At 65.8% G+C, this 56831-nt stretch carries 55 protein-coding genes (1 of these 55 running past the window's edge); 33 read left to right on the top strand and 22 right to left on the bottom strand.

The window, feature by feature from the left end; all coding sequences use genetic code 11:
• Positions 1–741, bottom strand: partial view of a helix-turn-helix transcriptional regulator gene (locus ACZ60G_RS35405; protein ID WP_465815775.1) — the 5' portion only. Its footprint begins 279 nt before the window's first position; the window shows 741 of its 1020 coding nt (coding positions 1–741); it begins with the start codon at positions 739–741; its stop codon lies off the left edge, out of view.
• Between the two features lie 63 nt (positions 742–804).
• On the opposite strand from ACZ60G_RS35405, the gene ACZ60G_RS35400 reads away from it, so the two are divergent.
• Positions 805–1962: an epoxide hydrolase family protein gene (locus ACZ60G_RS35400; protein ID WP_465815773.1), complete on the top strand. Its 1158-nt coding sequence runs from the start codon at positions 805–807 to the stop codon at positions 1960–1962.
• Between the two features lie 30 nt (positions 1963–1992).
• Here ACZ60G_RS35400 and ACZ60G_RS35395 read toward each other — a convergent pair whose 3' ends face one another.
• On the bottom strand, positions 1993–2973 hold the full coding sequence (locus ACZ60G_RS35395) for a helix-turn-helix transcriptional regulator (RefSeq protein WP_465815771.1): 981 nt from the start codon (positions 2971–2973) through the stop codon (positions 1993–1995).
• Positions 2974–3035: 62 nt separating this feature from the next.
• Between ACZ60G_RS35395 and ACZ60G_RS35390 the strand changes: the two genes are divergently transcribed.
• The gene (locus tag ACZ60G_RS35390) at positions 3036–3527 is read left to right on the top strand and encodes a pyridoxamine 5'-phosphate oxidase family protein (RefSeq protein WP_397054906.1); all 492 of its coding nucleotides are present in this window, start codon (positions 3036–3038) and stop codon (positions 3525–3527) included.
• Positions 3528–3605: 78 nt separating this feature from the next.
• Here ACZ60G_RS35390 and ACZ60G_RS35385 read toward each other — a convergent pair whose 3' ends face one another.
• The 5 genes from ACZ60G_RS35385 to ACZ60G_RS35365 form a co-directional block, all read right to left on the bottom strand.
• Positions 3606–3866, bottom strand: coding sequence for a Txe/YoeB family addiction module toxin (locus ACZ60G_RS35385; RefSeq protein ID WP_465815769.1), 261 nt, complete (start codon positions 3864–3866; stop codon positions 3606–3608).
• Between the two features lie 10 nt (positions 3867–3876).
• Positions 3877–4209: a type II toxin-antitoxin system Phd/YefM family antitoxin gene (locus tag ACZ60G_RS35380; RefSeq protein ID WP_465815767.1), complete on the bottom strand. Its 333-nt coding sequence runs from the start codon at positions 4207–4209 to the stop codon at positions 3877–3879.
• A 199-nt stretch (positions 4210–4408) separates the two neighbouring features.
• Positions 4409–5629: an RNA polymerase sigma factor gene (locus ACZ60G_RS35375; protein WP_465815765.1), complete on the bottom strand. Its 1221-nt coding sequence runs from the start codon at positions 5627–5629 to the stop codon at positions 4409–4411.
• Positions 5626–5967, bottom strand: coding sequence for a YciI family protein (locus ACZ60G_RS35370; RefSeq protein WP_465815763.1), 342 nt, complete (start codon positions 5965–5967; stop codon positions 5626–5628). The genes ACZ60G_RS35375 and ACZ60G_RS35370 overlap by 4 nt, the downstream gene beginning before the upstream one ends.
• 9 nt (positions 5968–5976) lie before the next feature.
• Positions 5977–6546, bottom strand: a complete 570-nt coding sequence (locus tag ACZ60G_RS35365) for a dihydrofolate reductase family protein (RefSeq protein WP_465815761.1) — start codon at positions 6544–6546, stop codon at positions 5977–5979.
• Between the two features lie 138 nt (positions 6547–6684).
• Here ACZ60G_RS35365 and ACZ60G_RS35360 point away from each other — a divergent pair, with 138 nt between their 5' ends.
• From ACZ60G_RS35360 to ACZ60G_RS35330, 7 genes are all read left to right on the top strand, one after another.
• Positions 6685–7389, top strand: coding sequence for an ArsR/SmtB family transcription factor (locus tag ACZ60G_RS35360; protein ID WP_465815759.1), 705 nt, complete (start codon positions 6685–6687; stop codon positions 7387–7389).
• A gap of 179 nt (positions 7390–7568) precedes the next feature.
• Entirely contained in the window at positions 7569–8627 is a 1059-nt protein-coding gene (argC, locus tag ACZ60G_RS35355; RefSeq protein WP_465815757.1) for an N-acetyl-gamma-glutamyl-phosphate reductase, read from the top strand.
• Entirely contained in the window at positions 8624–9841 is a 1218-nt protein-coding gene (gene argJ, locus ACZ60G_RS35350) for a bifunctional glutamate N-acetyltransferase/amino-acid acetyltransferase ArgJ (RefSeq protein ID WP_465815756.1), read from the top strand. Before argC ends, argJ begins: the two co-directional genes overlap by 4 nt.
• Positions 9838–10773: an acetylglutamate kinase gene (gene argB, locus ACZ60G_RS35345; RefSeq protein WP_465815754.1), complete on the top strand. Its 936-nt coding sequence runs from the start codon at positions 9838–9840 to the stop codon at positions 10771–10773. The genes argJ and argB overlap by 4 nt, the downstream gene beginning before the upstream one ends.
• Complete coding sequence (locus ACZ60G_RS35340; protein WP_465815752.1) at positions 10770–11984, top strand: acetylornithine transaminase; 1215 nt, start codon at positions 10770–10772, stop codon at positions 11982–11984. The genes argB and ACZ60G_RS35340 overlap by 4 nt, the downstream gene beginning before the upstream one ends.
• Positions 11981–12973: an ornithine carbamoyltransferase gene (gene argF, locus ACZ60G_RS35335; RefSeq protein WP_465815750.1), complete on the top strand. Its 993-nt coding sequence runs from the start codon at positions 11981–11983 to the stop codon at positions 12971–12973. The genes ACZ60G_RS35340 and argF overlap by 4 nt, the downstream gene beginning before the upstream one ends.
• A gap of 43 nt (positions 12974–13016) precedes the next feature.
• Positions 13017–13529 carry an arginine repressor gene (locus tag ACZ60G_RS35330; protein ID WP_465815748.1) on the top strand — a complete coding sequence of 171 codons (513 nt, stop codon included), beginning with the start codon at positions 13017–13019 and terminating at the stop codon, positions 13527–13529.
• Between the two features lie 98 nt (positions 13530–13627).
• On the opposite strand, the gene ACZ60G_RS35325 is transcribed toward ACZ60G_RS35330, so the two are convergent.
• Positions 13628–13777, bottom strand: coding sequence for a hypothetical protein (locus ACZ60G_RS35325; RefSeq protein WP_465815746.1), 150 nt, complete (start codon positions 13775–13777; stop codon positions 13628–13630).
• A 252-nt stretch (positions 13778–14029) separates the two neighbouring features.
• On the opposite strand from ACZ60G_RS35325, the gene ACZ60G_RS35320 reads away from it, so the two are divergent.
• From ACZ60G_RS35320 to argH, 3 genes are all read left to right on the top strand, one after another.
• Positions 14030–15232 (top strand): argininosuccinate synthase, encoded by a 1203-nt coding sequence (locus tag ACZ60G_RS35320; RefSeq protein WP_465815744.1) that lies wholly within the window; start codon positions 14030–14032, stop codon positions 15230–15232.
• A gap of 120 nt (positions 15233–15352) precedes the next feature.
• A complete protein-coding gene (locus tag ACZ60G_RS35315; protein ID WP_465815742.1) occupies positions 15353–16258 on the top strand; it encodes an SAM-dependent methyltransferase in 906 nt (301 codons plus the stop codon).
• Positions 16255–17676 carry an argininosuccinate lyase gene (argH, locus tag ACZ60G_RS35310; protein WP_465815740.1) on the top strand — a complete coding sequence of 474 codons (1422 nt, stop codon included), beginning with the start codon at positions 16255–16257 and terminating at the stop codon, positions 17674–17676. The genes ACZ60G_RS35315 and argH overlap by 4 nt, the downstream gene beginning before the upstream one ends.
• Before the next feature lie 147 nt (positions 17677–17823).
• Here argH and ACZ60G_RS35305 read toward each other — a convergent pair whose 3' ends face one another.
• Entirely contained in the window at positions 17824–18498 is a 675-nt protein-coding gene (locus tag ACZ60G_RS35305; protein WP_465815738.1) for a hypothetical protein, read from the bottom strand.
• Positions 18499–18608: 110 nt separating this feature from the next.
• Here ACZ60G_RS35305 and ACZ60G_RS35300 point away from each other — a divergent pair, with 110 nt between their 5' ends.
• The 5 genes from ACZ60G_RS35300 to ACZ60G_RS35280 all read left to right on the top strand — a co-directional run bounded on the left by ACZ60G_RS35300 (position 18609) and on the right by ACZ60G_RS35280 (position 22778).
• Positions 18609–18932, top strand: a complete 324-nt coding sequence (locus ACZ60G_RS35300) for a DMT family transporter (protein WP_397056709.1) — start codon at positions 18609–18611, stop codon at positions 18930–18932.
• A gap of 47 nt (positions 18933–18979) precedes the next feature.
• Positions 18980–19825 (top strand): DUF4253 domain-containing protein, encoded by an 846-nt coding sequence (locus ACZ60G_RS35295; protein WP_465815735.1) that lies wholly within the window; start codon positions 18980–18982, stop codon positions 19823–19825.
• Between the two features lie 116 nt (positions 19826–19941).
• Complete coding sequence (locus tag ACZ60G_RS35290; RefSeq protein WP_465815734.1) at positions 19942–20718, top strand: ATP-binding cassette domain-containing protein; 777 nt, start codon at positions 19942–19944, stop codon at positions 20716–20718.
• Positions 20715–21749, top strand: a complete 1035-nt coding sequence (locus ACZ60G_RS35285; protein ID WP_465815732.1) for an ABC transporter permease — start codon at positions 20715–20717, stop codon at positions 21747–21749. The genes ACZ60G_RS35290 and ACZ60G_RS35285 overlap by 4 nt, the downstream gene beginning before the upstream one ends.
• A gap of 54 nt (positions 21750–21803) precedes the next feature.
• Positions 21804–22778 carry an ABC transporter substrate-binding protein gene (locus tag ACZ60G_RS35280; RefSeq protein ID WP_465815730.1) on the top strand — a complete coding sequence of 325 codons (975 nt, stop codon included), beginning with the start codon at positions 21804–21806 and terminating at the stop codon, positions 22776–22778.
• Positions 22779–22815: 37 nt separating this feature from the next.
• Here the strand turns inward: ACZ60G_RS35280 and ilvA are convergent, their stop codons facing one another.
• Positions 22816–24036 (bottom strand): threonine ammonia-lyase, encoded by a 1221-nt coding sequence (gene ilvA / locus ACZ60G_RS35275; protein ID WP_465815728.1) that lies wholly within the window; start codon positions 24034–24036, stop codon positions 22816–22818.
• Positions 24037–24107: 71 nt separating this feature from the next.
• Positions 24108–25277 (bottom strand): serine hydrolase domain-containing protein, encoded by a 1170-nt coding sequence (locus tag ACZ60G_RS35270; protein WP_465815726.1) that lies wholly within the window; start codon positions 25275–25277, stop codon positions 24108–24110.
• Positions 25278–25439: 162 nt separating this feature from the next.
• Between ACZ60G_RS35270 and ACZ60G_RS35265 the strand changes: the two genes are divergently transcribed.
• The 3 genes from ACZ60G_RS35265 to ACZ60G_RS35255 all read left to right on the top strand — a co-directional run bounded on the left by ACZ60G_RS35265 (position 25440) and on the right by ACZ60G_RS35255 (position 28462).
• Positions 25440–26162, top strand: a complete 723-nt coding sequence (locus ACZ60G_RS35265) for a GntR family transcriptional regulator (RefSeq protein WP_465815725.1) — start codon at positions 25440–25442, stop codon at positions 26160–26162.
• An 84-nt stretch (positions 26163–26246) separates the two neighbouring features.
• Positions 26247–27731, top strand: coding sequence for an NCS1 family nucleobase:cation symporter-1 (locus tag ACZ60G_RS35260; protein WP_465815723.1), 1485 nt, complete (start codon positions 26247–26249; stop codon positions 27729–27731).
• Positions 27731–28462: an aspartate/glutamate racemase family protein gene (locus ACZ60G_RS35255; RefSeq protein WP_465815721.1), complete on the top strand. Its 732-nt coding sequence runs from the start codon at positions 27731–27733 to the stop codon at positions 28460–28462. The genes ACZ60G_RS35260 and ACZ60G_RS35255 overlap by 1 nt, the downstream gene beginning before the upstream one ends.
• Before the next feature lie 4 nt (positions 28463–28466).
• On the opposite strand, the gene ACZ60G_RS35250 is transcribed toward ACZ60G_RS35255, so the two are convergent.
• From ACZ60G_RS35250 to ACZ60G_RS35230, 5 genes are all read right to left on the bottom strand, one after another.
• Positions 28467–28808, bottom strand: coding sequence for a hypothetical protein (locus ACZ60G_RS35250; RefSeq protein ID WP_040689289.1), 342 nt, complete (start codon positions 28806–28808; stop codon positions 28467–28469).
• A 357-nt stretch (positions 28809–29165) separates the two neighbouring features.
• Positions 29166–29744: an isopentenyl-diphosphate Delta-isomerase gene (gene idi / locus ACZ60G_RS35245; protein ID WP_465815719.1), complete on the bottom strand. Its 579-nt coding sequence runs from the start codon at positions 29742–29744 to the stop codon at positions 29166–29168.
• Between the two features lie 150 nt (positions 29745–29894).
• On the bottom strand, positions 29895–30767 hold the full coding sequence (locus tag ACZ60G_RS35240) for a geranyl diphosphate 2-C-methyltransferase (RefSeq protein ID WP_465815717.1): 873 nt from the start codon (positions 30765–30767) through the stop codon (positions 29895–29897).
• Between the two features lie 51 nt (positions 30768–30818).
• Positions 30819–32381 carry a family 2 encapsulin nanocompartment cargo protein terpene cyclase gene (locus ACZ60G_RS35235; RefSeq protein ID WP_465815715.1) on the bottom strand — a complete coding sequence of 521 codons (1563 nt, stop codon included), beginning with the start codon at positions 32379–32381 and terminating at the stop codon, positions 30819–30821.
• A gap of 15 nt (positions 32382–32396) precedes the next feature.
• Positions 32397–33803, bottom strand: a complete 1407-nt coding sequence (locus tag ACZ60G_RS35230; RefSeq protein ID WP_433622302.1) for a family 2B encapsulin nanocompartment shell protein — start codon at positions 33801–33803, stop codon at positions 32397–32399.
• 513 nt (positions 33804–34316) lie between these two features.
• Between ACZ60G_RS35230 and ACZ60G_RS35225 the strand changes: the two genes are divergently transcribed.
• The 3 genes from ACZ60G_RS35225 to ACZ60G_RS35215 all read left to right on the top strand — a co-directional run bounded on the left by ACZ60G_RS35225 (position 34317) and on the right by ACZ60G_RS35215 (position 38452).
• Positions 34317–37343: an acyl-CoA synthetase gene (locus ACZ60G_RS35225; protein ID WP_465815713.1), complete on the top strand. Its 3027-nt coding sequence runs from the start codon at positions 34317–34319 to the stop codon at positions 37341–37343.
• 83 nt (positions 37344–37426) lie between these two features.
• Entirely contained in the window at positions 37427–37720 is a 294-nt protein-coding gene (locus tag ACZ60G_RS35220) for a hypothetical protein (protein ID WP_433521726.1), read from the top strand.
• Positions 37721–37852: 132 nt separating this feature from the next.
• Positions 37853–38452 (top strand): class I SAM-dependent methyltransferase, encoded by a 600-nt coding sequence (locus ACZ60G_RS35215; RefSeq protein ID WP_465815711.1) that lies wholly within the window; start codon positions 37853–37855, stop codon positions 38450–38452.
• An 18-nt stretch (positions 38453–38470) separates the two neighbouring features.
• Here the strand turns inward: ACZ60G_RS35215 and rffA are convergent, their stop codons facing one another.
• Entirely contained in the window at positions 38471–39610 is a 1140-nt protein-coding gene (gene rffA, locus ACZ60G_RS35210) for a dTDP-4-amino-4,6-dideoxygalactose transaminase (protein ID WP_465815709.1), read from the bottom strand.
• Positions 39600–40700, bottom strand: a complete 1101-nt coding sequence (locus ACZ60G_RS35205; protein WP_465815707.1) for a glycosyltransferase family 2 protein — start codon at positions 40698–40700, stop codon at positions 39600–39602. Before ACZ60G_RS35205 ends, rffA begins: the two co-directional genes overlap by 11 nt.
• Positions 40701–40958: 258 nt before the next feature.
• Here ACZ60G_RS35205 and ACZ60G_RS35200 point away from each other — a divergent pair, with 258 nt between their 5' ends.
• The 4 genes from ACZ60G_RS35200 (at position 40959) to ACZ60G_RS35185 (ending at position 46235) form a co-directional block, all read left to right on the top strand.
• Entirely contained in the window at positions 40959–43163 is a 2205-nt protein-coding gene (locus ACZ60G_RS35200; protein WP_465815889.1) for a hypothetical protein, read from the top strand.
• 70 nt (positions 43164–43233) lie between these two features.
• A complete protein-coding gene (locus ACZ60G_RS35195; protein ID WP_465815887.1) occupies positions 43234–45474 on the top strand; it encodes a hypothetical protein in 2241 nt (746 codons plus the stop codon).
• Entirely contained in the window at positions 45471–45980 is a 510-nt protein-coding gene (locus ACZ60G_RS35190) for a GtrA family protein (RefSeq protein ID WP_465815705.1), read from the top strand. Before ACZ60G_RS35195 ends, ACZ60G_RS35190 begins: the two co-directional genes overlap by 4 nt.
• A 21-nt stretch (positions 45981–46001) precedes the next feature.
• Positions 46002–46235: a Trm112 family protein gene (locus ACZ60G_RS35185; protein WP_040689305.1), complete on the top strand. Its 234-nt coding sequence runs from the start codon at positions 46002–46004 to the stop codon at positions 46233–46235.
• Positions 46236–46280: 45 nt separating this feature from the next.
• Here the strand turns inward: ACZ60G_RS35185 and ACZ60G_RS35180 are convergent, their stop codons facing one another.
• The 4 genes from ACZ60G_RS35180 to ACZ60G_RS35165 form a co-directional block, all read right to left on the bottom strand.
• A complete protein-coding gene (locus ACZ60G_RS35180; RefSeq protein WP_465815703.1) occupies positions 46281–46931 on the bottom strand; it encodes a TetR/AcrR family transcriptional regulator in 651 nt (216 codons plus the stop codon).
• Positions 46928–47719: an ABC transporter permease gene (locus tag ACZ60G_RS35175; RefSeq protein ID WP_465815701.1), complete on the bottom strand. Its 792-nt coding sequence runs from the start codon at positions 47717–47719 to the stop codon at positions 46928–46930. Before ACZ60G_RS35175 ends, ACZ60G_RS35180 begins: the two co-directional genes overlap by 4 nt.
• The gene (locus tag ACZ60G_RS35170) at positions 47716–48447 is read right to left on the bottom strand and encodes an ABC transporter ATP-binding protein (RefSeq protein ID WP_465815699.1); all 732 of its coding nucleotides are present in this window, start codon (positions 48445–48447) and stop codon (positions 47716–47718) included. Before ACZ60G_RS35170 ends, ACZ60G_RS35175 begins: the two co-directional genes overlap by 4 nt.
• 77 nt (positions 48448–48524) lie before the next feature.
• A complete protein-coding gene (locus tag ACZ60G_RS35165; protein ID WP_465815697.1) occupies positions 48525–50042 on the bottom strand; it encodes a multicopper oxidase family protein in 1518 nt (505 codons plus the stop codon).
• A 181-nt stretch (positions 50043–50223) separates the two neighbouring features.
• Here ACZ60G_RS35165 and ACZ60G_RS35160 point away from each other — a divergent pair, with 181 nt between their 5' ends.
• From ACZ60G_RS35160 to tyrS, 6 genes are all read left to right on the top strand, one after another.
• The gene (locus tag ACZ60G_RS35160; protein ID WP_465815695.1) at positions 50224–51396 is read left to right on the top strand and encodes an NAD(P)/FAD-dependent oxidoreductase; all 1173 of its coding nucleotides are present in this window, start codon (positions 50224–50226) and stop codon (positions 51394–51396) included.
• A gap of 102 nt (positions 51397–51498) precedes the next feature.
• Entirely contained in the window at positions 51499–52389 is an 891-nt protein-coding gene (locus ACZ60G_RS35155) for an RNA polymerase sigma-70 factor (protein ID WP_465815885.1), read from the top strand.
• A gap of 31 nt (positions 52390–52420) precedes the next feature.
• Entirely contained in the window at positions 52421–53569 is a 1149-nt protein-coding gene (locus ACZ60G_RS35150; protein ID WP_465815693.1) for a low temperature requirement protein A, read from the top strand.
• Positions 53570–53591: 22 nt separating this feature from the next.
• Entirely contained in the window at positions 53592–54203 is a 612-nt protein-coding gene (locus ACZ60G_RS35145; protein ID WP_433521715.1) for a DNA-3-methyladenine glycosylase, read from the top strand.
• A 106-nt stretch (positions 54204–54309) separates the two neighbouring features.
• Positions 54310–54753 carry a DoxX family protein gene (locus ACZ60G_RS35140; protein WP_465815691.1) on the top strand — a complete coding sequence of 148 codons (444 nt, stop codon included), beginning with the start codon at positions 54310–54312 and terminating at the stop codon, positions 54751–54753.
• A 222-nt stretch (positions 54754–54975) separates the two neighbouring features.
• Complete coding sequence (gene tyrS / locus ACZ60G_RS35135; protein WP_465815690.1) at positions 54976–56265, top strand: tyrosine--tRNA ligase; 1290 nt, start codon at positions 54976–54978, stop codon at positions 56263–56265.
• Positions 56266–56831: the final 566 nt, after the last annotated feature.

The following is a 56831-nucleotide window of genomic DNA, read 5'->3' as shown; positions in this document are numbered from 1 at the left end:
GGCGGATTTGTGCAGCAGGGCAATTGCTTGATGCGGCCAAGCCCGCGAGGACAGTCGCAGCGAAAGGTGGGCCGCGACATCGCCTTCCGGAAGTTCGCGCGGAGTGAAGCGCGGGCCGGTTGGGGTTCGTGGCGAGATGCGGTCGGCTCGGAACGTGCGCCAGTCATCGCGATCGACATCCCAGGCGACGAGGTACCAGCGCCTGCTGAAGTGCACCAGGCTGTGCGGCTCCACCGTACGACGGGTGGTAGCACCGCTGTGTGCGCGATAGTCGAAGCGCAAGCGCTCGTGCCGTTGACAGGCCTCGGCGACGGCCATCAAGGTGTCCGGTTCGACCGTTGCGTCGGGCGTCCCGACCCGGACTGTCGCGCCACGCAGCGTGCGGACCCGGTGGCGCAGGCGCGGCGGCAGCACCTGCTCGAGTTTGGTGAGCGCGCGCAGCGATGCCTCCTCGATGCCCGCGACCGTGCCGTCGGAGGCGCTGCGCAGCCCGGCCGCCACCGCAACGGCCTCCTCGTCATCGAGCAGCAGCGGCGGCAGTGCGGCCCCGGCGCCGAGCCGATAGCCAGCGGTGCCCTGTGTGGCGTGCACCGGGTAGCCGAGTTCACGCAGCCGATCCACATCGCGGCGGACCGTGCGGCCGGTGACGCCGAGTCGTTCGGCGAGTTCGGTCCCGGTCCAGTCGCGGTGGGTCTGCAGCAGGGCGAGCAGTTTGAGCAGGCGCGCCGAGGTTTCCAACACGAAATCCAGAATGTCAGATGCTTAGGAACGATCCTGTCCTAAGGAGGTCATACCGTCGCTTTCATGAGCACCGAACAGGACATCCGCCCCTTCCACATCGAGATCCCCCAGGCCCAGATCGACGATCTGCACGCCCGGCTGGCGAATACCTTGTGGCCGGATGAAATCCCGGGCGGCGGTTGGGACAGGGGCGCGTCGATTTCGTATATGAAGGAGCTCGCCGATTACTGGCGGTCCGAATATGACTGGCGCGCAGTCGAAGCGCGGCTGAACGAGCTGTCGCAGTTCGTCACCGATATCGACGGGCAGCGGGTGCACTTCCTGCACGTCCGCTCGCCCGAACCCGATGCCGTGCCGCTGGTACTGAGCCATGGCTGGCCCGGCTCGTTCATCGAATTCCTCGATGTGATCGGACCTTTGAGCGATCCGCGAGCCCACGGCGGTGATCCGGCCGATGCGTTCCATCTGGTCATTCCGTCATTGCCCGGATTCGCCTTCTCGGAGCCCGGGCCGAAGGTCGGGGACGGTTCGACCGAGCAGTTCGCGCAGGTGGTGGCGAAGTTGATGGCCCGGCTCGGCTACGACCGGTACGGGGCGCAGGGCGGCGACGCGGGCTTCTTCGTCTCGACCGAACTGGGACGGATCGCCACCGACCATGTGCTCGGCATCCATGTGAACGGGCCGATCACGCTGCCGTCCTGGAGCGCCGGCGGTACGGAACCGGAGTACGGCCCGGAGGATCTGGCGAAGCTGGACAAACTCACCGGAAGCGAGAGCTACACCCGGTTCGGCTATGCGATGGTGCAGGCGGGGCGTCCGCAAACCCTGGCGATCGGCATGCACGATTCGCCCGCCGGTTTGCTGACCTGGATCGTGGATCTCTTTCAGCGCTGGACCAATCCCGCGCTCGAGTTGCCCGACGAGGCGGTGGATCGCGACGCGCTGCTGACCAATGTCAGCCTCTACTGGTTCACCAGGACCTTCGTCTCCTCGATCCGGCTGTACGGGGAGGGGGACTCGTGGGGGATGCCTGCGCGGAATTCCGGCGTGCCGACTGCGTCCGCGGTATTCGCCGGTGACAATTCCATTCGCGTACTCGCGGAGCAGCAGCACAACATCGTGCGCTGGACGGAGTACGACCGGGGCGGTCACTTCGCCGCGATGGAAGCACCGGACCTGCTGACCGACGATGTGCGCGCGTTCTTCCGCTCGCTGCGCTGAGCGTGGTGGCGACCGTGCGGCTTGCGCAAGTCAGGGGCCGTGCGGGCCTCGGTAGCGTTCGGCCATAGCGAAGGCCGTCGCGGCGAGCCGGTCGCGGAATTCCGGCGGGTCGAGAACCTCGCAGAACTCGCCGAGCGGCAGGATCGCCCCCGCCAGAACCTCGTAGGACTCCGAGGGAATGGTCACTTCGACCCAGCCCTCGGCGTCCGGTTCGGTGGCCGATGCCATCGCCTCGGCGACCGCGGCGGGCTCGTTCATCAGCCGGAGCAGTCGCAGCTGGGCGGCCGCGATCCGGCAGCGAGCCCGCACTCGCAGCATCGATCGGGCGAAATCGTCGGCCGACTCCGACCAATGCTCGGCGAGGTTGAAATCGTCTGGCCGCGTGAAGGATTCGCCGACCTGCTCGGCCGAGGCGATACGGCTGACGCGATAGGAGCGGATGGCTGATCCGTCCCGTGCGACGAGATACCAAGTCCCGGCTTTCAATACGAGGCCGAGTGGATCCAAGCGGCGTTCCACGGCTCGATCCTTGCGCTGATACCGGATATCGAGCCGCCTGTCGTGCCACAAGGCATCGGCAACCACTGCGAGCGTTGGTGTTTCGTCGGGGCGATGGAACCAGCCCGGCGCGTCCACGTGGACACGCTCCGCGATTCGTGTTGCCCGGCCGCGTAATTCGGGTGGCAGTGCGGCGAGCACTTTGAGCTGCGCGGTCGCCAATACCGTGCCGAGTCCGAGATCGGCAGCGGCCGCGGGTTGTCCGGCGAGCAGTACCGCATCGGCTTCCTCGGTGGTGAGACCGGTCAACCGGGTGCGGTACCCGTCGACGAGCCGCACGCCGCCGGTCCGACCCGGTTCGCTATAGATCGGTACGCCCGCGGCGGACAGCGCCTCGATATCGCGATACACCGTGCGCACCGACACCTCCAGCTCGCGCGCCAGCTCCGGCCCGGTGGTCCGGCCGCGGGTCTGGAGCAGCAATAACAGCTGCACCAGTCGACTCGCTCGCATGATTCGAGATTAGCCATAAAACCTGACAGAAGGTGTCAAGTTTTGCTCGTACCGTCGATCCCATGACCACATGGAGCCAGTTCACCGAAGAAGCGCCACGCATCGCCACCGTCTTCACTCGTCGACACCAGGCCACCGGCAATCTCTGCATGCTCGGCACCCTGCGCTCCGACGGCTTCCCCCGCATCAGCCCCATAGAACCGCGAATCTTCGAGGGCATGCTGGTAATCGCGGGCATGCCGAACACCACCAAATTCAAGGATCTCGCCCGCGACCCGCGCTTCTGCCTGCACACCGCAACCGTCGACACCCAAGTCGGCGACGGTGACGCAAAGCTCTTCGGCACCGTCATCGACCTCCCCGACAAGGAAGTCCACGCCCGCTTCGCCCAGCAACTGTTCGACGAAACCGGCTTCGACATCCGCGGCCAAGAATTCGACCACTTCTACACCGCCGACCTGACCAGTGCCTCCACCGTCGAGGTCACCGACGATCACCTGGACATCACCATCTGGAAGCCCGGACAGGGCGAGCGGGTGGTGCGCAAACATTGAGCGCTCGGTTGGCGGTGATCAGTTGACGCAGTTCGGCAGTGATCACCGCCGATCAATCGGCGCGCTTTCATGGGCTCGCTACTCGCCGTAGTGGTAGCGACATGCGAAGATGACCGCCGTACCTTCGTCGATCTTGTACACAATGCGATGCTCGCCGGTGATGCGACGCGACCAGAGCCCAGACAGATTGTGGCGCAACGGTTCCGGCTTGCCGATACCCTCATATCCGTTGCGTTTGATGTCCTCGATCAGAGTGTTGATACGCCGCAACGTTCTTCGGTCGTTTGCCAGGAACCATTGGTAGTCTTCCCATGCCTCGTCCATGAAGGTGAGTTTCACTGGCTCGCCTTCACCGCCTTGCCCTTGGAGATTTGGCTGTCTTCGCCGCCTTGCGGGCTTTCTGGGCAGGCTTGGGTGCTGGCTCGTCGTCATCGTCAGGTACATCGGCCAGTTCGCGCGGTGTCCCACCGCCGGCCCGGTATGCGGCAATTGCAGACTCGAGGCGCCGCGCATTCGCGGGGCTGCCCAATAAGTAAGCGGTCTCTTTTAGCGCTTCGTACTCGCTGAGGGCGATCACCACGGCGGGTGCATGTCCGGCGCGGGTGATCACGACCTCTTCCATATCTTCGGTTGCGGTGTCGAGAACATCGGCTAGCTTGGCTCTGGCTTCGGTGTAGGTCATTGGGCGCATGTCTCTACTGTACAGAAATCTGTACAGCTTGGATAGGTCGTTAAAGCGCTGCAGGTGCCAGGCGGCGCGCGATCGCCGCCCGATCCACCGGCCCCCTCAGGATGAGCGCATCAGGCATCGTATGAACCCTAGAACTCCGCGGCGAATGAACTACTCGCCAGTCGGTGGTCATCTTCTGCAATGCTCGGCATCAGTTGGCTGAGGCGAGCTCATCCCTGCGCCGCCGTAGAAAGGTCTGTTCGGCGATGTTTTCTGTGTAGGCGATGGCGGCGTCGTAGGCCTGAATTGCCTCTGCGGTGCGACCGAGTCGGCGGAGGAGGTCGGCGCGGATCGCGTGGTACAGATGGTGATTCGGCAGGTCGATTTCAGAGAGCAGCGTGAGCGCCGCATCAGGACCCTGGACTTCACCGACCGCGACCGTGCGGTTCAGCGCCACCACTGGGCTCGGTGCTATGGCGGCCAATTGGTCGTAGAGTCGCAGGATTTGTTGCCAGTCGGTGGATTCCGGATCGGGGGCGTCGGCGTGCACGGCGTTGATTGCGGCTTGGATCTGGTAGGGGCCGGGTTGGTTGCGCCGCAGGCACTCTCGGACGAGGGCATGTCCCTCGGTGATGAGGGTGCGGTCCCAGCGCTGACGGTCTTGCTCGGGCAGCGGCACGAGCGACCCGTCCGGTGCGGTGCGGGCGGCTCGACGCGATTCGGTGAGCAGGATCAGTGCGAGCAGCCCGAGTACCTCCGGCTCGTCGGGCATCAGCTCGATGAGTAAGCGCCCCAAGCGGATTGCCTCGGCGCACAGGTCGGTTCGAACCAGCTGATCACCGGAGGTGGCGGTATGGCCCTCGGTGAAGATCAGGTAGATGACGGCCAGGACGGCGCGCAGGCGGGCCGGTAGGTCGGCGTCGCGGGGGACTCGGTAGGGGATGCGGGCGTCGCGGATCTTGCCCTTGGCACGGACGAGCCGTTGCGCCATGGTCGATTCGGAAGTCAGGAAGGCGTGGGCGATTTCAGGTGTGGTGAGACCGCCGATTAGTCGCAATGTCAGTGCCACTTGGGCATTCAGCGACAGTGCCGGGTGGCAGCAGGTGAAGATCAGGCGGAGACGGTCGTCTTGGACGGCGCTCATATCGTCGGGTTCGTTGTCGGCGTGCAGAAGTGCGGCCTCGGCATGGCGGTCATCGCGAGATGCCTCGCGCCGCAGGCGATCGATGGCTCGGTTGCGCGCGGTCGTGATGATCCAGCCCGGCGGGCTCGGCGGGAGTCCATCGGTCGGCCAGCGCTGTACGGCGACAGTGAACGCGTCCTGCACCGCGTCTTCGGCGATGGTGATATCGCCGAAGACGCGGATCAGGCTGGCGACCGCGCGGCCGTAGTGTTCGGTGAATACGGCCGCGATCGCGGCGCCGGTGTTCAATGATCGGCCACCGGCCGGACCTCGATCGGCAGGGTGATCACGGCGGCCATCTTCTTGCCCCAGTCGAGCGCCTCGTCCAGATCGGCCGCCTGGATGACGGTGAATCCGCCGATGTGCTCCTTGGTTTCGATATATGGGCCGTCGGTGACGAGCACGTCGTCGCCTTGGGCGCGCACCACGGTGGCGGTGCTCGGCGCATGCAGGCCCGCAGCGAAAACCCAGGCGCCCGCGGCACGCATCTCGTCGTTCAGCGCGTACAGATCGCGCATGATCTCGTCGAGATTGTCCGGCGGCGGCCTGTCATCGGGCTGATAGATGCTGAGCAGATACTCCTTCACGACTCCTCCTCATCCCCGCTGGTAGGTGGCGATCACGACGCCGGTGGGAGTGCTGACGCTGTCGGTGAGTCGAAGTTCGCCGAGCTCCGTGCTCACGAACAGCCGCCGCCCGCCGCCGACCACGATCGGATGGATCAGCAATAGATACTCGTCGACGAGATCGTCGCGCATCAACGTTTGCAGCAGATCGCCGCTGCCGAGCACCACGAGATCCTGCCGCAGTTCGCGTACCGCGTCGACGACGTCGCCGCCGAGCAGCGTGGAGTTCTCCCACGGCAACGGTTCGGTCAACGTCCGGGACGCGACGAACTTCTCGGTCTTGTTCAGCACCTCGGTGTACGGATTGTCGGTTTGCTGCGGCCAGAACCCGTAGAACTGCTCGTAGGTCCGCCGTCCGAGCAACAGCGCACCGTGATGGGTCGCCATATGTTCGCCCATCACCCTGGCCTGCACTGGGTCGTCGTGGCGATGCGCCCAGCCACCGTGGCGAAAGCCGTCCCGGGTGTCCTCATCGGCCCCGCCGGGGGACTGCATGACGCCGTCCAGGGTGAGGTGCTCGACCGCGATGATCTTGCTCATGGGGAGTCCTTTCCGTTGGCCGGTCGGCTACCGGCTTCACTACCTACACGAACGGCCCTATGGCGAATCGACACCACGGACAGAAATCGGTCGGATATTTCGGTGCCCGCCGAAATATCCCGGCGCGATCATGGTGTGGTGCAAACCCGAGGAGCCGAACTGGCCGGACTGGCCACCCTGCTGGCCGACCGCACCCGTGCCGATATGTGCCTGGCACTGGTCGACGGTCGCGCCTGGACGGCGGGTGAGCTGGCACGCCACGCTGGAGTTGCGCCGTCCACCGCGACCGAGCACCTGAACAAACTGTTCGACGGCGGTCTGCTCATCGAACGCCGTCAGGGCAGGCACCGCTACGTGCAGCTGGCGAGCCCACAGGTTGCCGAGTTATTGGAGACGATGGTCGCCCATCTGGAACCGGTGCACCCGGAACCCACGACGCTGCGCGCGTCCACCGCGGCGGCGGCCCTGGCCCGTGGCAGAACCTGCTATGACCACCTCGCGGGCCGACTCGGTGTCGCGATCACCGCCGCCATGACCGAGCGCGAACTGCTCGATGACGAAGGCGGCTTCGCCCTCACCGAGGCGGGCATGGCATGGCTGACGGGGCCGATGGGCGTCGAGGCGGACACACTGCGGACGCGCCGCCCGATTGCCCGCCCCTGCCTCGACTGGACCGAACGCCGCACCCACCTCGGCGGTGCCGCGGGCGCACAACTGTGCCGCCGACTGCACGCGCTGGATTGGGTGCGACGCGTCGGATCCGGCCGCGCTGTCCGCCTCACCCAGCAGGGTGAGATCGGTCTGCGCGAGGCGCTCGGTATCGATCCCGCAACAGTGGGCTGACACCGCGCCCGTTTCCGCGCAGGATCGATCGAGTGCCGAATCTCATCGACACGATTGACCCGCCACCGTCCCGGGTATCACTGCCCGGGCGTTATGGAACCGCCTGGTGACGTGGGACAGGATCGGTAGAGCAGGACCCCGTTCATGAATGGGCTTGCATAATCGTGCATAATCATCACATGGTTGATTCGTCGAGTAACCCAGTGTTGCGGGTTGCTGTGGCCGGTGCCAGTGGATACGCCGGCGGTGAAGTGCTGCGTCTATTGCTCGGTCATCCGGCCTACCGCGACGGGCGCCTCGTCATCGGGGCGCTGACCGCCGGCTCGAATGCGGGCAGCACGCTGGGGGAGCTGCAGCCGCATCTGCTGCCGCTCGCCGATCGCGTGCTCGCGCCGACCACGCTCGACGAGCTGGCCGGCCACGACATCGTCTTCCTCGGCCTGCCGCACGGTCAGTCCGCCGCCATCGCCGAGCAACTGCCGGAGTCGACGGTGATCATCGACTGCGGCGCCGACTTCCGGCTGACCGACGCGGCGGCCTGGGAGAAGTACTACGGCACCACCCATGCGGGCAGCTGGCCGTACGGCCTACCGGAGCTGCCGGGCGGGCGCGAGCGGCTGCGCGGCGCGCGCCGGATCGCCGTGCCCGGTTGCTATCCCACGGTCGCCAGTCTTGCGCTGGCACCGGCGATCGCGGCCGGAATCATCGAACCGAAGGTGAATGTTGTTGCGGTGAGCGGCACTTCGGGCGCGGGCCGCAAACTCGACATCGGCCTGCTCGGGTCCGAGGTGATGGGTTCGGTGCGGGCCTACGGCATCGCGGGCGCGCATCGGCACACCCCGGAGATCGCGCAGAACCTGCAGGCCGCCGGTGGCGCCGAGGTCGCCGTATCGTTCACCCCGGTGCTGGCGCCGATGCCGCGTGGCATCCTCGCGACCTGCACGGCTCCGACCCGAGTCGACGCCGACCAGGCTCGCGCGGTCTATGAAAAGGCTTACGCCGACGAACCATTCGTGCAGCTGCTGCCGGAAGGCACACTGCCGCAGACGGGTTCGGTGCTCGGCTCCAATGCCGTGACCCTGCAGGTCGCGGTGGATGCCGATGCCGGACTGCTCGTGGTGATCGGCGCGATCGACAACCTGACCAAGGGCACCGCGGGCGCCGCGGTCCAATCCATGAATCTGGCCGTCGGATTCGACGAGACCGCAGGACTTTCCACCGTAGGAGTGGCACCGTGACGACGATCGAAACTCCGGCAGGCAAGCTGGTCCGGAGCCAGGGCGTGACCGCACCGCTCGGCTTCCGGGCGGCGGGCATCGCCGCTGGCATCAAGGCCAGCGGAAATCCCGATCTGGCACTGGTATTCAACGAGGGCCCGGAATACGCGGCCGCGGGCGTGTTCACCCGCAACCAGGTGAAGGCCGCACCGGTGCTGTGGTCGCAGCAGGTACTCACCGCCGGCCGCCTGCGTGCGGTGATTCTGAATTCCGGTGGGGCCAATGCGTGTACCGGTCCGGGCGGATTCCAGGACACCCACCAGACTGCCGAGGAATTGGCCAAGGCACTGAGCAATTGGGGCACCGAAACCGGCGCGGGCGAAATCGCGGTCTGCTCAACGGGTTTGATCGGCGACCGGCTGCCGATGGACAAGGTGGTTCCGGCCGTCACCGAGATCGTGCACGAAATGGGCGGCGGGCTGTCCGGCGGTCTCGATGCGGCATACGCGATCATGACCACCGATACCGTGCCCAAGGAAGCGGCCTTCCACCACCGCGACAAGTGGAATGTCGGCGGCATGGCCAAGGGGGCGGGCATGCTCGCCCCATCGCTGGCGACCATGCTGGTGGTGCTCACCACCGATGCCGCCGCAACTGCCGAACAACTGGATCGCGCGCTGCGTAACGCGACTCGGCTCACCTTCGACCGGCTCGATGTCGACGGCTCCTGCTCCACCAACGACACCGTGCTGCTGCTGGCCAACGGGGCGAGCGAGGTCACGCCGTCGCAGGAGGACCTCGACGCGGCGGTGCTCGCGGTCTGTGACGATCTGGCAGCACAACTGATGGCCGACGCCGAGGGCGTGACCAAGCGGGTGCAGATCACCGTCGCCGGTGCGGTCTCCGAGGACGAGGCGCTGATCGCGGCGCGTGCCGTCGCCCGCGACAGTCTGGTCAAGACCGCGCTCTTCGGTTCCGACCCGAACTGGGGCCGGGTGCTCGCCGCCGTCGGTATCGCACCGATCACTCTGGATCCGAACCGGATCTCGGTGTCGTTCAACGGAAATCCGGTGTGCGTCGACAGCGTCGGCGCACCGGGTGCGCGCGAGGTCGACCTGTCGGGCGCCGATATCGAGGTGCGGATCGAACTGAATGTCGGTGCGGGCACCGCCACCGTGCGGACCACCGACCTGTCGCACGGCTATGTCGAAGAGAATTCGGCCTACAGCTCATGACCAGCGATGCGGTGCAGGAACTTTCGGCGTTGGACAAGGCGCACGTCCTCGCCGACGCACTGCCGTGGCTGCAGAAGTTCCGCGACAAGATCGTGGTCGTCAAATACGGCGGCAATGCGATGATCGATGCGGAGCTCAAACACGCCTTCGCCGCCGATATGACGTTCCTGCGCACCGTCGGCGTACATCCGGTGGTGGTGCACGGCGGCGGACCGCAGATCAGCGCGATGCTGAAAAAGCTCGGGCTGCAAGGTGAATTCCGTGGCGGCTTCCGTGTCACCACACCCGAGGTGATGGATGTGGTGCGGATGGTGCTGTTCGGTCAGGTCGGCCGGGAACTGGTCGGGCTGATCAATGCGCACGGACCGTACGCGGTCGGCATCTCCGGTGAGGACGCGCGGCTGTTCACCGCGACCCGGCGCACCGTCGACGTCGACGGCGAGGCCACCGATATCGGTCTGGTCGGCGATGTCACCGAGGTGAATGCCGACGCAGTGCTCGACCTCATCGGCGCGGGGCGTATTCCGGTGGTTTCCACCATCGCCCCGGACGCCGACGGCGTGGTGCACAACATCAATGCCGACACCGCCGCCGCCGCACTCGCCGAGGGCATCGGCGCGGAAAAACTGGTGATCTTGACCGACGTCGAGGGCCTCTACACCAACTGGCCGGACCGTTCGTCGCTCACCTCGCACATCGACGCGGCCGAACTGGCCGAGTTGCTCCCGCGACTGGATGCGGGCATGGTGCCCAAGATGGAAGCCTGCCTGCGCGCCGTGCAGGGCGGGGTGCCGACCGCGCATGTCATCGACGGTCGCGTCCCGCATTCGGTGCTGTTGGAACTGTTCACCGGAGAAGGAATCGGAACGATGGTGACGCCCGCCCCGCTGCCGACGAGCGCGGCGGACACACTGAACGGAACGAAAATATGAGCGAGACAGCAGAGCTGCAGCAGCGGTGGTCCGCCGCGTTGATGAAGAACTACACCACCCCCAAGGTCGCGCTGGTGCGCGGCGCGGGGGCGGTGGTCTACGACGCGGACGGCAGACGCTACGTCGACTTCCTCGGCGGTATCGCGGTCAACAGCCTCGGCCACGCCCATCCGGCGATTCTGGAAGCCGTTACCCAGCAGCTCGGCACGCTGGGCCACACCTCGAATATCTACGCCAACGAACCGGTCATCGAACTTGCCGAACGGCTGCTCGCGCATTTCGGCGACGGTGAATTCGGAGACGGCCACGGCCGCGCGTTCTTCTGCAACTCCGGCACCGAGGCCAATGAGGCGGCGTTCAAGATGGCGCGGCTGACCGGGCGGCACAAGATCATCGCGACCGACGAGGCATTCCACGGCCGGACCATGGGCGCGCTCGCACTCACCGGACAGCCCTCCAAGCGGACGCCGTTCGAGCCGATGCCCGCGGGTGTCGTCCACGTGCCCTACGGCGATGCGGCGGCGCTCGAAGCGGTTGTCGACGAGGACACCGCGGCGGTATTCCTCGAACCGATCATGGGGGAGAGCGGTGTTGTCGTGCCGCCCATCGACTATCTGGTGAAGGCGCGGGAGATCACCGCGCGTCACGGTGCGCTGCTGGTGCTCGACGAGGTGCAGACCGGTATCGGCCGGTGCGGAAAGTTCTATGCGCACCAGGCATTCGGCATCGTGCCCGATGTGATCACGCTGGCCAAGGGGCTCGGCGGCGGGCTGCCGATCGGTGCGGTGCTGGCTACCGGACCGGCCGCCGATCTGCTGACGCCGGGACTGCACGGCACCACATTCGGCGGCAATGCGGTCTGTGCCGCAGCGGCTTTGGCGGTACTGCGCACGATCGATGAGACCGATCTGCTCGCCCACGTCGAATCCGTCGGCAAGCGGCTCAGCGACGGCATCGAGCTGCTCGAGCACCCGCTGATCGATCATGTGCGTGGTGCGGGTCTGCTGCTCGGTATCGTGCTTACCGACGATATCTCGGCCGAGGTCGAGAACCGGGCGCGGGAGGCGGGCTATCTGGTGAATGCGCCCAAGCCCAACATCATTCGGCTCGCGCCGCCGCTGGTGCTCACCGAGACCCAGTCCGACAATTTCGTCGGCGATCTGCCCGAGATCCTGGACGGTGCGATCGCGGACGCCAAGGGGGGCAAATGAGTACAGCATCGCGGAGCGATTCCATGAGGGGTGGCGGCCGGGAGACGGGTGGGCCACTCCGGCACTTTCTGCGCGACGATGATGTCACGCCTGCCGAGCAGGCCGAAATCCTCACGCTCGCAGCGGAATTGAAAAAGGATCCGTTCGCGCACCGGCCGCTGGAAGGGCCGCGCGGAGTCGGGGTGATCTTCGAGAAGAACTCCACCCGCACGCGGTTCTCCTTCGAAATGGGCATCGCGCAGCTCGGCGGACATGCGGTGGTGGTCGACGGTCGCGACACCCAGCTCGGTCGCGAGGAGACCCTCGGTGATACCGGCAAGGTGCTCTCGCGCTACGTCGATGCGATCGTGTGGCGGACCTTCGAACAGGAGCGTCTGGACGAAATGGCCGTCACCGCAACGGTTCCGGTCGTCAATGCCTTGTCGAATGAGTTCCACCCGTGTCAGGTCCTCGCCGATCTGCAGACCCTCGCTGAGCGCAAGGGCAGCCTGGTCGGACGCAACCTCACCTACTTCGGTGACGGTGCGAACAATATGGCGCATTCGCTGCTGCTCGGTGGTGTGACCGCGGGTCTGAACATAACCATCGCCGCGCCAACGGGTTTCGAGCCGCTGCCGTGGATTCTCGAGGCCGCACGCAAGCGTGCCGCCGAGACCGGTGCGACCATCACCCTCACCGGCGATCCGATTGCCGCCGCGGCGGGTGCCGATGCTCTGGTGACCGACACCTGGACCTCCATGGGGCAGGAGAACGACGGCCTCGACCGCGTCGGCCCGTTCCGGCCGTTCCAGCTCAACGACGATCTGCTCGCCAAGGCGCAGCCGGATGTCGTTGTGCTGCACTGCCTTCCGGCGCATCGCGGCGAGGAGATCACCGACGAGGTGCTCGACGGACCGCACAGTGTGGTGTGGGACGAGGCGGAGAACCGGCTGCATGCGCAGAAGGCGCTGCTGGTGTGGTTGCTGGCCAAGCGGGGTGAGGCGCGGTGAGCCGTGGGTTCGGCCGAGCGAGACGTTGCGGCGAGGCATGGTCATGACCGTTCAGCCCGACGCGGGTAAGTCCGCCCCCGCAATCGCTCGAACCCGCGCCGGCCGCCAGTCCCGCATCATCGAACTGCTGACGGCGCATGCGGTCCGCAGCCAGACCGAACTCGCCGCACTGCTCGCCGCCGAAGGCATCGAAACCACCCAGGCCACCCTGTCCCGCGACCTCGATGAACTCGGCGCCGTGAAGTTGCGCGCCGCCGACGGTGGGGCGGGTGTCTACGTGGTGCCCGAAGACGGCAGCCCCGTCCGCGGCGTCATCGGCGGCACCGACCGGCTCTCCAAACTCCTCGGCGACCTCCTGGTCTCCACCGACTCCAGCGGCAATATCGCCGTCCTGCGCACCCCACCCGGCGCGGCCCACTACCTGGCCAGCGCCCTCGACCGCGCCGCCCTCCCCTTCATCGTCGGCACCATCGCCGGCGACGACACCATCGCCGTAATAGCCCGCGAGCCCCTCACCGGCGCCGAACTAGCCGCCAAAATAGAAGAGTTGGCTTGAGCCTGCCCCGGCGTCCTCAGCGTGGTCACGCTTGGCGCATAGGGCACACAACCTGTGCGGCGTAGGTGCAACCTGAGCGATGTGATCGCGAGGGGATGTCAGCCGAAGGGGTATTCGCCGCCGCCGTGGGAGGTGCCCGGGGTGCCGACGTTGATGATGTCCTGTACGAGGTCGACTAGGGCGCGGCCGATGTTGAGGACGTCGTTGCCGAGGGTGCTGAATTCGCCTGCTATGAGGTGCAGCAGCATGGGGTCCGTCCTTTGCCCGCTCCGATAGTTACCGGATAAAGCGTGACATAGGTGGACAGGGGTGCCAAGGTGCTACCGGAAGGTGGAACTCGGACCCGGTTGTGAATGGGCTTGCATCATCGTGCATAATCATTTGCATGACGGTGCGGGCCGCCTGACGTGCGATTGGGCGCGTCGGTGGGCGCCGCGCCCCGCCGCCCGCGGACGCGGGCACGACCTGCAGACAAGCACGAAACCGAGGAGCACAAAGACATGTCCGAGCGCGTCGTACTCGCCTACTCCGGTGGGCTCGATACCTCCGTTGCGATCAGCTGGATCGGCAAGGAGACCGGCGCCGAGGTCGTGGCAGTCGCCATCGATCTGGGCCAAGGCGGCGAGGACATGAATGTGGTGCGCCAGCGCGCGCTGGACTGCGGCGCCGTCGAGGCGATCGTGGTCGATGCGCGCGACGAATTCGCCAACGAGTACTGCCTGCCGACCATCCAGGCCAACGCCATGTACATGGGCCAGTACCCGCTGGTCTCGGCGATCAGCCGCCCGCTCATCGTCAAGCACCTCGTCGAGGCCGCCAAGTTCCACGGCGCGAGCACCGTCGCGCACGGCTGCACCGGTAAGGGCAACGACCAGGTCCGCTTCGAGGTCGGCATCGGCGCGCTCGCCCCCGACCTGAATGTGATCGCCCCGGTCCGCGACTACGCCTGGACCCGCGAGAAGGCCATCGCCTTCGCCGAGGAGAACCAGCTCCCGATCAACGTCACCAAGAAGTCCCCGTTCTCGATCGACCAGAACGTGTGGGGCCGCGCGGTGGAGACCGGCTTCCTCGAGGACCTCTGGAACGCGCCGACCAAGGACGTCTACGACTACACCTCGGACCCGACGGTCAACTTCGAGGCGCCCGACGAACTCATCGTCACCTTCGACAAGGGTGTGCCGGTCGCCATCGACGGCCGCCAGGTCAGCGTGCTCGAGGCCATCGTCGAGCTGAACCATCGTGCGGGCCGTCAGGGGGTCGGCCGCCTCGATATGGTCGAGGACCGGCTCGTCGGCATCAAGAGCCGCGAGATCTACGAGGCCCCCGGCGCCATCGCGCTGATCACCGCGCACCAGGCCCTGGAAAACGTCACCATCGAGCGCGAACTGGGCCGCTACAAGCGGCAGGTCGAGCAGCGCTGGGGCGAGCTGGCCTACGACGGCCTCTGGTTCTCCCCGCTCAAGCGCGCGCTGGACGCCTTCGTCGCCGAAACCCAGCAGCACGTCACCGGCGAGATCCGGATGGTGCTGCACGGCGGGTCCGTCGTGGTCAATGGCCGCCGCTCCGACCAGTCGCTCTACGACTTCAACCTGGCCACCTACGACGAGGGCGACACCTTCGACCAGTCCCTCGCCAAGGGCTTCGTGCAGATCCACGGCCTGTCCTCCAAGGTCGCGGCGCGGCGCGACCTCAACCAGAAGTAGGCAGTGGCCTCGCCTTCGCTCGGGCCGAGCGCAAGAGATCAGCGACGGACTTCGTCCGACTGCGCCTATTAGGCTCGATCGGGTCGGCGCGCAGTGAGTCGCCGACCCGAAAGGAGCGCTATGCGGACCGACGACGACAGCTGGGATATCGAATCGAGCGTGGGCGCCACCGCTCTCGGCGTCGCGGCAATGCGAGCCGCCGAGAGCCGTCGCCCGGACGCACTGTTCCATGACCCGTACGCCGAAGTGCTGGTGTGCGCCGTCGGTTCGGAATCCTGGACGCGCATCGTGCGCGGGGAGATCCCGGATCTCGAGGAGGCCGCGACAGCGGCGATGGGCCCTATTATTTCGGCCCTCATCGCACGCACTTGCTACCTCGACGCCTACGCCCAGGAGGCGGCCGCCGACGGCATCCGGCAGCTCGTCATCCCCGCCGCGGGCCTGGACGCCAGGGCCTATCGTTTCGAATGGCCGGTCGGCACAACGGTTTTCGAACTGGACCTGCCGAAGGTTCTGGAGTTCAAGGAGAGCGCGCTGGCGGATTTTCCGCCCGCGGCAGACCGCCGCGCGATCGCGGTGGATTTGCGCCAGGATTGGCCGGCGGCGTTGCGGGACAATGGATTCGATCCGGCCGCGCCGACCGCATGGCTGGTCGAAGGCCTCTTGCGTTACCTCCCCGCGGACGCTCAGGATCGGCTGTTCGACAACATCGTGGCATCGAGCGCACCGGGCAGTCGCATCGCGATCTACCGCTCATCCGGTTCCGCGCCGGACTCGAAGGCGTTGCGGGAAGCGCGATCGGCCGGGGTCGACGTGACGGTCGATGTCGGCGAACTGTGGTACTCCGACGAGGGCCGCAGCGATCCGATCGACTGGTTCACCGAACACGGCTGGACGGTGTCGCGTGCCGATCCGGCCGAGGTGCTGCGCGGCCGGGGCCGGGAGGTATCCGACGCGGCCGCCGCCCACCTGAAGACCCACATTTTGTTCACCGCACGACGACCCGGAGGAGACAGCACACGATGACGCAGAGTGGCAGCACCAACGAAGGGGCGCTCTGGGGCGGACGTTTCGCGTCCGGACCGGCCGCGGCAATGGCCGCGCTGAGCAAGTCGACCCATTTCGACTGGGCGCTGGCTCCCTACGACATTCGCGCGTCGAAGGCGCACGCGCGCGTGCTGCACAAGGCGGGACTGCTGTCGGAGAGCGACCTCGCCGCCATGCTGGCCGGACTGGATCGCCTTGCGGCGGACGTGGATTCGGGCGCGTTCGCCCCCGCCGAGGCCGATGAGGACGTGCACGGCGCGTTGGAGCGCGGGCTGATCGAGCGGGTCGGCGCCGAACTCGGCGGTCGGCTCCGGGCCGGGCGTTCGCGTAATGACCAGGTGGCCACGCTGTTTCGGATGTGGCTGCGCGATGCGGCCCGCCGGGTCGCCGCCGGACTCCTCGATGTGGTCGACGCGTTGGTCGCCCAGGCCGCCGCGCATCCGGACGCGGTAATGCCCGGCAAGACGCATCTGCAGGCCGCACAGCCGGTGCTGCTCGCCCACCATCTACTCGCACACGCGCATCCGCTGCTGCGAGATATCGATCGGCTGCGCGACTTCGACAAGCGGGCGGCGGTGTCGCCCTACGGTTCCGGCGCACTGGCCGGATCCTCGCTCGGACTCGATCCGGAAGCCATTGCGGCCGAACTGGATTTCGATGCCGCCGCGGCGAATTCGATCGATGCCACCTCCGCACGTGATTTCGCGGCCGAGGCGGCCTTCGTGCTCGCCATGATCGGTGTCGATCTGAGCCGGATGGCCGAAGAGGTGATCCTCTGGAGCACACCGGAATTCGGCTACGTCACCCTCGCCGACGCCTGGTCCACCGGCTCGTCGATCATGCCGCAGAAGAAGAATCCGGACGTCTCCGAACTCACCCGCGGCAAGGCAGGCCGCCTCATCGGCAATCTGACCGGACTGCTGGCGACCCTGAAAGCCCAACCGCTGGCCTACAACCGGGACCTGCAGGAGGACAAGGAACCCCTGTTCGACTCGGTCGCCCAGCTCGAGCTGCTGCTCCCGGCCATCGCGGGCCTGGTCTCGACACTCACCTTCCACACCGACCGCATGGCCGAACTCGCCCCCGCCGGTTTCACCCTCGCCACCGATATCGCCGAATGGCTTGTCCGCCAGGGTGTTCCGTTCCGCGTCGCGCACGAGGCCGCGGGTGCGTGCGTGCGCGCCGCCGAGGCGCGTGGCGTCGGCCTCGATGAGCTGACCGACGAAGAATTCGCCGCCATCGATCCGGCATTGACCCCACAGGTCCGCGAAGTGCTCACCGTGCAGGGCTCGATCGCATCCCGCAATGCGCGCGGCGGAACCGCGGGCGTGCAGGTCACAGCGCAACTCGACGAAATCCGCAACGCAGTCGACGAACTGCGCCCCCTTTTCGCCTAGCCGGGTTCGCCTTCACCTCGGGCCGACGCGACCAAGATCAGGTGGAATCCATAGTGGCATTGCTCGAGAAGCCCCCGCCAACAGTTCCACCTGATCTTGATCTTAATCCGCGCGGGGCCACTGGTGGGCGGCCCGGGGATGGCGGGGTCAACGGCCCAGCAGGTCGGCCACGTGCATCAGCGGCGCGGCGATTGCGGGGATCGCGGACGGATCGCGCAGCCGGCCCGCCCGGTACGTCAGCAACTCCTGACCGACAAGGCTCCAGTCCGGGACGGTTCCGGCGAGATGCGCGTCGATCAGCGGTTGGCCGACGAGCCAGCGGGCGAAGTCCGGGTCCGCGGCGCTGATCCGGAAGCGAGAGTCGAACGAGACGTTGCCGGTGGCGGTGGGCTTGTCGCCGAACAGTGTGCGACCCAGCTTGGACAGCACGCCGCGGGTGGACACGTTGACCGATGGGAAGGGGCGGTCCAGCAGCACCATGGTCGCGATCAGGTGGTGCGTTGTCGTCGACCTGTGCGACGCGGAACGTCGGCCGACTGTCGCAGCGACGGTTTCCGTTTCGTATGCGTACTCCGCCACCGTCACCCAGCGGCCACCGATCTGCCCTGCCAATGTCACGCCCAGATGGCGTCCCCCGTTGGGCATGCGCGAAACCCACCGAGCCCGCGAGCTGTCCGCGAACGTCCACCCGTGCTGGGTCGCCCACTGCCGCAAGATCCTTCGGCGCTCGCGCTCGGCGCGAATCGTCAGCGGAACGAACACGATGAGCGTGACCAGTATCAGGATCGGCCCGGCCAGGACCAAGATCACCGCTGCGTCCATTGTCCCTCCTCGATCGACGACCGAATTCTCCTGTGCCGACCTTTCGATCGGGATGGTCAAATGCTTATGGCGCCGACCGCACCCCATCCGCCCCGGTTTACGCTGCGCCGATGACCCTGCTGTTGCTGGCGCTGGCCATCGCCTCCGAAATCACCGCGACCGTATCGCTCAAAATCTCGGACGGTTTCACCAAATTGGTGCCTTCGATCATCGTGGTCATCGGCTACAGCGCGGCCTTCTTCTTCCTGTCTCGAGCACTGAAGCGCGGCATGCCGATCGGCGTCGCCTACGGCATCTGGTCGGCGGTCGGCGTCGCGGCCATCGCCGTGATCGGCGTCCTATTCCTCGACGAACGACTCTCGTTGATCCAGGTCGGCGGCATCGCCTTGGTGATTCTCGGTGTCCTTGCCCTGGAACTCGGTGGCGCACACTGACATCCGCGCTGCGAGATTGTCGGTGGGTGGCTGTTGAATGACGGCTCATGAAGAGAGATTTCGAGGCGGGGACCTTCACCGCGGATCGACCGGCGGCGCCGGCGGCGGTGCCCTTCGCGGGCAATGATCCGGCGGAAGCGTTGGCGGCGTATGGGATCGAGCTACCGGCGGCGTCGGTGGTCGAGCGGACGGTGTCGGGGGCGCCGGTGTGGGTGGTATCGACCGAGCCCGGTTATGCGGCGGCCGCGCTGTGGGAGCAGGTGCGGGAGGTGCATCCTAAGACCGGATTGTGGCCGGTGCTGACCAAGACCCAAACCTGGTATCAGACCGGATCCGAGCGCGGCTGGGAGCAATCGCGTGAGTTGTCGATTCCGGAATTCCTCGCCGGAACCGATGCGGCGGACTGGTTGCGCGAGAGATATCGCGAGCGGTCGGGCGATGACTACGAGATTCCGCGAGGCGGACCGGACTGGGCCGAGCTGGATCTCGAGCTCTACGACTACGACGGATTCGATTGGGGCGACGTCTGGAGTATTCGTGGCGATTGCGAAGAATTCGATCAGCTCGCCCTGGTTCCCGCCGTGAATTCCTGGATGGTTCCGTACGAACTGCAATGGTCGGGTGCGCTCAACTGTGACCTCGACGGCGCCGACCACGCAGTGATGCTGCGTCGGTGGGCGGCGTCGGAGCGCCGCTGCGAACTCGTCGCCTTGGATTCCGACACGCTGTGGCTCGCCGTCGCACACGAGCCGGAGTTGACCGAAGACGCCGCGCTCGCGCAGGCATTGGAGGCGTACCTGTACTGCCCGGATGCCGCCGAACAGGATCGCGATTCACTCGATGAACTCGCCGAATCCCTGCTTCGGCAGCTGTGGCGTTTCTGGTGGGACTGATCGGTCTCGTTGCGCCCTGCGCATTTTGTCGAATTCGTCCCATGAGAGGTGGCGGCGAACGTAGCATCGGCCGATGGATCGGACGTTTGCTCAGCTGAGTCGACGCGGGTGACGGTATGGCATCGGAACCGGGCGACGTAGTACTCGAGGCCCACTCGTTGGTGAAACGCTACGGCGGTGTCGAGGCGTTGCGGGGAGCCAACTTTCAGGTGCGCGCCGGTGAGGTCGTCGCATTGATCGGCGATAACGGCGCGGGCAAGTCCACACTGGTGAAATGCCTTTCCGGGGCGGAACAACCGGATTCGGGGACCATCGTGCTGGACGGTTCGGAAACGGTGCTCGGCTCACCGACCGCCGCACGCAGGCTCGGCATCGAAACCGTGTACCAGGACCTCGCCGTCGCACCCGATCTGGACCCGGCCGCCAACCTCTTCCTCGGCCGGGAGTTGGTTCGCCGCGGATTGGCGGGCAGACTCGGCATGCTCGACAAGCGGGCGATGCGGACCCAAGCCGTCGAACACTTCCGGCGCCTCGGCGTGACGCTACAGAGCACCGATGTGCCGATCGGCGCACTGTCGGGCGGACAGCGCCAGAGTGTGGCCGTGGCGCGTGCGGTGCTGTGGGCAAGCAAGGTCGTCTTCATGGACGAACCGACCGCGGCGCTCGGCGTTGTGCAGCGCGAAAGGGTGCTCGAGGTGATCCGCAATGTGCGCGACCAGGGCATTGCCGTCGTCCTGATCAGCCACAATATGCCCGAGGTGCTGGCCGTGGCGGACCGGATCGAGGTGGTGCGCCTCGGCAAGCGGGTGGCTCGATTCGTCGCCGCCGATGCCACGCTGGAGCAGTTGGTCGGTGCGATGACCGGAGCGCTGTCACACGAGGACGCCGCATGACGAAAGCAGAGCCGAATGGTGGCCCCGATCTGCCGGAACGCACGGTGCTGCAAAGGCTTCTCGGCGCGAGCACGCTGTGGATCGGTGTGGTGCTCGTCGTATTGTGCATCGTTTTCAGCATCATCCGCCCCGACGCCTTCCCGACCCGTTTCACCCTGCAGACGCTGCTGATCGAAACCTCGGTGCTGCTGGTGCTTTCGGTCGGCATGACGTTCGTGATCATCACCTCGGGCATCGACCTGTCGGTCGGCATGGTGCTGATCTTCGCCGGTGTGCTCGGCGCGAAAACGATGGAATGGCTGAGCCCCGACGAGAACGCCACCGGCGCGGGGTGGGGGATTATCGGTGTCGGCCTTTTGATTTCCATTGCGGGCGGCGGCATCTGGGGATTGCTCAATGGAATTCTGGTGGCAAAGGCCAAGATTCCACCGTTGATCGTCACACTCGGCTCGTTCGGCGCGGCACTCGGTGCGGCACAACTGATCACCGGCGGTGTCGACACCAGGACGGTGCCCGATAAGCTGCGCGACTCCCTGGGCTTCGGGACATCGCTGGGCGGCGTACCGAATCTGGTGCTGGTCGCGGCGGCGGTGACGGTGCTCGCCGCCTGGGTGCTGCACACCACGCGATTCGGTCGCTACACCTATGCGATCGGCTCCAATGAGGAGGCCGCGCGGCGTTCGGGCATCGCGGTCACGCGCCACCTCGTGCTGGTCTATCTGATGACCGGATTACTCGCCGGACTGGCCGGATTCATGAATCTGGCCTACTTCGGCACCACCACCATCGGCGGGCACGGCACCGACAATCTGGATGCCATTGCCGGTGTAGTCATCGGCGGAACAAGCCTTTTCGGCGGAATCGGCACCATTGTCGGCACGGTTATCGGCGTTTTCATTCCGTCGGTGCTGCGCAAGGGATTCGTCATCGCGGGGGTGCCGGTGTTCTGGCAACCGATCGCGGTGAGCGCGGTTCTGGTGGGGGCGGTGTGGTTCGACCAACTGCGCCGCCGAGCCAGGGACCGCAAGTAGAGAGGTAAGCAGTTACAGCACTGCGCGATAAGAGAATAAGGCGGAGGTAGCCAAATGAGGGTGGCGAAGCGGACCGCGGTGATGATCGGCGCGATGGCGGCGATCGGCACGCTGGTAGTGGGATGTGGTGGCTCGGTGAACAATTCCGGCGGCACGGATGCCAAGAAGTTGGTGCTGATTCCAGGTGTCGCCGACGAACCGTTCTACATCTCCATGCAATGTGGCGCGCAGGACGAGGCGAGCAAACTCGGCTACAAGCTGGAGACACAGGCGCCGACGAAATTCGATGCGGGCGCCCAGACTCCGGTACTGACCGGTGTGGTGGCCAATAAGCCCGGCGGCATCCTGATCGCCCCGACACATGCGCAGGCGATGGCGAATCCGATCAAACAGGCCAAGGATGCCGGGATCAAAATCATCGAGGTCGATACCGCACTGGACGACACCTCGATCGCGCTGTCGTCGATCGCATCCGATAACAAGAAGGGCGGCGAACTCGCGGCACAGACGCTGGCCAAGCTCATCGGTGACAAGGGGCCCGTGCTGGTGATCAACACCAAGGCCGGAACCTCCACCACCGACGCGCGTGCTCAGGGCTTCGAAGATGCGGTGAAGGCCTTCCCGGGCATCACCTCGCTCGGCGTGCAGTACAACAACAATGAAGCGGCACAGGCGGCTTCGATCGTCACCGCGACGCTGGCCGCCCATCCCGACCTCGCCGGGATCTTCGCCACCAACCTGAGTTCGGCCGAGGGCGCGGCCACCGGATTGCGCAACGCCAATAAGCTCGGCCAGGTCAAACTGGTCGGCTTCGATGCGAGTCCGAAGCAGGTCGAGGATCTGAAAGCCGGTACGGTGCAGGCACTTATCGCGCAGGATCCGGCCGGGATCGGGGCGAAGGGCGTCGACGAGGCCGCGGCCGCGCTGGAGGGTAAGCCTGTCACCCGCAATATCCAGACCGATATGGTGGCGATCACCCAGGCCGATATGGATGCCAACTCGAAGTACTTCTACAAGCGGAAGTGCTGACGGGGTCGACGTCGGGTCCGAGCACGCTCGGACCCGGCTAATCCTCCACTCGCACCGCGTACCCCGAATTCTCCAACGCGGCAAGCACATCGTCCCGATGCGTGGGACCCCGGGTCTCCAACGTCAGCGACACCTCGACCTCGTCGACCGCGAGCCACCCACTGGTCCGCGAGTGCACCACATCCACCACACTCGCACCGGTCTTCCCGACCACCGCGAGCAATCCGCTCAACGCACCCGGCCGATCCGAAATCGTCACGCGCACAGCCAGATAACGCCCGGCGGCGCCGAGACCGTGCCCGATGATCCTGGTCAGCATCATCGGGTCGATATTGCCGCCGGACAGGATCGCACACACCGGCCCCTGCAATCCGAGTTCCGTTGGCTCGCAACTCATCAGGGCCGCCACCGCAGCGGCACCGGCGGGCTCGACGATCAACTTCGCGCGTTCCAGACACAGCAGCAGCGCCTTGGACAGCGCATCCTCGTCGACCGTCACCACCGCGGGCACATGTGCCGCGACGTGCGCGAACGGCACCTCACCCGGCAGCCCGACCGCAATACCGTCGGCCATGGTCGACATCCGCTTCGCTCGCACCGGTTTACCCGCCGCCAGCGAATCGGGCCATGCCGCAGCCTCCGCGGCCTGCACTCCAACCACCCGTACGTGCGGTGCGACGTGATGCAGGGCGATGGCGACCCCGGCGAGTAGCCCACCGCCGCCGGTCGGCACGATCACCGTCCCGACCTCGGGCATCTGCTCGATGATCTCCAGGGCCACCGTCGCCTGCCCGGCGACGATATCGGCGTGATCGAACGGATGGATCAGCGTCGCACCGGTCCGCTCGGCGAAATCCAGTGCGGCATCCAGCGAGTCGTCGATGGTCTCACCGACCTGCCGCACCTCGGCCCCATACGCCTTGGTGGCCACCAACTTCGGCAGCGAAGCGCCCACCGGCATGAATACCGTCGAGCGAATTCCGAGCGAGGCCGCGGCCCACGCCACCCCTTGCGCGTGATTGCCCGCACTGGCCGCCACCACGCCGCGCGCCCGATCTTCCGCGGGAAGGTTCGCGATCCGGAAGTACGCCCCGCGCGGCTTGAACGAGCCGGTCCGCTGCAGGTTCTCGCACTTCAGCCGCACCTCGGTTCCGGCGTGCTCGGATAACACCCGTGACGCGACCACCGGCGTCTGCCGAATCACCGGCGCCAATGCCGCCGCGGCCGCCTCGATCCGGTCCAGTCCCAGCAACTCCATGCGCCCATGCTGCCAGCCCATGGCACGGATGCGCTGCCACATGGGCAGAAATCATCCGATGATTCCCGAGCCTATCCGGCCTTCGCGAGACTGTGCGCAATGGCACCGAGCCGCGCCAGCCGAGCATCGCCGAGCGGTGTCAGCTTCCCACCGAGCCGATTGGTGACGAAGGCCAGCGACATCCCGGTGGCCGGATCGGCGAACGCCCCCGAACCGCCGAGGCCGAAATGACCGAACGCGGAGACGGGATCGGCCTTCGACGGCTTCATCGGCACACCGTGGTAACCCAGCGCCCACGGAATACGAAATGCCAGAACGTAATCGGGAGTGAAGACCTGACGCTGGGTGATCTGCTCGATAGTCTCCGGACGCAGCAACTGGAAGTCCCCGAGCCGGCCATCGGTCGCGAGGGCGCTGTACATCCTCGCCAGGGCACGCGCCGAGAAGACACCGTTGACGCCTGGAATCACCGAATCGTGCAGGCGCGGATCGGAAACCATATCCGCGAATCCGCGCGGCGTGGTTTCGGCGGCTGCCGCGAAACGAGTCCGGCCCATGAGCCGCGCGCTGTTCTCCCAGCTCATGCCCGCAACGGTGAGCCGAGGAAAGTTGGTGGCAATACGGCCGCGTTCGGATTCCGGCACCCGGAACCAGAGTTCCTCCGCCGCAAGCGGTTTAGCGATTTCCATGCGCAACAGCTCGGTGAAATCCGACCCGGAGACCCGTCGGATCAGCTCGGCGACCAAGTGCCCGAAGGAGATTCCGTGATAGCCGCTGGTCACCAGGTGACGCGGGTCAGGGGAGCAGGCCGCGAGCGCGGCGGTGACCTCGGCATCGTCCAAGAAACGCGCTACCGGTCCGGGCAGCAGATCGCGCAACCGATGCAGACCAGCCCGGTGCGTGAGCATTTCCCGCACCGTAATGCGCTCCTTGCCCGCCGCTCCGAATTCGGGCCAGTAGCTGGCGACCGGCTCGTCGTAATCGAACAGTCCACGCTCGGCCAATCGGTGTGCCAGCGTCGAGACCACACCCTTGCCGGTGGAATAGGCCATGGCCACGGTATCGGCGGCCCACGGCACACCGGGATGCGCGAATCCGGCCCACACATCCACCACCGGTTCGCCGTGCTGATAGACCACGAGCGCCCCGCCGCCATCGCTCGGCCTGCGGAACAGCCTGTCGAATTCGGCGACCAGGCGCACATAGCGACGATCCACCGACTGCGTTGCCGTAAGTGTCATCGGATTTCCTCTGTCGTTAGACCAACCAACAGCATGGCATGGCGGCGATCGCGGCCATCGCGGAGCCGAAATTCCAACCGTGAGACCAGTCGGTTCGGTGAACTTTTCCTGACCGTCACATCCGCGACCGAGATCGCAATACGGCTCGCATAGCGTGGCCGCATGCCCCCGAGACGACGATCGGCGCTACTGGCCAGGTTGGTTGTCGACGAACCAGGCCGACCGCAAGTGATCCTCGGCGAACTGCGCCGGGTGATTCTGGATGGTGCCGTGCCGCCGTGCACGGTGATCCCATTGCGGGAGGTCGCCGAATTATTCGGCGTCAGCCACATCCCGGTGCGAGAGGCGCTCAAGACATTGATCGGGGAGGGACTGGTCACCCATCAGCCGCACGGCGGTTATGCGGTGGCCCAGCTGACCTCCAACGAGCTGCGCGAAATGTATATCGCGCGGGAGACCCTGGAAACCGCCTCGCTGGCGGCCGCGGTGCGCAATGCCACCGACGCCGACCGCGCCCGCTTGCTCGAAGTGAATTCGCTACTGGAACAGGCGATTCGAGATGACGACCCCGTCGCGTACCACCGCCAATCGCGCCATTTCCATGTGGCGCTGACCAAGCCGTCACGGATGTTCCGGCTGCTGCACATGCTCGAATCGGCGTGGAATGTCACCGAGCCGGTGCAGTCCATGGTGCATATCGGCCGCGGCGATCGGGTGCGCCTGCACACTGATCACGCGCTCATGCTCGATGCGTTCATGGCCCGCGATGTGGATCGCCTGCTGCTGATCGCGGAACGGCACCACCGCAGGTTGGAGACGGTAATCGCGACGCTGCCCACCGATACCGGACTGCTCGCGCCGGAAGATATATCGATCGCGCAATAGCCGGGCAATAACTGCGCAATCGCTGGGCAATGCGCGGTTTCTACCGTCGTTTCGATCACAGTTTCACCCTCGGATGGGAACACCATGACCGAAACACTCACTACCGCGGCCCCGCCTGTACCCGCGCCGCCCGCCTACGACCCACGGCTGACGAATGCGGATCTGGCCCCGCTGCGCAAGCAGAACTGGGGCTCCTACAACATCTTCGCGTTCTGGATGTCGGACGTGCACAGCGTCGGCGGCTACGTCACCGCGGGCAGCTTGTTCGCACTCGGACTCGCCAGCTGGCAGGTGCTCGCGGCGCTGCTGATCGGCATCACCATCGTCTATTTCTTCTGCAATCTGGTCGCCAAGCCGAGTCAGGTGACCGGTGTGCCGTATCCGGTCATGTGCCGCAGCGCATTCGGGGTGCTCGGCGCGAATATCCCGGCCATCATCCGTGGCCTGATCGCCGTCGCCTGGTACGGGATTCAGACCTTTCTCGCCTCGGCGGCACTGGATGTCGTACTGGTGAAACTGTTTCCGAGCCTGGCTCCATATGCCGTCGTCGACGACTATGGATTCCTCGGTCTTTCACTGCTCGGGTGGGGCAGTTATCTATTGCTGTGGGTCGTGCAAGCCTGCGTGTTCTGGCGCGGTATGGAATCGATTCGCAAATTCATCGACTTCTGTGGTCCCGCTGTGTATGTCGTGATGTTCCTGCTCTGCGGCTATCTGATCGCCAAGGCGGGCTGGAGTGCCATCGACCTGAAGCTCGGCGAGGTGAAGTACACCGGCTGGGCCTCGGTCCCGGTCATGCTCGGCGCGATCGCGCTGGTCGTGTCCTACTTCTCCGGTCCGATGCTGAACTTCGGCGATTTCTCCCGCTACGGAAAGAGTTTCGCGGCGGTGCGGCGTGGCAACCTGCTCGGGCTGCCGGTCAACTTCCTGCTCTTCTCGCTGCTGGTCGTGATAACCGCATCGCTGACGGTTCCGGTCTACGGTGAGCTGATCACCGACCCCGTTGCGACGGTGGCACGTATCGACAGCACCTTCGCGATCGTGCTGGGCGCGTTGACCTTCACCATCGCCACCATCGGCATCAATATCGTCGCCAACTTCATCTCACCGGCCTTCGACTTCTCGCACGTCAGCCCGCAGCGGATCAGCTGGCGTGCGGGCGGCATGATCGCCGCGGTCGGCTCGGTGCTGATCACGCCGTGGAACCTCTACAACAATCCGGAGGTCATCCACTACACCTTGGAGGTGCTCGGCGCATTCATCGGCCCGCTGTTCGGTGTCCTCATCGCCGACTACTACCTGGTGCGCAAACAGCAGGTTGTCGTCGACGACTTGTTCACCCTGTCGCAGACCGGATCCTACTGGTACAGCAAGGGTTACAACCCGGCGGCGATCATCGCCACCGCCGTCGGCGCGATCGTCGCGGTGCTCCCGGTGCTCGCCAAGGATGTCACCGGCATGTACACCGCCGCGCAGTACAGCTGGTTCATCGGCTGCGGCCTCGGCTTCGTCACCTACTACCTGCTGGCCACCCGAACCCGGTTGGCAGTGCAGGGAGTTACCGCCTGATGCGCATCCGGGTCGTCAACCCGAACACCACGCGGGCGATGACCGACACGATCGAGCGGTGTGCCCAGGCCGTAGCGGGCCGGGGCACACTGCTCGACGCGGTCACCGCAGAAATGGGGCCCGCCTCGATCGAGAGTCACTACGACGAAGCCCTCAGTGTCCCGGGCATTCTCGCCGCCATCCGACGCGGCGAACAGGAGGCTGTCGACGGCTACGTGATCGCCTGCTTCGGCGATCCGGGCCTGGATGCGGCCCGAGAACTGGCACGCGGCCCGGTAATCGGCATCGCGGAGGCGGCAATGCATACCGCGAGTCATCTCGGCGGCGGATTCAGCATCGTCACGACGCTCAGCCGGACCATCGGCCGTGCGGACGAGCTGGTGTATCGCTATGGCATGCAACGTTTTTGCCGCGGCATCCACGCCTGCGAAATCCCGGTGCTCGCACTGGAAGATCCGGATGCCCGCAAAATCGTCACCGCGGCATGCGGCGACGCGGTCGACGCCGATGGCTCCGATGCGATCGTCCTCGGCTGCGCGGGCATGGCCGATCTCTGCAACCACATTCGCGACGAGATCGGTGTACCGGTGATCGATGGCGTCGCCGCTGCGACCCTCGCTGCCCAGTCGCTGATCACCCTCGGCCTGCGCAAATCAGGTAGGGGAGAGTTCGCCGCACCACCACCGAAGCCGTACAGCGGCCTGCTGCGCTCCTTCGGCTCGAATTACTGAGCTGTCAGGCGGCGGCCAGGGCTTCCATCGCCGCATCGGGATCGTCGACATCGACGACGAGACGGGTGAACCCGGGGCCTGCGAGGTCGATGAGAATGGCATGACCGTCGAATCTGGTGTCCCAGAACTCTTTTCGTCCCTTGCCGCGGTAGGTGCCCGCCGCGATCACGCCGGGAAAGAAGGTGCCCGGTGCGCGGACCCACGGTGGGCGCAGATCGACCGGGGCGGGGGTCACCTCTTTGATATCGGCCAGATCGAAGGTCACGTGCTCGCGCAGGGCCAGCAGTCGGTGCCCGCCGAGCACATGAACCGTCACTTTGTCGTCCGTGACTTCGACTTCGACCATCGTGCACCTCGCTGAATTCAAGACCTCGTACGCGATCCAGGATCCGACTCGCTCCTGTTCGCACCCTGTGTCGTTCCTGTGATTTCTCGAAGGCTTTGTCCGGTGTTACAAGTGCCGCATTCCCGCACGAAATACTTGCTGAAACGTAGATATGCGCATTAGAACATGTGGTTGTCGCGGCCCCTGAGTCGGCCAGACATGGGTCGAACCCAAAAGCAGCGAGGAGCAGGGGGACTCGGCCGAGGCAGCCACTAACGATCATCGCGGCGATTACGAGATGACGCCGGAGATGATCGTTGGCTGACCCGGCCTACGTACCTGAAACGGCCGGGTCAGCGGGACGACCTTCAATGAGCCTCAGATGGCCCGAACCGCTTCTTCCGCGATATCGAGCACACCGAGCAACCACGGCGTATAGCTCCCCGGATCGTCGGCGATCGCATCCCGCAGCGCCTCCGGTTGGATCCACGCGTAGTCGGCGACCTCCGCCGGATCCGGCCGCGGCGCCGCGGTCCGCAGGAACTCGGCATCGAGCCGTCCGATGAGCACATGATCCCATTCGTGCTCCACCCGACCGGTCGCGGAATCCTGCGCGTGATACCGGAAGATTCCGACCTCGGTCAGCGCGGTGGCCAACCCCAGCTCCTCGGCCAACCGGACCGCGGCGGCCGCCACCACCGGCTCATCCGGCGCGGGATGACCGCAGGCCGTATTGGCCCAGAGCAGCGGAAACCGCGTCTTCACCGCGGCACGCTGCTGCAAAAGCACCCGACCAGCATCGTCGTACAGCAGCACCGAGAACGCGCGGTGCAGCAGCCCGGGCGCGGTATGCGCCTGCGCTACCGGGCACGCACCGACCGCGCGCCCGGCCGCGTCGACCAGCTCGACGGGCAGGGCCTCGCGGTCGGTAATCGGCTTCGCCAGCGTTTCGGTCACAGCTGCGCCTCGCTAGCGCTCGGCTCCGCTGTGACCGATGGTGCTGCGCCCATGATTCGCTCGCTCCGCTCGCTCATGCCTGCGCCTCGCTAGCGCTCGGCTCCGCCGTGACCGATGGTGCTGCGCCTATGGATGGCTCGCTCCGCTCGCTCATCGCCCCACCTTATCGGCGGCGATCAGCAGGTATTGGAAGCTGCCCTCCTTGTAGGCGGTCAGGAACGGCTTCTCCACGCCGGTCGCCAGCTCGGATTCGGTGCGCAGCTCCCAGTACGGGATCGTCGCGGCGGTCAGATCGATGACGTTGACCGGCACCAGATTGTTGTCGGCCAAGGCCCGGAAATACTCGCTGCGCGGATGGATCATGCAGCCGTAATGGGCGTCGATCCAGCTGACCGAGGCCGAACGCCCGCCGTTGACATCATTGGAGCAGCCGGTGATGCAGACGTAGCGACCGCCGGGTTCGAGCAGCCGGGCGAACTCTTCGAACAGCTCGCCGAGATCCACATACATGGTGGTTTCGTTGGTCCAGATGCCGCGCCTGGATCCGGTGTCGAAACCGGTATCGAGCATATTCCGGAAATGGAAGCGCACCTTGTCCGCGACACCGCGATGGGCGGCCTGATCGTTGGCGAAGCCGACCTGGTATTCGGAAATGGTGACGCCGTCGACCTGACAGCCGAAGCGCTGATTGGCCATGAAACTTGTACCGCCGCGGCCGGAGCCGCCGTCCATAAGCCGATCGCCGGGCCGGATATCACCGAGGTGGTCCAGCAGCAGCGACGCCTGCGCGGTCTCCAGGCGGTGCAGTTCCTTGACGAGCCGTTCCTCGCGAGAATCCGCCGGCCCGGCCAGCGCCGCCTGATCGGGTTCGCCGATGCCGTAGTGGTGGTGGAACAGCCCGTCGACCTCGCCGAGTTTGGTATTGACCCGGTCGTCATTCGGGTTGTTGTTCCAGTACTCGGCAACGGCTTTCTGGTAGCTGGTGCGCAGGACGGACCCCGTGTCGGGATTGAGCATGGTCATGCCTGATCATCCTCTCGTGTTGCGGTACTACGGATTACGTTGCGGTACTGGCTAATTCGACTCGTTGTAGCGCTTGCTCGTGGCGTGCCAGGCGCGGTTGCCGCCCATCCACGCCCAGAGTCCGCCGAGGAACCGGCGCAGTTCGGCCGATCCGGCGGCGGCCAGTGGACCGGCCTCCTGTTCGAACCGGTGCACCAGTTCGTCGTGCACGACGGCGGTGCGCAGCACCGCCTCGCGCCGGGAGCAGCGCTCCTCTGCGGCCAAGACCGTCGGCAGGTTGAATTCCCTACCGTCCGAACGGTCTTCGCGCGCCATCGAATACAGATCGTTCACCATCTGACTGGCGAGTGCGGCCGTGGTGACGACCTTGCGCACCCGCGGATCGGTGTACTCGGCGGCCTGGAGCTCATAGCCGCCGACCACATCGATCGGCGCCATACATGGCAGGAAACTGTGCGGCTGCCGATTGGTGAGGTACTCCCACACCGGTGGCATCCGGTGTGCGGACCGCCAGCCTGCCTCCGCACCGAGCGCGATGAACCATCCGGCGATCTCGGTACGCAATCGAGCCAGCTGTACCGGGGTCGCATACCGGGACATATGCTCGAAGGACGTCCGGAACGCGCGCAGGATCGGATCGGCCTGTAGCGCCCGCTCCAGCTGTGGCTGGTAGCGAGCCGGAAGATGGACGGGGTCCATTGCGGCGGCGGCCAGCTCGAGTCGGGGGCCGAGTTCGGCCTCGGCACTGGACGGCGTGCCGTCGGGTGCGGTCTCATCGGCTCCTTCCTCGCAGTAGTAATCGTCGACCGACCATTCCGAGACCGCGCATTTCGCGGCCGCGAGCAGCCGGTCCGCATCATTGCTGTCCGGATGGGCGAGCATGATCAACCGGCCGAAGTCGGCATCGCGCAGTTCGTCCAGGCGCCCGGCGTAGAGACCGATATCCCGCGCCCAGTCGATGAGCCCGTCGTTGACCAGTTGGGCCAACGCCGGGTCATCACGCAACGGCGGTGGACAGTACAGCGGTGGAATCGGTGCCGCGGTGCCTTGCAGGTAGGCGGACGCGGTACCTAATCCAGTGGGGCCGAATGGAATTCGACTCCGGTTGGTCTTCGGTTCGGCTGGGCCCGATCCTGCCGGCGCGGCCCCCTGCGCCACGCCGACAGCGATCGAAATGGCGTCGAACGCCACCGGTGGCGGCTGGAGACCAGCCGCCCGGATAGTAGGTGTGCGTGCGGGGTCGGGTACCTCAGTAGTAGGTAATCCCGCTTGGGTGGTGGTGGACGTCGGAAGTAGGAGTGCAGCCGCACCCAGGCCGCTGGGTCCGAGCAGGCTGCGCGGGGCAATCGTCTCAGGTTGGGTAGGTCGGTCCAGTTCTGACGAATCAGCTTCCACCACCTGGGCTTCGGATGATTCGGGTATTGCTGTGCATTCGGGTAATTCCGTACTTTCCGGTATATCGGTGTTTTCAGGTGGAGCCGAGGTTGCCGGTTCCGGAACCTCCAGCGGGAGTGTTGGTGGAGCGGTGGTATCGAGGTTGGACAGCAGTGCCGCGACAGCGGCGGCCACCTCGTGGGTGGCTGGTGGTGCCGAGGCGCGGGAGAGCACCGACATCGGTCATCACCCCGGTCAATCCGCCTGCCGGGCGACCAGGACGTTGTCGAGCACGCCCAGTGCGTCCGGCACCAGCACGGCCGCCGAGTAGTAGCAGCTGACCAGGTAGGAGATGATCGACTGGTCGTCGATGCCCTTGAAACGGACGTTCAGGCTCGGCTCGTATTCGTCCGGGATGCCGGTCTGGTGCAGGCCGATGACGCCCTGATCCTTCTCGCCGGTACGCATGGCGAGAATCGAGGTGGTCTGGGTATCGCTGACCGGGATCTTGCTGCACGGGTAGATCGGGACACCGCGCCAGGCGAACACGCGGTGTCCGTCCACCTCGACCGGATCCGGATACAGGCCGCGCTTACTACATTCACGACCGAAAGCGGCGATCGCTTTCGGATGTGCCAGAAAGAGTTTCGTGCTGCGCCGCATGCTCAACAGCTCATCCATATCGTCCGGCGTCGGTGCACCGGACTCACTGTAGATGCGCTGTTTCAGGTCGCAATTGTGCAGCAACCCGAAATCGGGATTGTTGACCAGATCGCTCTCGCGCCGCTCGTAGAGCGCCTCGATGGTGAGCCGGAGCTGCTGTTCGACCTGGTTCATCGGATCGTTGAACAGGTCGGCGACGCGGGTGTGCACCCGCAGCACGCTCTGGGCCAGGCTGAGCTCGTATTCGCGGGGGGCGTCGTCGAGGTCGACGAAGGTGCCGGTCAGCAACGGCTCACCGAAGTGGCCCGAGGAGATCTCGATATTCGCCTCGCCCTTGGTGTTTTGCGGGCGTGCCGGCGCGTCGGCGACACGGGACAATTGCTCGCGGAGCGCCGGGGTGTACTCCAGCATTTCTTCGAGCGTTTGCCGGGACAGCACCAGCATGGTGGTCGGGGTGACGGTTTTGACCGTCACCGGCCAAATACCGGACCCGTCGATGAGGGTTTCATCGCCGAAGAAATCACCGCCGCCCAGCATGCCGAGCTTGGTTTGCTCGCCGAATTCCCCGGTGCCGATCTTGCTGAGTTTGCCGTGCACGATCAGCATGACCTGATTCATCGGATTGCCGAATTCGGCGACCACCGTACCGGGTTCGAGGTCGCGCTGCTCGAAACGCTGGGCGAGCGCGCGCAGCACCTCTTCGTCATCGAAGTCCCGCAATTGCGGAAGTTCGGTGAGTTCCATCGGAATCACTCTGGCTTGCGAGCCGTCGATGACGAACTCGACCTCGCCGTTGCCGACGGTGTGGGTCAGCCGTCGGTTCACACGATAAATACCACCGTTGACCTGCGTCCACGGCAGTGCGCGGGTGAGCCAGCGCGATGTGATGCCCTGCATCTGCGGCTCGGACTTGGTGGTGTGCGCGAGCTGGTGGGCGGCGCCGGTGCTGAGGCTCTTGCGCCCGTTGGTTTCTGTTTGGACTGGCATTTCGATGGTCATGCGTGGTCCTCACCTGAGATGGTCACCGAGACGGTCGATTGTGCTGTACTGGTGGTTCGACGGCTTTTCGAATTCGGCGGTGGTGCACAACAATTCGACAGGCGGCAGGCCTGCTGGGGTATGGCGGCATGGTTGCAGAGAGAAGTGGCCGACCCGAGGCATGCAGACGGTGACCGACTCTCCCGTGCGAATTGGCTTACGCGACATTGCGTTCCGAACGGCTTCGATCCTAAACGGCGAAAGATGCTGTGCGCACACGAATCTCGAGAATGAAGCCACGAGAATGCTGGTATGTTTTTCGGATGGTTACGACATGACCTCGATGCGGATAACTGCCGATAACGGCCCGGCGCGAATCGGCCGCACCGAGCAAGGCTGTACGGTCGGTATCTTTTGCGCACCGCCGCCGCGAACATCCCGCATCATCGGCCCGACCTGGCATGGATCCCGTCACAGCCGACCCATAATGGATACACGGTGTGGGAAGCTCGTCTGAGCACATCGGGGCGTGTGATGCGGGTCACTTGCAGGGTAGGGCCAGGAGCGATCGTGAAGTTGAATGTGGAAAGTGTGGTCGGGTCGGTGCAGCGGTTGATGGCAACGGCCCAGAACGGCCTCGAGGTCATCCGCTTCGGCGGGTTGACCCACGATGTCGAGTCCTCGCCGTTCGAGGTCGTCGAACGGCGCAGAATGTATCGGCTGCGCCATTACTTCCCCGACGATGCGACGCCGGGTCGCCCGGTCGCGGTCCTGGTACCGCCGCTGATGGTCAATGCCGATATCTGGGATGTGAACGCCGACGACGGCGCGGTCGGCATTCTGCACCGTGGCGGAATCGACTGCTGGGTGGTCGATTTCGGTTCGCCCGCCAGTGAGGAGGGTGGCTGGGAACGGGATCTGGCCGATCACGTCCTCGCGGTCAACAGCGCCATCGATACCGTCTGCGACGCGACCGGCGCCAATGTGCACCTGATGGGGTACTCGCAGGGCGGCATGTTCGCCTATCAGACCACCGCCTACCGCTTCGGCAAGGGCGTGGAGAGCATCGTGACCTTCGGCAGCCCGGTGGATGTGGTCGCGGGCATGCCGTTCGGACTGCCCTACGGCATGGTCTCCGATGTCGCGGAGTTCCTGGCCGACCATGTGGTGACCCGCCTGCCCATCACCGATTCCATGGTCCGGCTCGGCTTCCAGATGCTCGATCCGATGAAGACCGCCAAATCGCGCATCGACTTCCTGCGCCAGCTGCACGACCGAGAGGCATTGCTGCCCAAGGAACGTCAGCGTCGGTTCCTCAATAACGACGGTTGGGTCGGCTACGCCGGTCCGGCGGCGGCGGATCTGCTCAAACAATTCGTCGTGCACAACCGATTGATGCTCGGTGGCTTCGTGATCCGGGACCAGCCGGTTTCGCTGGCCGAGCTGAAGTGCCCGATCCTGGCCTTCGTCGGCGAGGTCGACGATATCGGCCAGCCGGCCGCGGTGCGCGGCATCGTCCGCGCCGCACCCAATGCCGAGGTATACGAAGCCAGTTTGGTGGCGGGACATTTCGGCCTCGTCGCAGGCAGCATGGCGACCAGGCATACCTGGCCACTGGTACGTCAGTGGATCGATTGGATGGACAGCGATCAGCCGCTGCCGCCGGAGATCGCACCGATGACCGACCATGTGGCGACCAGCCGGCCGAATTCGGCGGCCACCAGGGTCGTGCACACCGCGGCCACCCTGGCCGAAGCGGGCGCGGGCGTCGGCAAGGCGCTGGAGGACATTGCCGGCAATACCGTGCGCGGTTCGATCGAACTCGCCGGTGAGGCCGCGCGCGCACTGCCGCGGCTGGTTCGGCTCGGCATGATCCAGCCACATACCCGCATCTCGTTGGGCCGTTTGGTCGCAGAGCAGGCGCGCCGCGCGCCGCTGCGCGATCTGTTCCTCTTCGACGATCGCGTGCACACCAATGCCGCCGTGAACGCGCGCATCGATAATGTCGTGCGCGGGCTCGTCTCCGTCGGCGTCCGCCCGGCCATGCGCGTCGGTGTGGTGATGGAGACCCGGCCGAGCGCGCTGGCCACCGTCGCCGCGCTCTCCCGTATCGGTGCGGTGTCCGTATTACTCGCTCCCGGTAGCGAGTTGGATCGCGCCATCGAACTCACCGGCATCAAGGCCCTGGTCTCGGATCCGGAGAATTTGCGCGCGGCGGCGGCAACCGGCACCCGGGTCCTGGTGCTCGGCGGCGGTAGCACGCGCACTCTCGATATTCCATTGAGCGATGACGTGATCGACCTGGAACAGATCGATCCCACGCAGGTCGAGCTGCCCGCCTGGTACCGCCCGGATCCGGGTCTGGCGCGGGAATTGGCCTTCGTGCTCGTCACCGGTACCGGCGACCGCCTGGAGACCAAGTACATCACCAACCACCGCTGGGCGCTGTCCGCCTTCGGCACCGCGACCTCGGCCGATCTGGATCGCAAGGACACCGTCTACTGTCTTGCGCCACTGCATCATTCGTCCGGTCTGCTGGTGAGCCTCGGCGGCGCGATCGCGGGCGGCAGCCGGATCGCACTGGCCAGGTCGCTGGATCCGATCCGGTTCGGTGAAGAGGTGCACCGCTACGGCGTAACCGTGGTCACCTACACCTGGACGATGCTGCGCGACATACTCGATGCCGAAGTCTTCCCGGCCGGACAGTATCTACCCACCCCGTCGGCTCCGCCGACTGCCACCCCCGCTTGGCATCCGATCCGTCTGTTCATCGGCTCGGGCATGCCCGCGGGCCTGTGGCGACGCACCACCGAACAGTTCGCGCCGGCTCGGGTGCTGGAGTTCTACGCCTCCATAGAGGGCGATGTGGTGCTGGCCAATGTGGCCGGTGTGAAAGCGGGCTGCAAGGGCCGCCCCGTGCCAGGCACCGCGAAGGTGGAGCTGGTTGCCTATGACCCGGTCACCGAGCAGATCCGGACCGACAGGTCCGGCTTCGCGCGCCGTTGCGCGGATAACGAGGTCGGGCTGTTGATCGGCAAGGCGACCGAGGGCATCGACCTCTCCGACGGCGGCCTCCGCGGGGTCTTCACGGCGGGCGATGCGTGGATGCCGACCGAAAATCTCTTCCGCCGCGACAGCGACGGCGACTACTGGCTGGTCGATCGCACGGATACGGTGATCCACACCGAGCGCGGCCCGGTTTTCACCCAGCCCATCGTCGACATGCTCAACGACATCACCGCCGTCGATATGGAGGTCGCCTACGCACTGCCCGTCGGCGACCATGCGCTCGCGGTGGCGGCGGTCAGCGTCCGCAAGGGCTTCCGGCTCGAACCCAAGGATGTGACCGAGGCGGTGCGCGCACTCGATCCGGACCAGCGGCCCGACATCGTCTATGTCGTCGACGCGATTCCGCGCAGCTCCTCCTACCGCCCGTCGACGCGGGCCGTGCAGGCCGCGGGTCGTCCGAAGCCGGGACCCGATACCTGGTGGTACAACCGGGAATCCGAGGCCTACGAAATCCGGACCGAGGACGAAGCCGGAACCGTCTTCGGCGAATAAGCCCGCGCCCCGTCGTTCCGGTTTCGGTCGGAACGGCGGGGTAGCGTGGATGCCAGGTCCGCGGCGACAACGGAGGTTTCGAGATGTCGTGGAAGGTCAAACTGGGCGTCGGCATATTGGCGCTGTTGGGCGCGCTGATGGTGATCGGGTTCGTGAAGAGTCTGGTGCTGTCCCTGGTGCCACTGGCGATCCTGCTGTTGGCCGGTTACGGCGTGTTCCGGCTCTACGTCGGCAGTCGCGGCAAAGCTACCGAGACCGAGGTGCCACAGCTGCCCGCCACCCCACCACCCGCGCTCCCGGCCCGTCCCACGAAGGATGCGGCGACCAGACTCCGCGAGATCCGCGAGGAGGCCGCCCGTCAGCAGGGGCAGCCGTAGGCGGGTACGCTTGCCGCGCCGGATCGTGTTGGCGAGTCGGTTGATTCATTACCAAGAGGGCGGTGCCTCGTGCGGGCTGCCCGGCGCATCCGGGTGGCGTAGTTGCCATGTCGACAACTGTTCAGGGGTGCTGTGAGACCGAGCCTTATCTACCGCAACGGAACCATCTACGAGCTGTTGATGCGTGGGCTGTATGGGCGGCACTACCCCGCTCGGTATCGCGCGATCGCCGAACTCGTGCCCGATGGTGTCAGCGTGGTCGACCTGTGCTGTGGACCCGCGACGCTGTACACCCGCTACCTGCGCGACCGGGCCATCGAATACACCGGACTCGACCTCAACGGCCGATTCATCGCCAGGCTGGCCCGGGCGGGTGGACGCGGCATGGTGTGGAACTTGCGCTCCGATACCCCGCTGCCCGAGGCCGACTACGTCATCATGCAGTCGAGCCTGTATCACTTTCTGCCCGAGCCTGCTCCGGTCATCGATCGGATGCTGGCCGCGGCGGGAAAGCAGGTGATCATCGCGGAGCCGATTCGCAACCTGGCCACCAGCCACAATCGGGTGCTCGCCGCGATCGGCCGGCGGTTCACCGATGCGGGCGACGGCGCACAGGCGCGACGCTTCAGCGAGGCGACTCTGGACGCGTTCTTCCGCGGTTACGAGCCGCGCGTGATGCAGCGGTCGCTGATCGCCGGTGGCAGGGAGAAGCTGTTCGTGCTCACCGCGTGAGGCGGGCCCGGCTCTCGCCTAGACGGTGAACGCGGTGACGGCGTCGATGACCCTGGCGATCTGATCGTCGGTGAGGTCGGGCCAAAGTGGCAGGCGCACAACGGTTCCCGAGAATTCGGCGCTGCGCACGCAGGCCTTCGGGGTGCGGCCGAGTTTGAGTCCGGCCGGGCTGGAATCCAGCGGAACATAGTGGAACGGCGCCGAGATGCCGCGTGCGGCCAGATGTGCGATCAGATCGTCGCGCTGCCGCTCGGTAGGTGTGCGCAGGTAGTACAGATGCGCGGTATGTGTGCGGTCCTCGGGCACCGCCATGAGCCGGACATCATTGCGGCGGGCCCAGTCCGGCAGTGCGGCGGCGTATGCGTCCCAAACCCGGTGCCGTCCGGTCTGAATCGTCTCGAATTCGTCGAGTTGCGCGTCCAGCACCGCCGCGTTGAGCTCGCTGGGCAGATAGCTGGAGCCGATATCCTGCCAGGAGTACTTGTCCACCGCGCCGCGCAGGAAACGGGCTCGGTCGGTGCCCTTCTCGCGGATGATCTCGGCGCGCGACATCAGGATCTCGTCGGTGAGCAGCAGCGCACCGCCCTCGCCACAGTGCACGTTCTTGGTGTCGTGGAAGCTGAGCGTGCCGAGGGTGCCCAGGGTGCCCAGGGGGCGATCGCGCCACCGGCCGCCGAGGCCGTGCGCATTGTCCTCCACGATGGCGATGCCGTGGGCGTCGGCGAGTGCGAGCAGACCGGCCATATCGGCGGCCACCCCGCCGTAGTGGATAACCACAACGGCCTTGGTTCGCTCGGTGATCACCGCGGCGACCGACTCAGGATCCAAATTGCCCGTTTCCGGGTCGATATCGGCGAAGACACAGGTGGCGCCGCGCAGTGCCATGGCCGTCGCGGTCGAGGTGAACGCGAAACTCGGCACGATCACCTCATCGTCGGGGCCGAGCTCGAGCAGCAGACCCGCCATCTCCAGTGCGGAGGTGCACGAGGTGGTCAGCAGCGCATGCGGCGCCTCGGTGATGGTCTTCAGCTTCGCGGTGGCCGAGGCGGTGAAGCGCCCGTCGCCGTGACTGTGGTCGGAGGCGAGAACGGCCTCCAGATTGGCCAGTTCGCGGCGGGCCCGGAACGGGCGGCTGAAGATGACGCGGTCAGTGCTCAACCCGGTCGCTCCCCCTGCTGGCGGTGGTCGTGGTCATTTCTCGGTTATCCGCCGGGCGCGGCGTCGGCGACCCGACGGTCAGATACAGCGGCTTGCCGACGAGGATATGCAAAGCCACACCGAGGTATTCGGCGATGAGTCCCAGCGAGAACAAGATCGTTCCCGAACATAGCAGCAGCACGACGATCATCGAGGCCCAGCCCTCGGGCGCCCAATTGTCGGCGGTGAGCGCCTCGTATACGACGAACGCGGCCATCACGCCACCGGCCAGCGCGAGGGTGACCCCGAGCAGGCTGACCAGCCGCAGGCCCCGGGTTCCGCTGCACAGCACCATCTTCCAGAACAGCGAGAACAGACGGCGGTAGTTGTAGCCGGATTCCTCGCGGCCCTCGGCGCGCAAGGTCACCGGCACCTGTGCGACGGTGCCGACCACCCAGGTCAGCGCGACGTCGAGATAGGCGCCGTTGGAGGCGACCTCGGCGAGCTGGCGGCCGATATCGCCGCGGATGAGCCGGTAGCTTTCGAATCGGGTGGAGTCCGGGAAGGCGAAGATCGTCGCGAGCACCACCTTCGCACCGCGCGAGGTGATGTTGCGCAGGAATCCGTGCGGACGGGTGTTGGTCGGCTTCGAATAGACCAGATCGGCGCGCTCGGTCAGGGCCGCGTCCAGGAATGCGCCGATGAAGGCGGGATCGTGCTGGCCGTCCTCGTCCATGGTGACGATCCAGTCGCCCTGGGCGGCCGACATTCCGGCGATGGTCGCGGCGTCCTGCCCGAAGTTGCGGCTGAGCCAGACGATCCGGACCTCTGGATAGGTCTGCTCCAGTTCCTGCAGCACCACATCGGAGCGGTCGGGACCGTGGTCGTGCACCAGGATGATTTCGCCGACCGTGAAGGCGACGCCGCCGGGTGTGTCGGTGGGGTCGGTCAGCCGGTGCAGTTCTTCGACAAGTCCACCGATGGTTTCTTCGCCCCGATAGATCGGCACCACGACCGACACCGCGTGCGGCTGGTCGGCGCCCGGCCGAGCGGGGCGTCCGTTGGTCGCACCCGCGGGCGAGCCGTTGGGGTGGGCGGTGGGAATCGGCATCAGCTGGATCGACTTTCGATGACGGTGCGTGCCGGTAATCTCCGCTGGACAGCAGAGCCCGAGCCGCCGTGAACTTTAACACGGTACGCATACGGCATTCCGGAGCAGCTCATCGCACCATCATGGTGGTGTCGGCGCTTCGATGCCAAGCTCGACTGTGCGCTGTAGGGTTTGGAACTCGTGACGGTTGGTGCAGTGACGGAGGCGAAAAACGCAGGACCCGACGCCCGCGACAGCGAGCCCGATTCGCGTCGGGAGGTGTACCGATGGGGTGCCGTCTGCACGCTCGGTGTCATCGCGGGATACCTGGCGGTACTGCTGGCCAACGCGCGGCACTTCTACACCGACGACACCGAATCCCAGTACACCGGACTCTGGGTGGGATTGGGACGCGCGCTCCGTGACGGCACCTTCCCGGTGCTGGTGCCCGAGCGCTGGATGTCGGGCAACAACACGATGGATGATGCCGGCCTGTTCAACCCGCCGCAGCTGCTGATCGATCTGATCGCGCCGTCGGTCGACAACATGGCGGTGTACGCGACCGTCGTCAAACTGATCTTCGCGATCATCGCTGCGCTCGGTGTCTACCGGATCTGCCTGGTGTACGGCGCGCGGCCGGTGTGGTCCGCGGTCGCGGGTGTCGCGTTCCCGCTGTCGGGTTTCTTCCTGTTCTTCGACGAGGCCAGTTGGATGACCGCGCTCACCGGCACCGCATGGCTGGTCCATGCCTGGGCGTCGTCGGTGCGCTACACCCGTGGTCTCGGCGGGCCGATTCCCGTCTTCGTCTACCTCTACCTGGCGATCTCCACGCAGTACATCTTCCCGGCTGTCGAGGCGGCGCTGATGCTGCTCGCCGTCGCGGTGGGCGAGCTCGTCTACCAGCGCAAATGGCAGCCGGTGGCGCGGTTGACCGTCGCCGCGACGGGTGCCGGTCTGGCCGGATTGCTGACCTTTCTGCCGAGCATGCTGTCGGCGAAGGTGACCTGGCGCGGCACCATGGAGATCAACAATGACCAGTTCTTGACGGTGCCATGGTCGGAATCGCTGAATGCCAGTCTGCCGAGCACATTGCCCGCATTCACCTCCTGGTGGGGCTACATCCAGCCTATGCCGGTCACCTATATCGCCTGGTTCCTTATTCCGGCGCTGGCCTTCATCGACTGGCGGCGCGCCCGCGAATCCTGGCGCGAGCTCAGTGGGGTCGCACTGTTCGCGATCATCATGCTGATGTGGAGTGCCGGACCGGGTTCGATCGGTCCGCTGCGCTGGCCGGTGCGGGTGCTGCCGATGCTCGCGCTCGGCCTGCTCGTGCTGGTCTGTGTGCTACTCGGGCGCTACGCCACCCTCCGTGATCTGAAGAGTCGCGGCGTCGCAGCCGCTCTGCTGATCGGTCTGCTGTGGGTGCGGTCGTTTTCCGCGGATCCGCACAATGTGGTCCGGCACGTGCTGGCGGCCGCCGCGATCGGCGCGCTCGTCGCCGGGGTGGTCTGGCTGGGACGTAACCGGAGTCTGGCCACCGCGGGTGTGCTGACCATCGTCGCGATGTTCCCGATCGCGTTCTATCAGGTCAATGCCGCGCAGCCGACGCCGATGACATGGCATCTGCCGACCAACAGGTCCGAGGCGCAGGCCGTATTCCCGGACTTTCCTGGTACCACGATCCAACTCGGCGAGCGCGGGCTGCTGCAGCGCGACGATATGAGCCTCGACGGCGCCTACGGATCCCTGGTCTTCGGCAACTACGCCAAATCGCTCGAGTTGACCTATGTCAATGGCTACACCCCGACCGGTCACTTCTATTTCGGCGAGCTGCTGTGCATGCGCTGGGACAGCAGCGTCTGCCCGGACGCGTATCGGCGGATGTTCGCCCCGGAGCCGACCACCGGCCGTCCCCTTGTCGATCTGATGAAGCTGGACCGGGTGGTGTTGCAGCGCGCCCTGTTCCCCGATGCGCGCAATCAGCCGGCACCGGAGGGCTGGAAGTGGGTCGACTATCCCGGCCACGAGCGCTACATCTCGGTGCTGGAACGCGTGGACGGTCCGATCTCGACGGTGAACGGCCGCGTCGCGGATGCGAAAAATGTGTCAGCTGCATCGATTTCGGAGACCGATACCACCAGCCGGGTGCGGGTGTCCTCGACCGGCGGCGGCAAGGTGGTATTCGCGCGCCTCGGCTGGCCGGGTTACCGGGTGACCCTGAACGGTAAGCAGATCCCGATCACCACCGTGGCGAAGTCCTTTGTCGCCGTCGACATACCCGCCGGCACGCAGAACGCCGAACTGGTGCTGACCTGGCGGCCGCCGGGCTGGAAGATCGGGATCGGCACCACAACGCTCGGCATCGCCGCCATCGGGGTGCTGCAGTGGCTGTGGGTGCGATCGCGGCGTCGGGATCCGGAGCCGCGGGCGGCGGATCCGAGCCCCGACGAGCCGGATCGTCAACTGGCGGACGTGGTCTCGTAGCGGTCGATCCGCGCAGGCCCGATCGGAGGTGTCCCTCGATGAGCGCGCCCTGTAGGGTCTGGAACTCGTGGTGGAAAGCAGCGCCCCCGCCCGGCGGGACGTGTACAAATGGGGATTCATAACCGCTCTCGGTGTGATCGCCGGATATGGTGCCGTCCTGCTGGCCAATGCCAGGCATTTCTACACCGATGACAGTGAGTCGCAGTACGGCCCGCTGTGGGTGATGCTCGGCCGGTCCCTGCGCGACGGATGGTTCCCGATGCTGGTCCCCGAGCACTGGATGGCGGGCAACTACGCCATCGAGGAGGCGGGCCTGCTGAATCCGCCGCAACTGCTGATCGATCTGATCGCGCCCTCGGTCGACAACATCGCGCTCTACACCACCGTGATCAAGCTGATCTTCGCGGTCGTCCTCGGGACCGGTGTGTACCGCATCTGCCTGGAGTACGGGGCGCGGCTGCCGTGGGCCGCTGTCGCGGGCGTGTCGATTCCGTTCACCGGTTGGCTGCTGTTCTTCGACGAGGCCAGTTGGTACACCGCCTTCACCGGTACCGCGTGGCTGGTGCACGCGTGGGCATCCGGCGTGCGCTACGCACGGGGACGCGGCGGGCCGATCCCCACCTTCGTTTTCCTGTACCTGGCCATCTCGGTGCAATACATTTTCCCGGCGGTCGAGGCCGGGCTGATGATCGGCGCGGTGGCCGTGGGGGAGGTTGTCTACCAACGTAAGTGGCAGCCGTCGCTGCGACTGCTCGCGGTCGCGGGCTGTGCGGCGGTGGCAGGGCTGGCCACCTATCTGCCGAGCATGCTGTCGGCGAAGGTGACCTGGCGCGGCACGGCTCAGATCAATAACGACCAGTTCCTGACCGTGCCGTGGTCGGAATCGCTCAATGCCAGCCTGCCCAGCTCGTTGCCCGCGTACAACTCCTGGTGGGGTTATGTGCAGCCGATGCCGGTGGTCTATATCGCCTGGTTCCTGATTCCGGCGCTGGCCTTCATCGACTGGCGCAAGGCGCGCGCGTCCTGGCGGGAGTTCAGTGCGATCGCGCTCGTCGCGCTGACGGCGCTGATGTGGACGGCGGGGCCGGGCACCATCGGCCCGCTGCGCTGGCCCGCGCGGGTGTTGCCGATGCTGGCCCTCGGACTGTTGGTGCTGGTGTGCGTGCTGCTCGGCCGCTTCGCCACCTTCGAGAATTGGCGTGGCCGCGGTATCGCAGCGGGCGTGCTGATCGGGCTGCTGTGGGTGCGGTCGTTCTCGGCGGCGCCGCGCGAGGTCGTCTGGCATGTGGTGGCGGCGGTCGGAATCGCCGTGCTCGGCGCGGCCGTCGTGTGGCTCGGGATGAAGAAAAGCATGGCCGCGGCCTGCGCGTTGACTATCGTTTCGGTGTTCCCGATCGCCTTTTTGCAGGTGCATGCGGCACAGCCGACGCCCATGAGCTGGAACCTGCCCGAGCAGCGGTCGCAGATGAAGGCCGCCTTTCCCGAATTTCGGGGCACCACCCTGCAATTGGCCGATCGCGGCTTGATCCGGCCGGAGGATCGTTCGCTGCGGGGCGCGTACGGATCTCTTGTCTTCGGTAACTACGCCAAGGATCTGGAGAAGACCTACGTCAGCGGCTATACGCCCAACGGGCACTTCTGGTTCGGTGAAATGCTGTGCATGCGCTGGGACACCAGCGTCTGCCCCGACGCCTTCCGGCGGGCCTTCGCGACGGAGCCCACTACCGGTAGGACGATCGTCGACCTGATGAAGGTGGATCGGGTGGTGCTGCAGAAGGCGCTGTACCCGGACGCGCGCAATCAACCCGCACCATCTGGCTGGCAGTGGGTCGATTACCCGGGCCACGACCAGTACATCGCGGTGCTCGAGCGAGTGGATGGGCTGCTGTCCACGCAGAACGGCCGGGTGTCGGCGGTGTCCGGTGGCACCGCGACGTCGTTGTCGGAATCGGAGCTGACCAGCCGGGTTCGCGTGAGTTCGGATAGTGGTGGCCGCGTGGTCTTCGCACGGCTGGGCTGGCCGGGCTATCAGGTGAAGCTGAACGGCCGTGCGATCCCCTTCGACGTGGTCGCGAAAACCTTTGTCGCCGTGGATATTCCGGCCGGCACCAAGAACGGTGACCTGGAGCTGACCTGGCGGCCGCCGGGGTGGAAGATCGGCGGGGTCGCGATACTGCTCGGGCTGTTCGGAATCGGCGCATTGCAATGGATGTTCGTGCGCGGTCGCGAGCGTGACGAGAATGCGACGCTGACCGAACCGCCGGTGACCGTGATGGTCTCGGAACCCGATCTGGCGGGAGTATCTCGTTGACAGCTGACCAGCAGGCCGAATTCACGGCGGATCACGCGGGTGCGACCGGCGCCGAGGATCGGGGTCTGCTGCTGCGGCTGGTGCGTCGGCAGGAGATCGCCTTCGCGATGGTCGGTGCGTTCAATACCGCGCTAGGTATGGGGCTGACCGTGCTGTGGCTATCGGTGCTCGGCAGTAATGTGCCGCCCGGGGTCGCAGTGGTCGCCGCCTATGCCGTCAGCATTGTCATCGCTTTCGTACTGCATCGCACGCTGGTCTTCCGAGTGCGCGGACATATGCTGCGCGACTTCGTCCGCTTCGTGGCGGTCAATTCCGGTGGGCTGCTGATGAACATCGCACTGCTGTCGCTGGCCGTCTCGGTGCTGCATCTGCCGAGCAGGCCGGCCGCGGTGGTGGTGATGGGTCTGGTCGCCATCGCCAGCTTCTTCGGGCATCGCTACATCTCGTTCCACCGGGCGCCCGTGCCCGAGCCACCATCGACCGGTTCGGGTGCGGAACCGTCCTAGGCGCCGGGTAAGTTATCGATCATGCCGGAGGAAACCGCCTTGGACGCCACCCTGTTGAGCCTGCTCGCCTGCCCGCAGGACAAGGGTCCGCTGCTGTTGGTCCGCGACGACAAGGGCGCCACCGCGCTCTACAACCCGCGCCTGCGCCGCGCCTACCCGATCGAGAACGGCATTCCGGTGCTGCTGATCGATGAGGCCCGCGATGTCACCGACGCGGAGCACGCGGCGTTCACCAGTCAGCACGCCGACGCCTGAGCAGCCATCGGCTCGGTGGCGCACGATAGCGTGCGCCACCGCGGATTACGGTGCGGGAGTACCGATTTCGCCGGTGAGATAGCGCTGGAGTGTGGGGGCGACGGCTGCGACCAGTTCGGGACCCGGCATCGAGGCCAGCGGTTCTATCTCCAGGATCTTGCGCGCGACCAGCACGCCGATCATTTGCGTTCCCACCAGCGCGACCCGGGCACGGCCGTCGTCCTCGGGCCTCGCGATCCGCATCCGTACCCGTTCCAGGACGACGTCCAGGACAAATGTCCTGGCCAGCGCGATATCGCCGCCAGCGAGAATGCTGCGCACCGCCGCGACGATCCCGGGGCCGGCGGGGGAGTCCCACACCGCGAGTACCGAGCCGAGAATGGTTTCGCCGAGCCGATCCAGCGGCGCGGCCTCGATCCGGCGCAGTGTGGCCTCCGGATCGATCGGTAACTCGACCACCGCGGCGAACAGTTGCTGTTTGGTCCCGAAATAGTGGTGGACCAGCGCGGGATCGACTCCGGCGTCGGCGGCGACGGCACGGATCGAGGTCTTGTCGAAACCGATCTCGGCGAAGCGGGCGCGGGCTGCCGCGAGGATTTCCTCGCGGGTGTCGGAGCGACCCGGACGGCGACCGGAGCGGGTGCCCCGGTCGCCGTTGGTCGTCGTGTCCTGTGCGATCGGGTTCTCGGCCGTCACGAGGTCCGCCGTCGTAGCGTGGCTGCGCCCAGGCACAGCGCGACGACCGCGAATCCGGCCACGACCGCCAGGTCGCGCAGCATCTGACCGGTGACGTCCGAATGCGTCGAAACCTGTTGCAGCGCATCGACCGCATAGCTCAACGGCATCACATTGCTGATCGCCTCCAACCACCCCGGCAGCTGTCCACGCGGAACAAGTAAGCCGCACAGGAAGATCTGCGGCGCGACCACCACCGGCATGAACTGTACGGCCTGGAATTCGGTGCGCGCGAAGGCACTTGCCAATAGCCCGAGCGCGACGCCGCAGACCGCGTCGATCATGGCGATCACCACCACCCAGACCGGACTGCCCGCCGAATTCAGGCCGAGCAGCCCGAAGGAGACCAGACAGGCCACCGCCGCCTGTGCCGCCGCTGCCACCGAGAAGGCGGTGCCGTATCCGGCGAGCAGATCGAGTTTCGACAGCGGCGTGGTCAGCAGCCGCTCCAATGTGCCGGAGGTGCGTTCGCGCTGCATGGCGATCGCGGTGATCAGGAACATCACGATGAACGGCAGGATGCCGAGCATGCTCATACCGACGCGATCGAATATCGGCACGGGGTTGAACGGGTTGGGTGGGGTGTCCTTGTAGATGAAGTAGAGCAGCGCCATCAGGACCGCCGGAACCACGAGAATCATTGCGACAGTGCGGTGGTCGTTGCGCAGCTGACGCAGGATGCGTCCGGTCGTCGCGGCATAGGGACGCAGTGTCGGCGTCCGGCGGCGGGGTACGAGGGTGGTGGTCATGCCGCACGTCCCATCGTGATCAGAGTGAGGAAGGCTTGTTCGAGGTTCTGCTCACCGGTTTCGGTGCGCAGTTCGTCCGGGCTGAGCTCGGCGAGCAAGTCGCCCTCGCGCATCAGCAGCAGTTTGTCGCAGTGCTCGGCCTCGTCCATCACATGGCTGGAAACCAGCAGCGTCGTTCCGTTCGCGGCCAATTCGTGGAACTGCTTCCACAGGTCGACGCGCAGTACCGGATCCAGGCCGACCGTCGGCTCGTCCAGGATCAGCACCTCCGGCTGCGCGACCAAGGCGCAGGCCAGAGACGCGCGGGTCTCTTGGCCGCCGGAGAGTTCGTCGCCGCGTTGGTGGGCGTGATCCAGCAGGCCGACCGCGCCGATGGCCTCGTCGATCTCGTCGCGGTCGCGCCCGTAGAGCGCGGCGAAGTAGGCGACGTTCTCACGCACGCTGATATCGCGGTAGATGCTCGGTGCCTGGGTCACGTAACCGATCCGATGCCGCAGTTCCGCCGAGCCCGCGGGCAACCCGAGCGCGGAGATCTCGCCGGACGCCACGATCTGGGTCCCGACGATGCTGCGCATGAGCGTGGTCTTGCCGCATCCCGACGGACCGAGCAGTCCGGTGATGGAACCGCGCGGGATGGTCAGCGAGATGTTGTGTAGGACTTCGCGGCCGCCGCGGCGCACGGTGAGGTTGCGAACCTCGACGGCATGGGATGAGTGCAGGTCCGTCATGGAACGCCTCAATTCATCGAGTGTTGAATTCACTGTGTGATGAATTTAGCGCGCTCGGGACTTCTGGGCAAGACCCGTCAGTGGTGATGTGCCGGTGTTCCGGCCGACTGACCCGGTTCGACCACGACAAACTGGCCCATCATGCCCTGGTCCTCATGCCAGAGCAGGTGGCAGTGATACATGTACGGCGAGTTCGGATCGGCGGGTCCGTCGAACCGCATCGTGAGCTTCGCGGTGGCGTTCGGCGGCAGGAAGATGGTGTCCTTGGGGCCGGTCAGTGCGTCGGGCGGCGGTGCGCCGTTCAGTTCGAGCACCCGGAACTGCACATCGTGGATGTGGAAGTTGTGCGGCATGCCGTCGTTGTTGTGCACCACCCAGGTTTCGGCGGTGCCCCGGGTGACCGTCAGATCGATCCGATCCATTGCCATCGGACTGCCGTTGATGCCACTGAGATTCAGTTCGAAGCTCCGCTCGCGCACCGAATCGGAGCCATCCGGCGTGGACGGATGTGCCAGTGCCGCAGGCAATTCCGGCGATGGCCGCAATGTCGATGCGGCACGCAGTTCGAGGATGTCGAAGCTGTCGTCACCGCCCGCGAATCGCTGCGTCCAGAAGTCCAGTCCCGCATCGAGTTTCGTGCTGCGCAGCACGGTTCGTTCGCCGGGCCGCACGCGAACCACGATTTCGGCACGTTCGCCCGGTGACAGCCGCACCCGATCGAGCGCGACAGGACGTTCCAGCAGCCCGCCGTCGGTGCCGACCAGCGAGAAGCGGCGATCGTCGGCGAATCCGAAGGTGTAGACCCGTGCCGTCGAAGCGTTGAGCAACCGCAATCGCACGAGCTCATCGCCGACATTCCGATACGGCGTCAGGGTTCCGTTCACCATGGTCCGGTCGCCGAGGAACCCGACGTCGCGGAACATGCCGTGCGACGAATCGAGCTGATTGCCGCGGAATTTCACGTCCTGGACGATGACCGGCAGATCGTCGACCCCATAGTTTTTCGGTAGCGAAAGACCTTCGGACACTTCGTCATCGAGAAGGAAAAGCCCCGCAAGCCCACGCCGGACGTGCTGTTCGGTCGCGGCATGCGGATGCGGGTGGTACCAGAGCGTGGCAGCGGGCTGGTCCATGGTCCAATGCGGTGTCCAGGTGCCACCGGCCTGCACCATTTGATGTGGCCCACCGTCCATCGCCGCGGGCAGATGCATTCCATGCCAGTGCACCGTCGACTGCTCCGAAAGATTGTTCCGGACTTCGACTTCCACCTTTTCGCCGCGCCGCGCCCGCAGCGTCGGTCCGAGATAGTCCCCGTTGAACCCCCACGTCTCGGTCGCCTGCCCTGCCCGGAATACCCTGTGCCCCGAGCGCATTTCGAGTTCGAAGACACGCGTGCCATCCGCTCGCACCCGGGACGGCGCCAGCGGCGGAATCGCGAGCTCATTGCTGAATTCGCCGCTGTCGACAGTAGATACGGACGCACTGCTGTACACCCAAGTGACGCAGCCGCCAACCGATAGCAGCACCACCGCCGTGACCGCCGTGACACTCGAGAGCAACCGCCGCAACCACCGCGGCCGGGAAACCGAAGACATGCCGCTGACGGTATGGATCACCGGCCCCCGGCCACATCCGGGAGCGTCCCCATTTCACCCCTGATCCGGTGTGTGCCCCACGTCACATCGCACGGCTGTCACGTCCGGCGGCGGTGCTTTGTCCGATGGTCGTCACCAACCAACAAACCTGCCCCGGTGACACCGACCAGGGGAGCAAACCATGACAACGCATCGGATCGTCGTACTCGGCGCGGGCTACACCGGCATGCTGGCCGCCATCCGGCTGGCCCGGCGGACCCGCAAACTCGACGTCCAGATAACCATCGTCAACCCGTCCGCTCGCTTCACCGAGCGGCTGCGCATGCATCAGGTCGCCGCCGGTCAAGAGTTGGACGATAACCGGATCCCGGAGATCCTGGCGGGTTCCGGCGTCGAATTCGTCCAGGGCTGGGCGACTTCCATCGATCCCGAGGCACAGCGGGTATATGTCGACGGCACCGGCACACTGCACTACGACGAACTGATCTACGCGCTCGGCAGCAGCACTGACACCAGCATCGTGCCCGGCGCCGCCGATCACGCCTGGACCCTGAACGATCCGCGCACTGCGCACCGCTTCTCCGAACACCTCGCGGTGGTCGCCGCCGGTGCCGGCACTGTCGCGGTCTGCGGCGGCGGTCTGACCGGCATCGAGGCGGCGGCCGAAATCGCCGAGAGCCACCCGGGCCTGCGCGTCACGCTGATCAGCAGCACCGAACCGGGCGCGATGATGGGCGATAAGGCCCGCGCCTACCTGAACAGGGCGCTCGATCGGCTCGGCGTTGCCCGCAAGGTCGGCCAGGCGGTCACCAAGGTGCTGCCGGATGCGGTCGAACTCGCCGACGGCGAACTGGTTTCGGCCGACCTGACCCTCTGGACCACCGGCGTCCGCGTTTCACCACTTGCCGCGCAGTCCGGCATCGAAACCGACCCGCGCGGGCTGATCGTGGTCGATCCGACCCTGCGGTCGGTTTCGCACCCGAACATCCACGCCATCGGCGACGCCGCCGCGGTGCGCCAAGCCTGGGGGCAGATCCACGGCACCTGCCAGTCCGGTCTGCCGACCGCCGCGTACACCGCCGACACCATCGCGCGGCAACTGAAGGGCAAGACCGTCGAGCCGTTCCGGTTCGGCTACTTTCACCAGCCCGTCAGCTTGGGGCGCAAGGATGCAGTCATCCAGTTCACCAAGGCCGACGACACCCCTGGCCGGTTCTACCTGACCGGACGCGCGGCCCTCTTGTACAAGGAAGGCGTGAGCAGCAGCCCGGTGCCCAGCTTCGAACTGAGCAAGAAGATGACGGTCTCGGTCCAGCTGTCCAAGGGCGGCAAGGCCACGCGCCGGACCGCATGAACCGGCCCCGGATCAGCCGTCCGCCAACGAGGCGGGCGGTTTCCGCGTTCGTCCGGAAGGTTGGATTGCCAAATCCGGACTTGCCCTAGGAGCATGGTTCAGATGGTCGACGCCACGCCCGTGCAGGATCCATTCATCGAACACCGGCGGCTGCTCTTTTCCACCGCCTACCGGATGCTGGGCACCGTCACCGATGCCGAGGACATCCTCCAGGACACCTGGCTGAAGTGGAATGAAACCGATCAGTCGACAGTCCAGTACCCCAAGTCCTATCTGGTGCGCACGGTCACCAACCTGGCGTTGAACCGGCTCACCTCGGCCAAGGCCAAACGCGAAACCTACGTCGGCCCTTGGCTTCCCGAACCCCTGCTGACATCACCGAATATCGCCGAGGAGACCGAGTTGGCCGATACCGTCTCCACCGCGATGCTGGTGGTCCTGGAGACCTTGAATCCAGTGGAACGCGCGGTCTTCCTGCTGCGCGAGGTGTTCGGCTACAGCCACGCCGAAATCGCCGACACCCTCGACAAACCCGAGGCCACCGTGCGGCAGATCGCGCATCGGGCCCGCTCACATGTGCAGTCCCGCCGCCCGCGCTTCGATACCGATAAGGCCGAGCGCACCCACATCACCGAACAGTTCATGGCCGCCTGCGCCGGTGGCGATCTCAATGCCCTGATGGATCTGCTCGCCCCCGATGTCACCTCGTGGTCCGACGGCGGCGGTGTGGTCACCGCGGCCCGGCGTCCGCTGTACGGACCGGATCATGTGGCGCGCTGGGTTCTCGGCGTACTCGCCAAGCCGTCGGTCGCGGGCATCGTCCTCGAGCCAGCGCATATCAACGGCGAACTCGGGGCGCTCGCGCGCATCGACGGAAACCCGGTGGCGGCGTTCACCTACGACCTCGTCGACGGCCACATCCACAACCTGCGCTTCCAGGTGAACCCGAGCAAGCTCAAGGGGCTCTACATGGGGACCGACGTGATCGGATGACCAGTTCGGCGTGTTGCTTTACGATCCTGCCGTGACCAGCCAGACCACGGAACCGAACGTAGACGGAGGACAGGTTCGGGTTTCCACCCTGGAACTGTTCTTCGATCTCGTCTTCGTCTTCACCATCACCCAGCTCACCCACGTCTTCACCCACCATCCCGGCTGGGAGGCGCTGGCTCAGGTGCTGGTGCTGTTCGGGGTCATCTGGTGGATGTACAGCGGCTACGTCTGGCTCACCAACGAAGTGGCGCCGAGCAATTCGCAGCGCCGCACGCTGCTGTTGATCGGCATGTTCGGATTCTTCGTGCTTGCGCTGGCGATCCCGGACGCGTTCCACGGCACGGGTCTCGCCTTCGGTCTCGGCTACGTCCTGGTCAACACGGTGCACACGGCGCTGTTCTGGGTCAGCGGGGGCACCTCGGCGATCCAGGCGATCAAACGCATCGCGCCGTTGAATGCGCTCGCCGCGGCGCTCGTGCTCGCGGGCGGTTTCGTGCACGGCTGGTGGCAGTACCTGTGCTGGGGGCTGGCATTCGCGGTGCAGGTGCTGAGTCCGTACCTGGTCGACACCCGCGATTTCGTGGTGCGGGCCAGCCATTTCTGCGAGCGCAACGGGCTGGTGATCATCGTCGCCATCGGTGAGTCGGTGGTCGCGATCGGACTGGGCCTGGCGGGGGAGAAGCTGACCGTGCCGCTGACCGCCACTGTCGCACTCGGACTCTGCCTGGCCTATGTGCTGTGGTGGGCCTATTTCGGGATCGATGACGACCTCGGCGAGCACGCACTTGCCGCGGTCCCTGATCGGGAACGCTCGCGTCCTGCGGTGCTCGCCTACGGTTACGCGCTCTACCCGCTGCTGATCGGCATCACCGTCAGCGCGGCGGGCATCAATATGACCATCGCGCACGGCAACGAACCCGCCTCCATCGCCGCCGCGTGCGCACTCTCCGGCGGCGTCGCGCTGTACTTCTTCGGCCAGTTCTGTTTCCGGCTCGCCCTCGGTCTGCGACGCCCGTGGTCGCGACTGCTCGCCGCCGCCGCGGTGGCCGCAACCATCCCGATCGGTATCGCGTGGGTCGCCTGGGCGCAGCTCGCGGTGCTTGTCGCGGTCGGGTATGCCGCCGTGATCATCGACGATCTCGTCACGCTGCGCTCGGGCCAGCACAGCCGCTACGTCTGACTTTCGGGAACAATAGAGAGTCGTGCGTAATGAGGAACTCGCGGTCGAACCACCCGCCGCGGCTCGCCGACTGCTCGGCTCGACGCTGTGGTCCGGACCGGTCGGCGTGCGAATCGTCGAGGTCGAGGCATATGGCGGCGATCCGGCCGGACCGTGGCCGGATCCCGCATCGCATTCCGGACGTGGGCGGACCAAGCGCAATGCGGTGATGTTCGGGCCCGCCGGTGTGCTGTACGTCTACCTCAGCTACGGCATGCATATGTGTGTGAACGTGACCAGCGGTCCGGACGGCACCGCGAGTGCGGTACTCATCCGGTCGGGCGAGGTGATCGCCGGGTCGGACACGGTCAGGGAGCGGCGACCCGCGGCCCGCACGGACGCCGATTTGGCAAGGGGCCCTGGGAATCTCGGCAGCGCGCTCGGAATAACGCTGAGCGACTACGGAACTCCACTCTTCGACCCTGCCTCGCCGATCCGGTTGGAGCTGAACGGCGCGATCGACCCCGCCGAGATTTCCGACGGACCGCGCGTCGGGGTCAGCAGTGCCGCGGATGTGCCGTGGCGATTTTGGCTCGCATCGCCCGCGGTCTCGGTCTACCGGCGCAGCCCGCGTGCCCCGATCGAAGCGGTATAACACCAGGTCACAAGAATTTTCGGGATCGGCGATGAGTTTTCGGCGCGGTGTCCGTCCTATCTGTTGAACGCGCTCCACCCGGCGCGACCGACCGAAGGAAAGACAGATGACCGCCATCGCCCCCGCCGCCCCGATCACCACCGCTGCCGCCATCATCGCCCACCGCCCCGGCAAGAAGATGACTATCGCGCTCTGGACCGTGCAGGTTCTGCTCGCGCTGTTCTTCATCATCGCCTCCGCCGCCCCGAAACTGCTCGGCGCGCATGCGGCGATCGAATCCTTCGACACGATCGGCTGGGGCCAGTGGTTCCGCTACTTCACCGGCGTCGTCGAACTCGCCGGCGGTATCGGCCTGCTGGTGCCTCGACTGACCGGCCCCGCGGCCGTCGGCCTGACCATCACCATGGTCTGCGCCGCACTGACCCAGGTGTTCCTGCTCGCCGCGCCCGCCCTGGCGCCGTTCCCGCTGGTGCTCGGCGTGGTGTTCGTCTGGATCGCCTGGCAGCGTCGCGACAGCATCATCGCGGTGCGGGAGCTGCCGGCTCGCTGAACATCTGAACAACTCACACGATCGGCAGACCGCGGTCTGCCGATCGTCGTCGCATTCACCGAAAATCATTCGCCCTGCGTGGCGGCGCGCGGCGACACTGAGGGCCATGCCGGTCGCGGGGGCCGGTGCGGAAAGATGGGACAGCGTGAGCGAACGAAGTGAGCGAACCATGTGCCAGCGCGCATCGCGCACGCTGGAGCCGAGCGCCAGCGAGGCGCAGGCGTGAGCGGCGACATCATCGACGAACTGACCTGGCGCGGACTGATCGCGCAGTCCACCGACCTGGACGCCCTGCGCGCGGCGGCATCCGCCGGGCCGCTGACCCTCTATGCCGGTTTCGATCCCACCGCGGCCAGCCTGCACGCCGGACATCTGGTCCCGCTGCTGGCGCTGAAGCGGTTCCAGCGCGCGGGCCATCGCCCGATCGTGCTGGCCGGTGGTGCCACCGGACTCATCGGCGATCCGCGCGACGTGGGCGAACGCTCCATGAATTCGACCGACACCGTCGCGGAATGGGCGTCCCGGATCCGTTCACAGCTCGAGCGCTTCGTCGACCTCGACGACTCATCCACCGGCGCGATCATCGCCAACAACATGGACTGGACCGGCCAGCTGTCGACCGTCGACTTCCTGCGCGATATCGGAAAGCACTTCTCGGTCAACGTCATGCTGGCACGCGACACCATCAAGCGCCGCCTGGACGGCGAAGGCATCTCCTACACCGAATTCAGCTACATGCTGCTGCAGGCCAACGACTACCTGCAGCTGCGCCGCAACTACGGCTGCACACTGCAGGTCGGTGGTTCGGATCAGTGGGGCAACATCATCGCCGGTGTCGAGCTGAACCGGCGCGTCGACGGTGCGGCAGTGCACGCACTGACCGTGCCGCTCGTTACCTCGGCCGACGGCAAGAAGTTCGGCAAGTCGACCGGCGGCGGCAGCCTGTGGCTCGATCCGGAAATGACCAGCCCATACGCCTGGTACCAGTACTTCGTGAATACCGCCGATGCCGATGTCGTGCGGTACCTGCGCTGGTTCACCTTCTTGTCCCGCGAGGAGTTGGCCGAGCTGGAACTGGCTACGGCCGAGCGTCCGCACGCAAGGGAAGCCCAGCGCAAGCTGGCCGAGGAAATGACGAATCTGGTGCACGGCGAGGCGAATACCCGGGCAGTGCAGCTGGCGAGTCAGGCCCTGTTCGGACGCGCGGATCTGCGTGAACTCGATGAGCCGACGCTGTCGGCAGCCCTGCGCGAAGCCGCAGTCGACGGCACGGTCGCCGAGGTCGGTGCCGGTGAACCGAGCACAATCGTCGATCTGCTGGTCGCCACCGGACTGGCGGAGAGCCGCGGCGCCGCACGGCGCGCGGTGAACGAAGGCGGAGCGTCGGTGAACAACGAGCGGATCTCGGATCTGGAATGGACGCCCGCCGATACCGACTACCTGCACGGACGGTGGTTGGTGCTGCGCCGCGGCAAGCGGAACTTCGCGGGCGTACTGCGGGCGGGCGCATAAAGATCAGTGGCTCGGGTCACATCGGAGTGGCCCGAGCCCGCTTTTCGGGGTGTCAGATGGCCTCTGACCTGGGAAATGACATGCGTGTAGTGCGGATTTGACTCGACGTTCTCCGCCGCGTAACTTTGTCCAAGTCAGAGCGACACGGACACCGACCCGGAGCCCAAAGCGCAGCGGAAACGCTGAGTACAGTGGCCTGGGAAACGAGGTAGGACGAGGAGCGCCTGGCGATCAGTGTTGTCGGATCGGACGAGCAGACTTGACTCTGCGCGGACGGTTGGCTAGGCTAGGACAGTTGCCTCAACAAGCCCCCCGAGAGAATCTGGGGTCCAGTTGTGTGCGTGTGTTCTTTGAGAACTCAATAGTGTGTCGATGAATGTCAGTGCCAAATATTTTTTGGTTCCGGCCTCTCATACCCCCGTGTGGTGAGGTTGGATATTTAGTCAGCAAATACTTTTTGCTGGCGTTTTGTTTTGCCAAGGTTTTCGGACTCTGGTTAATTCTTCTGATTGCGCCCTCTTTTTGGGGGTGTGGTTGAGAGTCTTCAACGGAGAGTTTGATCCTGG

Source organism: Nocardia sp. NPDC102475, from assembly GCF_055584605.1.
This window is presented reverse-complemented; position numbering and strand designations above follow the sequence as displayed.

Excerpts from the sequence above, each read along its gene's own strand:
- ACZ60G_RS35315 (WP_465815742.1), top strand. The coding sequence starts at position 15,353 with ATGCGGACCGACGACGACAGCTGGGATATCGAATCGAGCGTGGGCGCC.
- ACZ60G_RS35300 (WP_397056709.1), top strand. The coding sequence starts at position 18,609 with ATGACCCTGCTGTTGCTGGCGCTGGCCATCGCCTCCGAAATCACCGCG.
- ACZ60G_RS35155 (WP_465815885.1), top strand. The coding sequence starts at position 51,499 with ATGGTCGACGCCACGCCCGTGCAGGATCCATTCATCGAACACCGGCGG.
- ACZ60G_RS35270 (WP_465815726.1), bottom strand. The coding sequence starts at position 25,277 with ATGACACTTACGGCAACGCAGTCGGTGGATCGTCGCTATGTGCGCCTG.
- ACZ60G_RS35325 (WP_465815746.1), bottom strand. The coding sequence starts at position 13,777 with ATGCTGCTGCACCTCATAGCAGGCGAATTCAGCACCCTCGGCAACGAC.
- ACZ60G_RS35295 (WP_465815735.1), top strand. The coding sequence starts at position 18,980 with ATGAAGAGAGATTTCGAGGCGGGGACCTTCACCGCGGATCGACCGGCG.
- ACZ60G_RS35320 (WP_465815744.1), top strand. The coding sequence starts at position 14,030 with ATGTCCGAGCGCGTCGTACTCGCCTACTCCGGTGGGCTCGATACCTCC.
- argB (WP_465815754.1), top strand. The coding sequence starts at position 9,838 with ATGACCAGCGATGCGGTGCAGGAACTTTCGGCGTTGGACAAGGCGCAC.
- ilvA (WP_465815728.1), bottom strand. The coding sequence starts at position 24,036 with ATGGAGTTGCTGGGACTGGACCGGATCGAGGCGGCCGCGGCGGCATTG.
- argC (WP_465815757.1), top strand. The coding sequence starts at position 7,569 with ATGGTTGATTCGTCGAGTAACCCAGTGTTGCGGGTTGCTGTGGCCGGT.
- ACZ60G_RS35140 (WP_465815691.1), top strand. The coding sequence starts at position 54,310 with ATGACCGCCATCGCCCCCGCCGCCCCGATCACCACCGCTGCCGCCATC.
- ACZ60G_RS35240 (WP_465815717.1), bottom strand. The coding sequence starts at position 30,767 with ATGACCATGCTCAATCCCGACACGGGGTCCGTCCTGCGCACCAGCTAC.
- ACZ60G_RS35400 (WP_465815773.1), top strand. The coding sequence starts at position 805 with ATGAGCACCGAACAGGACATCCGCCCCTTCCACATCGAGATCCCCCAG.
- ACZ60G_RS35175 (WP_465815701.1), bottom strand. The coding sequence starts at position 47,719 with ATGACCACCACCCTCGTACCCCGCCGCCGGACGCCGACACTGCGTCCC.
- ACZ60G_RS35365 (WP_465815761.1), bottom strand. The coding sequence starts at position 6,546 with ATGAGCAAGATCATCGCGGTCGAGCACCTCACCCTGGACGGCGTCATG.
- ACZ60G_RS35280 (WP_465815730.1), top strand. The coding sequence starts at position 21,804 with ATGAGGGTGGCGAAGCGGACCGCGGTGATGATCGGCGCGATGGCGGCG.
- ACZ60G_RS35235 (WP_465815715.1), bottom strand. The coding sequence starts at position 32,381 with ATGTCGGTGCTCTCCCGCGCCTCGGCACCACCAGCCACCCACGAGGTG.
- ACZ60G_RS35285 (WP_465815732.1), top strand. The coding sequence starts at position 20,715 with ATGACGAAAGCAGAGCCGAATGGTGGCCCCGATCTGCCGGAACGCACG.
- ACZ60G_RS35170 (WP_465815699.1), bottom strand. The coding sequence starts at position 48,447 with ATGACGGACCTGCACTCATCCCATGCCGTCGAGGTTCGCAACCTCACC.
- ACZ60G_RS35395 (WP_465815771.1), bottom strand. The coding sequence starts at position 2,973 with ATGCGAGCGAGTCGACTGGTGCAGCTGTTATTGCTGCTCCAGACCCGC.
- argH (WP_465815740.1), top strand. The coding sequence starts at position 16,255 with ATGACGCAGAGTGGCAGCACCAACGAAGGGGCGCTCTGGGGCGGACGT.
- ACZ60G_RS35160 (WP_465815695.1), top strand. The coding sequence starts at position 50,224 with ATGACAACGCATCGGATCGTCGTACTCGGCGCGGGCTACACCGGCATG.
- ACZ60G_RS35265 (WP_465815725.1), top strand. The coding sequence starts at position 25,440 with ATGCCCCCGAGACGACGATCGGCGCTACTGGCCAGGTTGGTTGTCGAC.
- ACZ60G_RS35165 (WP_465815697.1), bottom strand. The coding sequence starts at position 50,042 with ATGTCTTCGGTTTCCCGGCCGCGGTGGTTGCGGCGGTTGCTCTCGAGT.
- argF (WP_465815750.1), top strand. The coding sequence starts at position 11,981 with ATGAGTACAGCATCGCGGAGCGATTCCATGAGGGGTGGCGGCCGGGAG.
- ACZ60G_RS35340 (WP_465815752.1), top strand. The coding sequence starts at position 10,770 with ATGAGCGAGACAGCAGAGCTGCAGCAGCGGTGGTCCGCCGCGTTGATG.
- ACZ60G_RS35250 (WP_040689289.1), bottom strand. The coding sequence starts at position 28,808 with ATGGTCGAAGTCGAAGTCACGGACGACAAAGTGACGGTTCATGTGCTC.
- ACZ60G_RS35390 (WP_397054906.1), top strand. The coding sequence starts at position 3,036 with ATGACCACATGGAGCCAGTTCACCGAAGAAGCGCCACGCATCGCCACC.
- ACZ60G_RS35230 (WP_433622302.1), bottom strand. The coding sequence starts at position 33,803 with ATGACCATCGAAATGCCAGTCCAAACAGAAACCAACGGGCGCAAGAGC.
- ACZ60G_RS35220 (WP_433521726.1), top strand. The coding sequence starts at position 37,427 with ATGTCGTGGAAGGTCAAACTGGGCGTCGGCATATTGGCGCTGTTGGGC.
- ACZ60G_RS35380 (WP_465815767.1), bottom strand. The coding sequence starts at position 4,209 with ATGACCTACACCGAAGCCAGAGCCAAGCTAGCCGATGTTCTCGACACC.
- ACZ60G_RS35225 (WP_465815713.1), top strand. The coding sequence starts at position 34,317 with ATGCGGGTCACTTGCAGGGTAGGGCCAGGAGCGATCGTGAAGTTGAAT.
- ACZ60G_RS35255 (WP_465815721.1), top strand. The coding sequence starts at position 27,731 with ATGCGCATCCGGGTCGTCAACCCGAACACCACGCGGGCGATGACCGAC.
- ACZ60G_RS35205 (WP_465815707.1), bottom strand. The coding sequence starts at position 40,700 with ATGCCGATTCCCACCGCCCACCCCAACGGCTCGCCCGCGGGTGCGACC.
- ACZ60G_RS35185 (WP_040689305.1), top strand. The coding sequence starts at position 46,002 with ATGCCGGAGGAAACCGCCTTGGACGCCACCCTGTTGAGCCTGCTCGCC.
- ACZ60G_RS35290 (WP_465815734.1), top strand. The coding sequence starts at position 19,942 with ATGGCATCGGAACCGGGCGACGTAGTACTCGAGGCCCACTCGTTGGTG.
- ACZ60G_RS35305 (WP_465815738.1), bottom strand. The coding sequence starts at position 18,498 with ATGGACGCAGCGGTGATCTTGGTCCTGGCCGGGCCGATCCTGATACTG.
- ACZ60G_RS35330 (WP_465815748.1), top strand. The coding sequence starts at position 13,017 with ATGACCGTTCAGCCCGACGCGGGTAAGTCCGCCCCCGCAATCGCTCGA.
- ACZ60G_RS35260 (WP_465815723.1), top strand. The coding sequence starts at position 26,247 with ATGACCGAAACACTCACTACCGCGGCCCCGCCTGTACCCGCGCCGCCC.